Source organism: Kribbella sp. DT2, from assembly GCF_049844575.1.
Taxonomy (GTDB): Bacteria; Actinomycetota; Actinomycetes; order Propionibacteriales; family Kribbellaceae; genus Kribbella.
On the sequence record NZ_JBNCLH010000005.1, the window covers coordinates 1 to 55,078 of the forward strand.

At 69.4% G+C, this 55,078-nt stretch carries 57 protein-coding genes (1 of these 57 cut by a window edge); 32 read left to right on the forward strand and 25 right to left on the reverse strand.

Annotation, left to right across the window (positions count from 1 at the left end; translation table 11 throughout):
* Positions 1 to 334 precede the first annotated feature (334 nt).
* From ACLQ2O_RS21360 to ACLQ2O_RS21375, 4 genes are all read left to right on the forward strand, one after another.
* A complete protein-coding gene (locus tag ACLQ2O_RS21360; protein WP_425834027.1) occupies positions 335 to 676 on the forward strand; it encodes an ArsR/SmtB family transcription factor in 342 nt (113 codons plus the stop codon).
* Positions 673 to 1,155, forward strand: coding sequence for an SRPBCC domain-containing protein (locus ACLQ2O_RS21365; RefSeq protein WP_425834029.1), 483 nt, complete (start codon positions 673 to 675; stop codon positions 1,153 to 1,155). The genes ACLQ2O_RS21360 and ACLQ2O_RS21365 overlap by 4 nt, the downstream gene beginning before the upstream one ends.
* Before the next feature lie 89 nt (positions 1,156 to 1,244).
* Positions 1,245 to 1,775 (forward strand): SigE family RNA polymerase sigma factor, encoded by a 531-nt coding sequence (locus tag ACLQ2O_RS21370; RefSeq protein WP_425834031.1) that lies wholly within the window; start codon positions 1,245 to 1,247, stop codon positions 1,773 to 1,775.
* 3 nt (positions 1,776 to 1,778) lie between these two features.
* Entirely contained in the window at positions 1,779 to 2,612 is an 834-nt protein-coding gene (locus ACLQ2O_RS21375; RefSeq protein WP_425834033.1) for a hypothetical protein, read from the forward strand.
* Positions 2,613 to 2,821: 209 nt separating this feature from the next.
* Here ACLQ2O_RS21375 and ACLQ2O_RS21380 read toward each other — a convergent pair whose 3' ends face one another.
* Positions 2,822 to 3,850 (reverse strand): 4-hydroxy-3-methylbut-2-enyl diphosphate reductase, encoded by a 1,029-nt coding sequence (locus ACLQ2O_RS21380; protein WP_425834035.1) that lies wholly within the window; start codon positions 3,848 to 3,850, stop codon positions 2,822 to 2,824.
* 158 nt (positions 3,851 to 4,008) lie between these two features.
* Entirely contained in the window at positions 4,009 to 4,593 is a 585-nt protein-coding gene (locus tag ACLQ2O_RS21385; protein ID WP_425834037.1) for a dihydrofolate reductase family protein, read from the reverse strand.
* Positions 4,594 to 4,666: 73 nt separating this feature from the next.
* On the opposite strand from ACLQ2O_RS21385, the gene ACLQ2O_RS21390 reads away from it, so the two are divergent.
* Positions 4,667 to 5,212 carry a TetR/AcrR family transcriptional regulator gene (locus tag ACLQ2O_RS21390; RefSeq protein WP_425834039.1) on the forward strand — a complete coding sequence of 182 codons (546 nt, stop codon included), beginning with the start codon at positions 4,667 to 4,669 and terminating at the stop codon, positions 5,210 to 5,212.
* Here ACLQ2O_RS21390 and ACLQ2O_RS21395 read toward each other — a convergent pair.
* Positions 5,192 to 5,668 (reverse strand): HAD domain-containing protein, encoded by a 477-nt coding sequence (locus ACLQ2O_RS21395; RefSeq protein ID WP_425834041.1) that lies wholly within the window; start codon positions 5,666 to 5,668, stop codon positions 5,192 to 5,194. The two genes, ACLQ2O_RS21390 and ACLQ2O_RS21395, sit on opposite strands and share 21 nt — an antisense overlap.
* 100 nt (positions 5,669 to 5,768) lie before the next feature.
* Here ACLQ2O_RS21395 and xseA point away from each other — a divergent pair, with 100 nt between their 5' ends.
* From xseA to ACLQ2O_RS21410, 3 genes are read left to right on the forward strand one after another with little or no spacing between them, the layout of a single operon-like run.
* Complete coding sequence (xseA, locus tag ACLQ2O_RS21400) at positions 5,769 to 6,992, forward strand: exodeoxyribonuclease VII large subunit (RefSeq protein WP_425834043.1); 1,224 nt, start codon at positions 5,769 to 5,771, stop codon at positions 6,990 to 6,992.
* Entirely contained in the window at positions 6,989 to 7,210 is a 222-nt protein-coding gene (locus ACLQ2O_RS21405) for an exodeoxyribonuclease VII small subunit (RefSeq protein ID WP_425834045.1), read from the forward strand. The genes xseA and ACLQ2O_RS21405 overlap by 4 nt, the downstream gene beginning before the upstream one ends.
* Positions 7,211 to 7,212: 2 nt before the next feature.
* Positions 7,213 to 7,710 carry a GNAT family N-acetyltransferase gene (locus tag ACLQ2O_RS21410; protein ID WP_425834047.1) on the forward strand — a complete coding sequence of 166 codons (498 nt, stop codon included), beginning with the start codon at positions 7,213 to 7,215 and terminating at the stop codon, positions 7,708 to 7,710.
* Here ACLQ2O_RS21410 and ACLQ2O_RS21415 read toward each other — a convergent pair.
* Positions 7,697 to 8,326 (reverse strand): TetR/AcrR family transcriptional regulator, encoded by a 630-nt coding sequence (locus tag ACLQ2O_RS21415; protein WP_425834049.1) that lies wholly within the window; start codon positions 8,324 to 8,326, stop codon positions 7,697 to 7,699. The genes ACLQ2O_RS21410 and ACLQ2O_RS21415 overlap by 14 nt on opposite strands.
* 42 nt (positions 8,327 to 8,368) lie before the next feature.
* Between ACLQ2O_RS21415 and ACLQ2O_RS21420 the strand changes: the two genes are divergently transcribed.
* The 3 genes from ACLQ2O_RS21420 to ACLQ2O_RS21430 are packed head-to-tail and all read left to right on the forward strand — an operon-like array spanning position 8,369 to position 9,484.
* On the forward strand, positions 8,369 to 8,989 hold the full coding sequence (locus tag ACLQ2O_RS21420; protein WP_425834051.1) for a flavodoxin family protein: 621 nt from the start codon (positions 8,369 to 8,371) through the stop codon (positions 8,987 to 8,989).
* Positions 8,989 to 9,309 (forward strand): DMT family transporter, encoded by a 321-nt coding sequence (locus ACLQ2O_RS21425; protein ID WP_425834053.1) that lies wholly within the window; start codon positions 8,989 to 8,991, stop codon positions 9,307 to 9,309. The genes ACLQ2O_RS21420 and ACLQ2O_RS21425 overlap by 1 nt, the downstream gene beginning before the upstream one ends.
* A 16-nt stretch (positions 9,310 to 9,325) precedes the next feature.
* Positions 9,326 to 9,484 (forward strand): hypothetical protein, encoded by a 159-nt coding sequence (locus tag ACLQ2O_RS21430; protein ID WP_425834055.1) that lies wholly within the window; start codon positions 9,326 to 9,328, stop codon positions 9,482 to 9,484.
* A gap of 25 nt (positions 9,485 to 9,509) precedes the next feature.
* Here the strand turns inward: ACLQ2O_RS21430 and ACLQ2O_RS21435 are convergent, their stop codons facing one another.
* On the reverse strand, positions 9,510 to 10,151 hold the full coding sequence (locus tag ACLQ2O_RS21435) for a nucleotidyltransferase family protein (RefSeq protein ID WP_425834057.1): 642 nt from the start codon (positions 10,149 to 10,151) through the stop codon (positions 9,510 to 9,512).
* Between the two features lie 152 nt (positions 10,152 to 10,303).
* Positions 10,304 to 11,059: a DUF4245 domain-containing protein gene (locus ACLQ2O_RS21440; RefSeq protein WP_425834059.1), complete on the reverse strand. Its 756-nt coding sequence runs from the start codon at positions 11,057 to 11,059 to the stop codon at positions 10,304 to 10,306.
* Positions 11,060 to 11,127: 68 nt separating this feature from the next.
* Here ACLQ2O_RS21440 and glpX point away from each other — a divergent pair, with 68 nt between their 5' ends.
* The 4 genes from glpX (at position 11,128) to ACLQ2O_RS21460 (ending at position 14,573) form a co-directional block, all read left to right on the forward strand.
* Positions 11,128 to 12,162: a class II fructose-bisphosphatase gene (gene glpX / locus ACLQ2O_RS21445; protein WP_425834061.1), complete on the forward strand. Its 1,035-nt coding sequence runs from the start codon at positions 11,128 to 11,130 to the stop codon at positions 12,160 to 12,162.
* A 106-nt stretch (positions 12,163 to 12,268) separates the two neighbouring features.
* The gene (locus ACLQ2O_RS21450; protein WP_425834063.1) at positions 12,269 to 13,207 is read left to right on the forward strand and encodes a carbohydrate kinase family protein; all 939 of its coding nucleotides are present in this window, start codon (positions 12,269 to 12,271) and stop codon (positions 13,205 to 13,207) included.
* 24 nt (positions 13,208 to 13,231) lie between these two features.
* Complete coding sequence (locus ACLQ2O_RS21455; protein ID WP_425834065.1) at positions 13,232 to 13,720, forward strand: hypothetical protein; 489 nt, start codon at positions 13,232 to 13,234, stop codon at positions 13,718 to 13,720.
* A 34-nt stretch (positions 13,721 to 13,754) separates the two neighbouring features.
* Positions 13,755 to 14,573, forward strand: coding sequence for an ABC transporter ATP-binding protein (locus ACLQ2O_RS21460; RefSeq protein ID WP_425834067.1), 819 nt, complete (start codon positions 13,755 to 13,757; stop codon positions 14,571 to 14,573).
* 140 nt (positions 14,574 to 14,713) lie between these two features.
* Here ACLQ2O_RS21460 and ACLQ2O_RS21465 read toward each other — a convergent pair whose 3' ends face one another.
* Positions 14,714 to 15,424: a DUF1707 SHOCT-like domain-containing protein gene (locus ACLQ2O_RS21465; protein ID WP_425834069.1), complete on the reverse strand. Its 711-nt coding sequence runs from the start codon at positions 15,422 to 15,424 to the stop codon at positions 14,714 to 14,716.
* A gap of 265 nt (positions 15,425 to 15,689) precedes the next feature.
* Between ACLQ2O_RS21465 and ACLQ2O_RS21470 the strand changes: the two genes are divergently transcribed.
* Both ACLQ2O_RS21470 and ACLQ2O_RS21475 read left to right on the forward strand, forming a co-directional pair.
* Entirely contained in the window at positions 15,690 to 17,354 is a 1,665-nt protein-coding gene (locus ACLQ2O_RS21470) for a fumarate hydratase (RefSeq protein WP_425834071.1), read from the forward strand.
* A 142-nt stretch (positions 17,355 to 17,496) separates the two neighbouring features.
* On the forward strand, positions 17,497 to 17,922 hold the full coding sequence (locus ACLQ2O_RS21475; RefSeq protein ID WP_425834073.1) for a hypothetical protein: 426 nt from the start codon (positions 17,497 to 17,499) through the stop codon (positions 17,920 to 17,922).
* A 4-nt stretch (positions 17,923 to 17,926) separates the two neighbouring features.
* Here the strand turns inward: ACLQ2O_RS21475 and ACLQ2O_RS21480 are convergent, their stop codons facing one another.
* The 3 genes from ACLQ2O_RS21480 to ACLQ2O_RS21490 are packed head-to-tail and all read right to left on the reverse strand — an operon-like array spanning position 17,927 to position 20,902.
* Positions 17,927 to 18,769 (reverse strand): class I SAM-dependent methyltransferase, encoded by an 843-nt coding sequence (locus tag ACLQ2O_RS21480; RefSeq protein ID WP_425834075.1) that lies wholly within the window; start codon positions 18,767 to 18,769, stop codon positions 17,927 to 17,929.
* Between the two features lie 43 nt (positions 18,770 to 18,812).
* The gene (locus tag ACLQ2O_RS21485; protein WP_425834077.1) at positions 18,813 to 19,502 is read right to left on the reverse strand and encodes a DUF402 domain-containing protein; all 690 of its coding nucleotides are present in this window, start codon (positions 19,500 to 19,502) and stop codon (positions 18,813 to 18,815) included.
* On the reverse strand, positions 19,499 to 20,902 hold the full coding sequence (locus ACLQ2O_RS21490) for a class II fumarate hydratase (protein WP_425834079.1): 1,404 nt from the start codon (positions 20,900 to 20,902) through the stop codon (positions 19,499 to 19,501). The genes ACLQ2O_RS21485 and ACLQ2O_RS21490 overlap by 4 nt, the downstream gene beginning before the upstream one ends.
* Positions 20,903 to 21,012: 110 nt before the next feature.
* Between ACLQ2O_RS21490 and ACLQ2O_RS21495 the strand changes: the two genes are divergently transcribed.
* On the forward strand, positions 21,013 to 21,387 hold the full coding sequence (locus ACLQ2O_RS21495) for a DUF3224 domain-containing protein (RefSeq protein WP_425834081.1): 375 nt from the start codon (positions 21,013 to 21,015) through the stop codon (positions 21,385 to 21,387).
* Here the strand turns inward: ACLQ2O_RS21495 and ACLQ2O_RS21500 are convergent.
* Entirely contained in the window at positions 21,375 to 22,019 is a 645-nt protein-coding gene (locus ACLQ2O_RS21500) for a spermidine synthase (protein WP_425834083.1), read from the reverse strand. The genes ACLQ2O_RS21495 and ACLQ2O_RS21500 overlap by 13 nt on opposite strands.
* 347 nt (positions 22,020 to 22,366) lie before the next feature.
* On the opposite strand from ACLQ2O_RS21500, the gene ACLQ2O_RS21505 reads away from it, so the two are divergent.
* Positions 22,367 to 23,221 (forward strand): hypothetical protein, encoded by an 855-nt coding sequence (locus ACLQ2O_RS21505; protein WP_425834085.1) that lies wholly within the window; start codon positions 22,367 to 22,369, stop codon positions 23,219 to 23,221.
* 232 nt (positions 23,222 to 23,453) lie between these two features.
* Here ACLQ2O_RS21505 and ACLQ2O_RS21510 read toward each other — a convergent pair whose 3' ends face one another.
* The 3 genes from ACLQ2O_RS21510 to ACLQ2O_RS21520 all read right to left on the reverse strand — a co-directional run bounded on the left by ACLQ2O_RS21510 (position 23,454) and on the right by ACLQ2O_RS21520 (position 27,907).
* Positions 23,454 to 24,152, reverse strand: coding sequence for a hypothetical protein (locus ACLQ2O_RS21510; RefSeq protein WP_425834087.1), 699 nt, complete (start codon positions 24,150 to 24,152; stop codon positions 23,454 to 23,456).
* 162 nt (positions 24,153 to 24,314) lie between these two features.
* Positions 24,315 to 25,649, reverse strand: coding sequence for a PhoH family protein (locus ACLQ2O_RS21515; protein ID WP_425834089.1), 1,335 nt, complete (start codon positions 25,647 to 25,649; stop codon positions 24,315 to 24,317).
* Between the two features lie 1,478 nt (positions 25,650 to 27,127).
* Entirely contained in the window at positions 27,128 to 27,907 is a 780-nt protein-coding gene (locus ACLQ2O_RS21520) for an isoprenyl transferase (protein WP_425834091.1), read from the reverse strand.
* 297 nt (positions 27,908 to 28,204) lie between these two features.
* On the opposite strand from ACLQ2O_RS21520, the gene trhA reads away from it, so the two are divergent.
* On the forward strand, positions 28,205 to 28,954 hold the full coding sequence (trhA, locus tag ACLQ2O_RS21525) for a PAQR family membrane homeostasis protein TrhA (RefSeq protein ID WP_425834093.1): 750 nt from the start codon (positions 28,205 to 28,207) through the stop codon (positions 28,952 to 28,954).
* Here trhA and ACLQ2O_RS21530 read toward each other — a convergent pair.
* Entirely contained in the window at positions 28,850 to 29,425 is a 576-nt protein-coding gene (locus ACLQ2O_RS21530; RefSeq protein WP_425834095.1) for a MarR family winged helix-turn-helix transcriptional regulator, read from the reverse strand. The two genes, trhA and ACLQ2O_RS21530, sit on opposite strands and share 105 nt — an antisense overlap.
* Before the next feature lie 53 nt (positions 29,426 to 29,478).
* On the opposite strand from ACLQ2O_RS21530, the gene ACLQ2O_RS21535 reads away from it, so the two are divergent.
* Positions 29,479 to 30,651, forward strand: a complete 1,173-nt coding sequence (locus ACLQ2O_RS21535; RefSeq protein WP_425834097.1) for a phosphotransferase — start codon at positions 29,479 to 29,481, stop codon at positions 30,649 to 30,651.
* Here ACLQ2O_RS21535 and ACLQ2O_RS21540 read toward each other — a convergent pair.
* On the reverse strand, positions 30,648 to 31,043 hold the full coding sequence (locus ACLQ2O_RS21540) for a nitroreductase/quinone reductase family protein (RefSeq protein ID WP_425834099.1): 396 nt from the start codon (positions 31,041 to 31,043) through the stop codon (positions 30,648 to 30,650). The genes ACLQ2O_RS21535 and ACLQ2O_RS21540 overlap by 4 nt on opposite strands.
* A 116-nt stretch (positions 31,044 to 31,159) precedes the next feature.
* Between ACLQ2O_RS21540 and ACLQ2O_RS21545 the strand changes: the two genes are divergently transcribed.
* The gene (locus tag ACLQ2O_RS21545; RefSeq protein WP_425834101.1) at positions 31,160 to 31,648 is read left to right on the forward strand and encodes a hypothetical protein; all 489 of its coding nucleotides are present in this window, start codon (positions 31,160 to 31,162) and stop codon (positions 31,646 to 31,648) included.
* On the opposite strand, the gene ACLQ2O_RS21550 is transcribed toward ACLQ2O_RS21545, so the two are convergent.
* The 3 genes from ACLQ2O_RS21550 to ACLQ2O_RS21560 form a co-directional block, all read right to left on the reverse strand.
* Positions 31,645 to 33,069, reverse strand: coding sequence for a M28 family peptidase (locus ACLQ2O_RS21550; protein ID WP_425834103.1), 1,425 nt, complete (start codon positions 33,067 to 33,069; stop codon positions 31,645 to 31,647). The two genes, ACLQ2O_RS21545 and ACLQ2O_RS21550, sit on opposite strands and share 4 nt — an antisense overlap.
* A gap of 104 nt (positions 33,070 to 33,173) precedes the next feature.
* Positions 33,174 to 35,252 carry a M4 family metallopeptidase gene (locus ACLQ2O_RS21555; RefSeq protein WP_425834105.1) on the reverse strand — a complete coding sequence of 693 codons (2,079 nt, stop codon included), beginning with the start codon at positions 35,250 to 35,252 and terminating at the stop codon, positions 33,174 to 33,176.
* A gap of 226 nt (positions 35,253 to 35,478) precedes the next feature.
* Positions 35,479 to 37,458 carry a thioredoxin domain-containing protein gene (locus tag ACLQ2O_RS21560; protein ID WP_425834107.1) on the reverse strand — a complete coding sequence of 660 codons (1,980 nt, stop codon included), beginning with the start codon at positions 37,456 to 37,458 and terminating at the stop codon, positions 35,479 to 35,481.
* A gap of 311 nt (positions 37,459 to 37,769) precedes the next feature.
* Between ACLQ2O_RS21560 and ACLQ2O_RS21565 the strand changes: the two genes are divergently transcribed.
* On the forward strand, positions 37,770 to 41,324 hold the full coding sequence (locus tag ACLQ2O_RS21565; protein WP_425834109.1) for a S8 family serine peptidase: 3,555 nt from the start codon (positions 37,770 to 37,772) through the stop codon (positions 41,322 to 41,324).
* A gap of 45 nt (positions 41,325 to 41,369) precedes the next feature.
* On the opposite strand, the gene ACLQ2O_RS21570 is transcribed toward ACLQ2O_RS21565, so the two are convergent.
* From ACLQ2O_RS21570 to mca, 3 genes are all read right to left on the reverse strand, one after another.
* The gene (locus ACLQ2O_RS21570) at positions 41,370 to 42,398 is read right to left on the reverse strand and encodes a copper resistance D family protein (RefSeq protein ID WP_425834111.1); all 1,029 of its coding nucleotides are present in this window, start codon (positions 42,396 to 42,398) and stop codon (positions 41,370 to 41,372) included.
* A gap of 175 nt (positions 42,399 to 42,573) precedes the next feature.
* Positions 42,574 to 42,879: a hypothetical protein gene (locus tag ACLQ2O_RS21575; RefSeq protein WP_425834113.1), complete on the reverse strand. Its 306-nt coding sequence runs from the start codon at positions 42,877 to 42,879 to the stop codon at positions 42,574 to 42,576.
* A 31-nt stretch (positions 42,880 to 42,910) separates the two neighbouring features.
* Positions 42,911 to 43,774, reverse strand: coding sequence for a mycothiol conjugate amidase Mca (gene mca, locus ACLQ2O_RS21580; protein WP_425834115.1), 864 nt, complete (start codon positions 43,772 to 43,774; stop codon positions 42,911 to 42,913).
* A gap of 35 nt (positions 43,775 to 43,809) precedes the next feature.
* On the opposite strand from mca, the gene ACLQ2O_RS21585 reads away from it, so the two are divergent.
* Positions 43,810 to 44,229 carry a DUF4307 domain-containing protein gene (locus ACLQ2O_RS21585; RefSeq protein ID WP_425834117.1) on the forward strand — a complete coding sequence of 140 codons (420 nt, stop codon included), beginning with the start codon at positions 43,810 to 43,812 and terminating at the stop codon, positions 44,227 to 44,229.
* Between the two features lie 226 nt (positions 44,230 to 44,455).
* Positions 44,456 to 44,965 (forward strand): transcription elongation factor GreA, encoded by a 510-nt coding sequence (gene greA, locus ACLQ2O_RS21590; RefSeq protein ID WP_425834119.1) that lies wholly within the window; start codon positions 44,456 to 44,458, stop codon positions 44,963 to 44,965.
* A gap of 57 nt (positions 44,966 to 45,022) precedes the next feature.
* Here the strand turns inward: greA and ACLQ2O_RS21595 are convergent, their stop codons facing one another.
* Positions 45,023 to 45,865, reverse strand: a complete 843-nt coding sequence (locus ACLQ2O_RS21595; RefSeq protein WP_425834121.1) for an ABC transporter permease — start codon at positions 45,863 to 45,865, stop codon at positions 45,023 to 45,025.
* Positions 45,862 to 46,842: an ATP-binding cassette domain-containing protein gene (locus ACLQ2O_RS21600; protein ID WP_425834123.1), complete on the reverse strand. Its 981-nt coding sequence runs from the start codon at positions 46,840 to 46,842 to the stop codon at positions 45,862 to 45,864. The genes ACLQ2O_RS21595 and ACLQ2O_RS21600 overlap by 4 nt, the downstream gene beginning before the upstream one ends.
* A gap of 236 nt (positions 46,843 to 47,078) precedes the next feature.
* Between ACLQ2O_RS21600 and ACLQ2O_RS21605 the strand changes: the two genes are divergently transcribed.
* The 6 genes from ACLQ2O_RS21605 to ACLQ2O_RS21630 all read left to right on the forward strand — a co-directional run bounded on the left by ACLQ2O_RS21605 (position 47,079) and on the right by ACLQ2O_RS21630 (position 53,462).
* Positions 47,079 to 48,092: an MFS transporter gene (locus ACLQ2O_RS21605; protein WP_425835260.1), complete on the forward strand. Its 1,014-nt coding sequence runs from the start codon at positions 47,079 to 47,081 to the stop codon at positions 48,090 to 48,092.
* 154 nt (positions 48,093 to 48,246) lie between these two features.
* On the forward strand, positions 48,247 to 49,230 hold the full coding sequence (locus ACLQ2O_RS21610) for a hypothetical protein (RefSeq protein WP_425835277.1): 984 nt from the start codon (positions 48,247 to 48,249) through the stop codon (positions 49,228 to 49,230).
* The gene (gene ilvA, locus ACLQ2O_RS21615) at positions 49,227 to 50,432 is read left to right on the forward strand and encodes a threonine ammonia-lyase (RefSeq protein ID WP_425834125.1); all 1,206 of its coding nucleotides are present in this window, start codon (positions 49,227 to 49,229) and stop codon (positions 50,430 to 50,432) included. Before ACLQ2O_RS21610 ends, ilvA begins: the two co-directional genes overlap by 4 nt.
* 20 nt (positions 50,433 to 50,452) lie before the next feature.
* Positions 50,453 to 51,790 carry an extracellular solute-binding protein gene (locus tag ACLQ2O_RS21620; RefSeq protein WP_425834128.1) on the forward strand — a complete coding sequence of 446 codons (1,338 nt, stop codon included), beginning with the start codon at positions 50,453 to 50,455 and terminating at the stop codon, positions 51,788 to 51,790.
* Positions 51,787 to 52,659: a carbohydrate ABC transporter permease gene (locus ACLQ2O_RS21625; protein WP_425834130.1), complete on the forward strand. Its 873-nt coding sequence runs from the start codon at positions 51,787 to 51,789 to the stop codon at positions 52,657 to 52,659. Before ACLQ2O_RS21620 ends, ACLQ2O_RS21625 begins: the two co-directional genes overlap by 4 nt.
* The gene (locus ACLQ2O_RS21630; protein WP_425834132.1) at positions 52,656 to 53,462 is read left to right on the forward strand and encodes a carbohydrate ABC transporter permease; all 807 of its coding nucleotides are present in this window, start codon (positions 52,656 to 52,658) and stop codon (positions 53,460 to 53,462) included. The genes ACLQ2O_RS21625 and ACLQ2O_RS21630 overlap by 4 nt, the downstream gene beginning before the upstream one ends.
* Before the next feature lies 1 nt (position 53,463).
* Here ACLQ2O_RS21630 and ACLQ2O_RS21635 read toward each other — a convergent pair whose 3' ends face one another.
* Complete coding sequence (locus ACLQ2O_RS21635) at positions 53,464 to 53,904, reverse strand: MarR family winged helix-turn-helix transcriptional regulator (RefSeq protein ID WP_425834134.1); 441 nt, start codon at positions 53,902 to 53,904, stop codon at positions 53,464 to 53,466.
* Between the two features lie 88 nt (positions 53,905 to 53,992).
* Here ACLQ2O_RS21635 and ACLQ2O_RS21640 point away from each other — a divergent pair, with 88 nt between their 5' ends.
* On the forward strand, positions 53,993 to 55,078 hold the 5' portion of the coding sequence (locus ACLQ2O_RS21640) for an MFS transporter (protein WP_425834136.1). It continues 414 nt past the right edge of the window; the window shows 1,086 of its 1,500 coding nt (coding positions 1-1,086); it begins with the start codon at positions 53,993 to 53,995; its stop codon lies off the right edge, out of view.

A 55,078-nucleotide genomic window follows, 5' to 3' on the forward strand; every position in this document is an offset into this window, starting at 1 on the left:
AACAAACCTACCGCCAGCACCCGCTGAGCCTCGGTCAGCGAACTACGTCGATCCATACGAAAGCTCCCCAGGAGTCGGAACTGAATTTCTCAGTCCAACTTCTGGGGAGCAGTTCATCTGAGGATCCCGGGGCTTCCCGCACGCTGAGGATCCCGGGGCTTCCCGCACGCTGACGCTCGGGGGCTTCCCGCAGCCTGACAGCTCGGGGGGCTTCACGCACGCTGACGCTCGGGGACTTCCTGCCCCTGCCCCTCAGGGGCTTCTGCCCCCTGACGGGCTCGGGGACTCTTCTGCCCCTTGACGGGTCTTCTTGGTTAGTGACAACTTACCGTTCGTGGGGACTTACGGAGTTCTGGAGCTGGCTGGGCCGGTGCTGGACGCGTTGGGGGATCCGACGCGGCGGACGATCTTGGAGACATTGCGGCGGAGTGGGCCTAGTTCGGTGGGCGCTTTGGCGGGGCAGGTGCCGGTGAGCCGGCCGGCGATCTCGCAACACCTGAAGGTGCTCGGTCGGGCCGGGCTGGTCGAGCACGAGCCTCGCGGGACCAGCAACATCTACCGGGTCGACCCGGCCGGGCTGGACGCCGTACGGCGATGGCTGGACCAGTTCTGGACCGAGGCGCTGGACGCGTTCGCCGACCATGTACGGCGGACCGAGAACGAGGGGGAGCGATGAGCATCGAGCAGGAACCGTTGGTGAAGACCGTGATCGTGCCAACGACTCCCGATCGGGCGTTCAGGTTGTTCACCGCGGAGCTCGGCAAGTGGTGGCCGCTCGTGAGCCACTCGGTGCGCGGCGACCAGGCGACCGACGTACGGCTCGAGGGCGCGGTCGGTGGACAGATCATCGAGTACGACGCCGCGGGGCCGGTCGGTTCGTGGGGCACGGTCTCCGACTGGGACCCGCCGCACACGGTCAGCTTCAGTTGGCACCCGGGCAGCGATCCGCAGGAGGCCGACCAGGTCACGGTCCGGTTCATCCCGACCGACGAGAGCACGGGCAGCGGCGGCGGCCCCGACGGGAGCGGGAGCAGCACCCTGGTCGAGCTAACGCACACAGGCTGGGAACGCCGGCCGGACGGCGGGCGGGCCCGGGAGAACTACGACTCCGGCTGGACGTACGTCCTTGGCCACTTCGTGCAATTCCGGCCGTGACTCAACCTTTCGCCCCACCTCGGTCATCACACTGCTGACAAGGTCGGCCCCGCAAGCCGGCACCAAGGCTGGGGGCAGGGGACACCGGGATGGATCCAGGGCTTGACGAGGAGTTCGCCGAGTTCGTGAACGGGCGGTTCGGCGCGCTGCAGCGGTTCGGCTACCTGCTCACCGGCGAGTGGCACCTGGCCGAGGACCTCGTCCAGACCTCGCTGACCAAGGTGTGGTTCCACCGCAAGTCACTGCGCAGCGGCAACGCCCTGGAGAGTTACACCCGAACCGTGATGGTGAACACCAGCACGCAGTGGTGGCGCCGCAAGTGGAAGGGCGAGACCCCGACCGAGACGCTGCCCGAACCGGCCGCGCCGTCGGAGTTCGGCACGATCGACGAACGTGACCGGCTGCTCCGCGCCCTGGCCACGCTCCCCCGCCGTACGAGGGCGGCGCTGGTGCTCCGGTTCTTCGAGGACCTGCCCGACGCCGAGGTCGCGAAGATCATGGGCTGCTCGGTCGGCACGGTGAAGAGCACCGTGTCCCGCGGACTGGCCAAGCTCCGCGAGCACCACCTGCTCGCCGAGTCCGACCCCCTGACACCCGCCCCCGCCCGACTGGAGGGCTGACCTATGACCGATGAGCTGAAGGCCAAGTTCCAGGCCCTCGTCGAGGACGCCCCCGAGCCCACCGGCCTGCCCAGCGACGCCGTCTTCGCCCGGATCAAGACCGTACGCCGCCGCCGCACCACCGGCCTGGTAGCAGGCCTGGCCACCGCCGCGGTCGCCACGATCGCCCTCGCCGCGGGCAACCTGACCGGCATCGACTCCGCTCCCCCGGTCACCGAAACCCCGAACGGCCCGACCCCGTCGGCCGCCGCACCCACCACGACGCCGACCACCACCCCGAAGGCCCCCAAGCCCCCGATTGGCGGCTCGGTCAACACCCTGTCCCCGGAGGGCGGCAAGACCAACGAGTCCGAGTCGTCCGACACGCCACCACCGGAGCAGCCGTCGTCGCCCAAGACCGAGGAACCGAAGGCCCCGCCGCCGGTCAAGGTCAACCTGGTCCTGTCGAACGTCACGGTCAACGGCCTGAAGGCGTCGGTCCAGTTCCGCTGGACCGGCTCGCTGCTGACCCCGATGAAAGCCTCCGAAGGAACGCCGATCGACGCCGGCAGCGGACTCCCGGAGAACTCGTTCAACTTCGACTACGACTACGGCGACAACCACTGGAACCCCGACGAGGGCCCCACCGGCAAGAACGGCTTCGGCCTGACCTGCGACGGAGCGAACAAGCGAGTCTCAGGTTCCTGGTCGGGTCGCACCCAGACCCACACCTACGAGAAGCCAGGCACCTACCTCTTCAGCTACGGCATCACGTACTGCGGCCCGACCGGCGAGATCCCGATCAAGAAAACCATCAAGATCACCATCAAGGCCCCACCACCCCCCACAACCCCGTAACCCAGGCGACGAGCTCGCTGAGTGCCTGCTCCACCTTCGCGGCCGGCTTCGACAACATCCTCGAAGCTGGTCGGTACCGGGATCGGACTCAGGCCCGCGGTCGGGCTCAGTCCTGGGCCCTCGGATTCAGCTCGGGCTCCGCCCCGGGCTCTCGGGCTCAGCTCGAGCTCGAGGCCAGGGCGGACAGGGCTCTGTCGCCGTACGGAAGCTCAGGCGTGGTCGGAGGTGCCTGTGGTGGCCATGCCGGCGGCTTTGAGGTCGGTGCGGAGTTCTCGGGGGAGGGAGAAGACGAGGCTTTCCTCCGCGGTGGTGACTTCCTGGACCTCGGCGTAGCCGCGGGCGGCGAGCCAGTCGATGACGTCGCGGACGAGGATCTCGGGGACGCTGGCTCCGCTGGTGACGCCGACCGAGTCGACGCCGGCCAGCCAGGTCTCGTCGATCTCGTCGGCGTAGTCGACCAGGTAGCCGGCCTTGGCGCCGTGCTCGACGGCGACCTCGACCAGGCGGACCGAGTTCGACGAGTTGCGGGAGCCGACGACGATCATCAGGTCGGCGTCGGGGGCGAGCTTCTTCACCGCGGCCTGGCGGTTCTGGGTCGCGTAGCAGATGTCGTCGCTCGGCGGGTCCTGCAGCTTCGGGAAGCGCTCGCGCAGGCGGCGTACGGTCTCCATCGTCTCGTCGACCGACAGCGTGGTCTGGGACAGCCAGACGACCTTCTCCGGGTCGCGGACCTCGACGTTCGGTACGTCGCCCGGACCGTCGACCAGGTGGATGTGCTCGGGCGCCTCGCCGCTGGTGCCGATGACCTCTTCGTGGCCCTCGTGACCGATCAGGAGGATGTCGTGATCGGTCGCGGCGAACCGCTTCGCCTCGTGGTGCACCTTGGTCACCAGCGGGCAGGTCGCGTCGATCGTCTTGAGCTGCCGTGCGGCGGCCTCCTGGTGCACCACCGGGGCGACACCGTGCGCGGAGAAGATCACCGTCTCGCCCTCGGGCACCTCGTCGGTCTCGTCGACGAAGATCGCGCCGCGCGCCTGCAGGGTCTGCACGACGTGCTTGTTGTGCACGATCTCCTTGCGCACGTACACCGGCGGGCCGTACAGGTCGAGGGCCTTCTCGACCGCGACCACCGCTCGGTCCACGCCGGCGCAGTACCCCCGCGGCGCGGCGAGCAGCACCCGCTTGGTCTTCACGGCGGTCGAACCAGTGGTCTCAGGCTGGGCAGTCACGTGCCCCATCGTACGGGGCGAGGCACGGCGGCCCCGACGGCCGTGGCGCAGCTCACCTCCGGCCGGGGAAGCTGGGGAGCCGCCCGCCCTGTCCGGGCGGCTCCCCCTAGGAGGTGCTTCACTTCCCCAAGGATGCGAGCCTGAAAACCGTTTGCGCAAAGGCATTTTCACTCCATCCGGTACGTCAGCACGGCCACTCCGCTCTCGTAGACATGGTGCCCGTCGAGCCGCAGCTTCCGGAGGGCGAATTCGTCGCTGTGGAAAAGCTTGACCCCGGCACCGATCACGACCGGGTTCACCTTCACCACCAGGCGGTCGATCTCCGGCCAGAGCGTCTCGGCGAGCACGCCGCCGCCGCACAACCAGATGCCCAGACCGTCTTCCTGCTTCAGTTCCCGGACCTTCTCCAGCGGGTCGCCGGAGACGAAATTCACCGCAGGCACAGGGCTTTCGGCGATCGTCCGCGAGAACACGTAGCTCCGCAGCCGCGGGTACGGATCCGGCGCGCCGGTGTCGCGCCCGAGCTCCCAGGTCCGCCGTCCCATCAGGACGGTGTCGAACACCCTGTTCTCCGCGTCGAGCCCGAGCAGTTCCCGGACGGCGCCCGGAAGCGTCTCCGGGTACGCCGTGAACAGCGGCTCCGAATGGTCTCCCTGGGACAGGAAGAACCCGCCCGGGCTCACATCGGTCGGGTCGCCGCCCGACGGGTCCGCCACGAACCCGTCCAGCGACGACGCCACGAAATAGGTCACTTCTCGCACGATGATCTCCTAACCACTCTGTTCGTAGTACTCTAGTCATAGTGGTTCAAAGGAGGCAACCCAGATGCGCAGCAACCCCGAACGCCGTACCGCCCTCGTCGACGCCGCGATCGAGGTCCTGGCCGCCGAAGGAGCCCGCGGCCTGACCTTCCGCGCGGTCGACACCGCGGCCGCCGTACCGAACGGCACCGCGTCCAACTACTTCGCCAACCGCGACGACCTGCTCACGCACGCAGGCCTGCGGATCCACGACCGGCTGGGGCCCAACCCGGCTGATCTGGATCAGCCTCCGTCGGCCGAGTTCCTGACCACGCTGCTTCAGCTGCTCCGCCATCGGCTCACCGCTGACCGGACCGGCTACTTGGCGCTGCTGGAGCTCCGTCTGGAGGCCACGCGACGGCCGGCTCTGCAGCAGGCCCTCACCGAGCGAGTGCGCGCGAACCTGGAGGAGAACAGAGCGCTCCACGAGGCGCACGGCCTCCCGGGCGACCCGCTGGTGCTCTACTGCGCGGTCGGTGGGCTGATGCTCGAGCAGCTGACGCTCCCGGGGGTGCTTCCCGAGGGAGCGTTGGAGGACGTCGTACGGGGACTACTCAGCCCAGGCACGTAGTACGGCGAAGTCGTCCGCCGTCAGCCCGCGGCTCGCATCCACCCGGTGTACGAGGCCCCGCGGCTGCAGGTAGGCCTGGTCGAACCTGTTCACTTCGTCGTCCACCCAGGCAAACCTTCGCGCCCCTACCCAATCGGCGATGTAGCGGCTCTTCCAGGAGATCTGGTCTATGTGCTGGCGAGCGCCTGCCGGCCAGACGATCACCGGCAGGTCCGGCAGTCCCAGCCGCGGGGCGATCAGGCGGTTGGCGCCGTGCTCCCAGGACGTTGCCCAGACCAGCTCGTACGACGCTGCGAGGGCGTTCAGCTCAACCCCGTGCTGCTGATTCAGCAACAGCTTCCAGGCCTTCTCGCCCTCGTGGATGTCGTGCAGCTCGTAGCCCGGCGGAATCGTCTTCGCGCGGTGCGGGTTGAGCGGACCGTCGACGTCGAGCAGCAGGTACGGGCGGTCGGGCATCGCTCAACGGTACGGCGTGCGGCGGCACGGCGTACCGGCGTACCGGCTGCCTGTGGACGGGGTGCGTGGGATTGTCGGTGCTTGGCCGTAGGGTCTGGGGGTGGCATTGGAGACCTCGCCGGACGCGCCGGCTGCTGTGCGGACGATCGCCAACGGGATCGCCGGCTGGATCAACCAGCTCGGCGCCGTGTGGGTCGAAGGGCAGCTGACGGACGTCTCGATCGGGCGCGGTACGACGACCGTGTTCGGCACGCTGCGCGACACCGACGCGGACATCTCGTTGCGTTTCACCTGCAACCGCAGGGTTTTCGAGGCGGTCGACCCGCCGGTCACCGACGGTTCGCGCGTGGTCGTGAACGCCAAGCCCAACTTCTTCGCGCGCCGCGGGACGCTCGCGCTCGCGGTCAGCGAGATCCGGCACGTCGGCATCGGCGAGCTGCTGGCGCGGATCGAGCGCCTCAAGCAACTACTCGGCGCGGAAGGGTTGTTCGCCGCGCACCGCAAGAAGCGGTTGCCGTTCCTGCCGCACACGATCGGCCTGATCTGCGGCCGCGACTCGGCCGCCGAGCGCGATGTGCTGGAGAACGCCAAGCGGCGTTGGCCGGCGGTCGCGTTCCGGGTCGAGCATGCTTCGGTGCAGGGCCCGGCCGCGGCCGGCGAGGTGATGACCGCGCTGCGCAAGCTGGATGCCGACGCGGAGGTCGAGGTGATCGTGATCGCGCGTGGCGGTGGGTCGCTGGAGGATCTGCTGCCGTTCTCCGACGAGGGCCTGATCCGCGCGGTCTCGCAGGCGAAGACGCCGGTGGTCAGCGCGATCGGGCACGAGCCGGACTCCCCGCTGCTCGACCTGGTCGCCGACCTGCGCGCGTCGACGCCGACCGACGCGGCGAAGCGCATCGTTCCCGACGTACGGGAAGAGCTCGACGGCGTACTGCTGCTGCGTGATCGCGGGCTGCGGGCGATCACGAGCTGGATCGATCGCGAGGCGCACGCGCTGGCGGCGATCAGGAGCCGGCCCGCGTTGGCCGCACCTGCGACCGACCTGCAGCGGCGGTCGGAGGAGATCGCCGCGCTGGTCGACCGCAACCGCCGTACGCTGCTGCACCGCTTGGACCGGGCGAGCGATGATCTGGCGCACCGCCTGGCGAGCGTGCGCGCGCTGTCTCCGAAGGCGACGCTCGAGCGCGGGTACTCCGTGCTCCAGCTCGCCGACGGCACCGCGGTTCGCCAGCTCGACCAGGTCGCCGCGGGCGACACCCTGCACGCACGCGTGACCGACGGCCGATTCGACGTCGAAGTAACTTCGAAGGAGACCAGCAAGTGAGCGACACCCGACCGGACATCTCCTACGAGCAGGCCCGCGAGGAGCTGGTCGAGGTGGTCCGCAAACTCGAAGCCGGCGGCACCACCCTCGAGGAGTCCCTGGCCCTGTGGGAGCGCGGCGAAGAGCTCGCCACCACCTGCCACCAGTGGCTCGAAGGCGCCCGCACGCGCCTGGCCGAAGCCCAAGCCGCCCACACCGACGAAAAGAAGTCAGACTGACAGTGCAGGTTCGTGGTGCCCGCGCAACTGATCTGCTGGGCGCTGCGGAAGCACGTATCGCCAGTTGGCGTGGAGCCTTCACGGGGCTTGTGCCGCAGGAGTTTCTCGACGCGATGGACGCCGAGGCGATTGCCTCGGGCTGGCGGGAGAGCCTTGACGCTGGGCGGTCTCGCTTGTACGTCGCTGAGTTCGGTGGACGCATCGTCGGCTACGCCGGCGTCGGGCCGGAGCGGGATCCGTCGGCCCCTCGCACGACCGGCGAGCTCTACGCACTCTTCGTGCGTCCGGATGCGTGGGGTGCCGGAGCCGGGCGGGCACTGACCGGGGCGGCGGTTGACGATCTGCGGGCCCATGGGTGCGACCGCGTGAACCTGTGGGTTCTCGAGGCCAATGCCCGAGCACGTGCCTTCTACAACCGGTGCGGGTTTGTCGAGACCACGGACCGGACCTACTCCTCGCTGGCGGACCTGCCTGAGGTTCGGCTTTTCAGGGATGTCTGAAGAGCAGATCGACTACTGACTTCAAGCCGGTGCGCATGCGGTTGAGGTCGAAGCCTTCGGTGCGTAGGGCTTGGTGGAGGTCTGCGGCGAGGGGGGCCAGTACGGCGTGGGCGACGTAGGCGGCGTCCAGTTCTGGGCGTGCTTCCTCGACCAGCAGGACTACATGGCGGTGCCACAGCCAGTACGAGCCGATGCGGTAGCGGGCGCCGTCCGATGCGTTCTCGCTGTCGATGAACAGCTCCACGTGCCGGTCGAGCAGTTCCAGATAGGCGTCGACGAAGGCGGTCAGTCGGTCGACGGCCGGTGCGCCGGGTCCTAGAGGCGGCGGCCCGGTCAGGATTCGCTCCTGCAGCTCGCGTTCCCGCTCGTCCAGCAGCGCGACCGCCAGCCCGGCCCGGTCGCCGAACCGCCGGAAGACCGTCCCCTTGCCCACGCCGGCCTCGGCGGCGATCGCGTCGAGCGACACGTTCTTCACGCCGTGCTCGGCGAACAGCCGGTCGGCCGCCTCCAGGACCTTCAGCCGGTTCCGGCGCGCGTCGGCGCGTTCAGGACGCTCCTCTCCCAGCACAGGAAGAGTGCGTTGTGAAACGGACTGCGGTCCGGTACCGTCCTTCATAAGACGGACTGTAGTCCGATTGACCGCCAGGAGGTAGCACCCATGCCCGCAACTCACCAGCCCGATTGGTCCGGAACAGCCCGGATCGCCATCGCCTACCACTCCGGCTACGGCCACACCGCGCGCCAAGCCGAAGCCGTCGCCACCGGCGCCGCCGCCGTACCAGGCGCGACCGCCGACCTCATCCCGCTCGACGACCTGACCGACGACGTCTGGACCCGCCTCGCGGCTGCCGACGCGATCATCTTCGGCGCGCCCACCTACATGGGCAGCCCGAGCGCCGTCTTCAAGGCGTTCGCCGAGGCGAGTGCCGACGTCTGGGCCGACAACCTCGGCTGGCGCGACAAGATCGCGGCCGGTTTCACCAACTCCAAGGCGATGTCGGGCGACAAGTTCAACAGCCTGGTCGACTTCGCCGTACTGGCCGCGCAGCACGGCATGATCTGGGTCGGCCTGGACATCTACCCCGGCTGGGCCAGTTCGACCGCCAGCATCGAGGACCTCAACCGGCTCGGCAGCTGGCTCGGCGCGATGGCACAGTCCGACGCCGATCTGTCCGCGGAGAAGGCGCCGCCGGAGACCGACCTGCGTACCGCCGCCGCGCTGGGCAGCCGGGTCGCGACCGTCACGCTGCGCCACCTGCGTGGCTCGTTGGCCGCGTGATGGCGTGGATCATCCTGCTGGCCGCCGCGGCCTTCGAGATCGCGTTCGCCCTCAGCCTCAAACCCAGCGAAGGCTTCAGCCGGCTCTGGCCGACGCTCGCCGTCCTGGTCTTCGGCATCACCTCGGTGGTCCTGCTGGCCAAGACCCTCGACCATCTTCCGGTCGGTACGGCGTACGCGGTGTGGACCGGCATCGGCTCGGTCGGCGTGGTGACGCTCGGCATCGTGCTCTTCCACGAGCCCCTCACCCTCACCCGCATGGCCTGCATCGCGCTGATCGTCGCCGGCGTCCTGGGCCTGCGCCTGTCCGGCAGCCACTGAGCCCTGCCGTGGCGGCGTGACGATCGAGGAACTGGAAGCGGAATTAGTCGACGCCGGCTGGCACTCGGCGGTGCTGGGCGCGCTCGAGGACGGTACCTACGACGTCTACGGCCGGCTCGACGTACCGGCGGCCGAGGCGATCGCTCGCAAGCTTCCGCCCCCACCTGACCGATGACCTTCTGGCCCACTGGAAGAAGTGATCAGATGTTCGTGCGGGTGTGACTCGGCCGGCGGGTGCGGGTCGGGGTGGGAGGTGCCGGCTCGGCGGCGGTGTAGTGGCCGACGAGGGACTGGTAGTCGTCCCAGGTGTCGACCGACAGCGGAACGTTGCCCAAGGCATCTACGTCCGTCACCGGGTGCGGGCCGGTCTCGATCAGCGGCCACAGGTCCTGGTCGCTGCGCAGGGAGCGGAGCGAGCCGAAGGTCTCGCGGCCGAACCAGCACGGGTACCCGCGGCCGTCGTCGTACCGGGTGACGCCGATCGGCGTCGCGGCCTCGGCGACCAGGGACCAGACGGCGGCCGACGTCACGCCCGGCTGGTCGCCGCGCAGGACGACCAGACCGTCGGTACGGCGATCGACCGCATCCAGCGCGGGCACGATGGACGAGCTTCCGGTGTCGGCGTGAGGAGTGTCCACAACGCGAACGCCGTCCAGGTCGATGCGGTCGCGGATCTGTTCGGCCGCCGTACCGAGGGTCATCACGAGCTGGTCGAAGCCGCAGTCCCGCGCGGTGTCGAGCGCGGCACCGAGCAGGGTCTCACCGCGGTAGGCCAGCAACTGCCGGGGAACGCCGAGCCGTGGCGACCCTTCGGCAGCGAGCACGAGTCCGGTGACGAACATGTGGCATCAACCCCCGACCTGGACCGTGAGGTTCACACCAGGCTCCTTCGCCGAATCCCGATCCCCGATCGAACCGCGAAGGCGAACACCCTGTCAACAGCTGCACAACTTCCAACCCTGCAAGGGTTTTCGCGCTCACCTGAGCACGGTGCTCAGCGCAGCGTTGCAGCAAACGTTTCAAGGGCAGGGTATCCGGCGTTGCCCGTGACGATCGTGGTGACGCCGGAACCGACCAGCACCAGGGCCTGCTCGTCCTTGCGCTCGACCAGCGTCCTGCGTTGCCAGACGACTCCGCCGACCGTCGACGTACCGTCGTCCTCGGTCTTGCCGAGCTCGTCGTTCTGGTAGCGCGGGCTGGTCTGGTTGGACTGCTCCAGGCCGACGTACTTCTTCTCGCCGGTGACCGTGCCGAGGTGCCAGGTGATCGGGCTCTGCTCCGGCGCGCGGAACTCGACGTTCGTCGCCGTCCAGCCCTCGGGCATCGGTTCCGGCCCGCGGACCCAGGAGGCGACCTTGCGGGCGTCCTCCAGCTGCGCGGTGTACTCGACCGCGCGGACCTTCTCCTCCTTCGGCCGCCACGTCACGATCATCAGGAACGCGACCACGACGAACGTCGCCAGCAGCGCCCAGAACATGTTCGTCAGGGTCCGCGCCTTGGCCCGGTTCTGCCGGTCCTGGGCCTTGAACGCGATCGCCTCGGCCCGCGCCCGGGCGCGCTCGCGCGCTGCCGGGTCCAGCGGAGCCTGTACGCCGTCGGCCGCGCCCTGCTCCCCCGCTGCCGAGTCCGGGTCTCCGGCCTCCGCCGTACGCCGGTCCGCCGGGTCGGCAGGGGCGTCGTACGGCTGCTGGGAAGCGTTCTCCTCCGCGTTCGTCGCGGGGTGCGTCGGCTCGTGACCTGTCGGGCTCATGGCACCAGTGTCTCGCGGGGCCGATCTCGCTCGATCACCCCCACCGGGCGTTGGCTACGATCCGTGGCATGAGCGACCCCAGCACACCACCCGCCCATCTCGAGGTCGACGAGCACGCGCCCGACCGGAACCTGGCCCTGGAGCTGGTCCGGGTCACCGAGGCCGCCGCGATGGCGGCCGGCCGCTGGGTCGGCCGGGGCGACAAGAACGGCGCCGACGGTGCCGCGGTGAACGCGATGCGCACGCTGATCGGCACCGTCGGGATGAACGGCGTGGTGGTGATCGGCGAGGGCGAGAAGGACAACGCCCCGATGCTGTACAACGGCGAGCAGGTCGGCGACGGTCACGGCCCCGAGTGCGACGTCGCCGTCGACCCGGTCGACGGTACGACGCTGGTCGCGAAGGGCATGGCCAACGGCATCGCGGTGATGGCGGTCTCGCCGCGCAACACGATGTACGACCCGTCCGCGGTGTTCTACATGGAGAAGCTGGTGGTCGGCCCGGAGGCCGCCGACCACGTCGACATCCGGCTCCCGGTCGCGGAGAACATCCGCCGCGTCGCCAAGGCGAAGGGCTCCAGCGTCGACGACGTCACCGTCGTACTGCTGGACCGTCCGCGGCACCAGGAACTGGCCGCGGAGATCCGCGCCACCGGCGCCCGGATCAAGTTCATCAGCGACGGCGACGTCGCGGGTGCCGTCGAGGCGGCCCGGCCCGACACCGGGCTGGACATGCTGATCGGTATCGGCGGTACGCCGGAGGGCATCATCGCCGCCTGCGCGATGAAGTGCCTCGGCGGACTCATCCAGGGCCGGCTCTGGCCGCAGGACGACGCCGAGCGGCAGCGCGCCCTGGACGCCGGGCACGACCTCGACCGGGTGCTCAGCACCGACGACCTGGTCGGCGGCGACGACTGCTTCTTCGTCGCCACCGGCATCACCGACGGCGAGCTCCTGCGCGGCGTCCGGTACGGCGGCTCGACCGCTCGCACGCACTCGCTGGTGATGCGCTCCCGCAGCGGCACGATCCGCAGCATCGAGAGCGTGCACCAGCTGGAGAAGCTGCGCGCGTACTCGGCGATCGATTTCGAGCACGCCCGGTGAGGGGATTGGTGGCTCGCACGTGGTCAGGGCCGGGAATCGCTGTGTTTTTGGCGTCGACTTCGTCGCCGCGGGTTTTCGGTGCTCGTAGTTCAGGCCGGGAGGCTGTATGACCGCCCCTGTCCTCGTCGTCGGCGAGGCGTTGGTCGACATCGTCAGCAACGGGAAGCCCAAGAACGGCAGGAACGGGAGCAAGGCGACGCCGGGTGGGTCGCCTGCGAACGTCGCGGTCGGGCTCGCTCGGCTGGGGGTGCCGACGGAGTTGGTGACGCGGTTCGGGACCGACCCGTACGGCGATCAGCTCGGCGCGCACCTGTTCGGCAACGGCGTGCAGCTGGCGCCGGGGTCGGTCGACCCGGGCTTCCGGACCAGTACGGCGACCGCGACGCTCGACGCGGCGGGTGTCGCGAAGTACCAGTTCGACATCAGCTGGGAGCCGCCGGCGCTGAAGCTCAACCGGGGGTGCCCGGCCGTGCACACCGGCTCGATCGCGACCGTGCTGGAGCCGGGCGCGGAGGCGATTCACCAGTTCCTCGCAGGGCTGGCCGACAAGCCCGTGACCGTGACCCTCGACCCGAACGCGCGCCCGACGATCACGCCCGACCCGGAGAGGACCTGGGCCGCCGTACGGGCGCTGGCCGGGCTGTCGGACCTGGTGAAGCTGAGCGACGAGGACTGCGAGTTCCTGCGGGCCGGTTCGACGCCGGACGAGATCGCGGCCGAACTGCTGTCGGTGGACCGGACCAAGTGCGTGGTGATCACCCGCGGCGGCGACGGCGCCATCGGCGTGACCAGGACCGGCCGGGTCGAGGTGGCCGCGCCGGCGATCGACGTGGTCGACACGGTCGGTGCCGGCGACTCGTTCATGTCCGCGCTGATCGCCGGGCTGCAGGCGCGCGGCCTGCTCGGTGCGGCCCGGCTGGAAGGGCTGGACGAGGAGGCGCTGCACGCGGTCGTCGACTACGCGGTCAAGGCGGCTGCCATCACCTGCACCCGCCACGGCGCCGACCCACCCACCGCAGCCGAGCACACGGCGTACTGGAGCTGACATGACGGCTGACCTGGGGACAGTGTGAGTACGGCGGCCGCCTGGTCGGCCGAGCTGGCGGCGTCCGGGCGGGTGGTGTTCCCGCCCCGGCGCAACCGGCTGCTGCTGCGGCTGGCCCTGTTCGTCCTGCTGATGGTGAGCTCGCTCTGGTCGAACATCGAGCACCTGCGCCAGGACGACGTGGCCGGCGCACTCGGCATCCTCCGGGTCACCGCTCTGCTCGCCTTCGTGTACGGCGTGGGCCTGACCACCTGGCAGCTCGCGACCCGGCGCCCGGAGGTGACGGTCGACTCCCGCGGCATCCAGCTCGGCCGCTCCGACCGCGGTCTGATGCCCTGGCACCAGGTCAGCCACATCAACGACCCGACCGGCATCCCCGGGCTGCGCACGGTGCAGGTCCACGGGACCGGCGCCCGGTCGGGTGCGCTCGGCATCCCGCAGGACAACGTCCAGGATCTTGCCGCGTTGTCCACCTGGCTTCGGGACGTCCACGCGGACCAGTCGACGCCCTGAGCTGTCCAAGGCGTGGATTGATACGGTCGTTGGTGTGCCTAATGATCGACTCCCCGCGCCCGTGCTCGACGTCCAGGACGTGAGTCTGGTCCGCGACGGGAAAGCGTTGCTGGAGGACGTTTCGCTGACCGTGCGCGAGGGTGAGCGGTGGGCGCTGCTCGGCGCGAACGGCGCGGGCAAGAGCACGCTGCTCAAGCTGTGCGGGGCGACGGCGCACCCGACCCGCGGGACCGTCGAGGTGCTCGGGCGGCGGCTCGGTCGGGTGGACATCCGGGAGCTGCGCGAGTCCATCGGACACGTCGATCCGCGGCACCCGTTGCGGTCACCGCTGACGATCGAGCAGGTCGTGATGACCGGGATCACGGGCACGATCGAGCTGATGCCTCGCTGGGAGCCGACCGCTGGGCAGCGGGTACGGGTGGCCGAGCTCGTCGACCTGCTGGGCATCGCGGACCGGGCCCGCGACCCGTGGACGACGTTGTCGCAGGGTGAGCGCGGCCGGGCACTGATCGCCCGGGCGATGGTCGCCGACCCGCGGCTGCTCCTGCTGGACGAGCCGTCGACCGGCCTGGACGTCGCCGCACGCGAGCAACTGCTGGACACCATCGACCTGGTCCACCGCTCGCAGCCGACGCTGTCGTCGGTCCTGGTGACGCACCACTTGGAGGAGCTGCCGTCCTCCACGACCCACGCCGCCCTGCTCCGCGGCGGCCGCGTTCAGGCCGCCGGGCCGGCGTCCGACGTACTGACGTCAGAGCTGGTCTCGGAGTGCTTCGACCACCCGATCCGCATCCATCGCACGGGCGACCGCTGGGCGGCACACTCCGGACGGCTCGCCGCCACGGCCCGTTGACCCGAGAGGCTGACCGGAAGGTTTTGGGGCCGCCCGGTCTGGACTGAGGAGAGAGGGAGCGCAGCGACCGAACGACGAGAGAAGACCGGGCGAAAAAGCCCCAAAACCCGCGGCGACGAAATCGACGCCAAAAGCACAGCTCAGTGCAGGCGTAGGCGTTTGCTCAACCTGGGGCCTCGCTTGACCTTGATCTCTCCGAGGATCGCGGTGCCGCGGATGTGGAAGGTCTTCGGGGGGCCTGTGGCCGGCTCGACGACGCCGCCGATGCCGGCCTCCTGCTCGCTGACCGAGCCCAGGATCGGGTTGCTGTCCAGGTGCACGATCGCGTTCTGCGGGACGCGGATCTTCACGTCGGCCAGGATCGACTTCACGTCGATGTAGATCACGTCGTGCGCCATCTGCGCCTCGGTGTAGTCCAGCGTGACGTCGCCGAGGACCGCGTTGACCTCCTGGCGCTGCGGCGCGATCCAGGCACCGGTCTTCTTCGAGTCCGACAGGAAGACGTTGATCACCGGCACGGTCTCGCCGTTGTACTGCGGGACGTACTGCGACTGCGCCGCGTACTCCGGCGTCGTGCGCTGCTGGGAACCCGGCGGGATCAACCCGTTGGGCAGGTCCGTGGTCAGCTCGACCAGCTCGCCGTACGTCTTCGCGCCGTACACGCCCTCGAGCCGGTCCTCCAGCTCGGTGTAGCTCAGGCGGCCCTCGCCGGCCGACTCGCGGAGCAGCTCGGCGACGTTCTCGCGCTCCAGGTCCGACACCCGCCGGCGCAACGCGAGCTCGTCCCCGGTCGGCTGCGCCGGTGCCGGCGCGTCCTGCGGGCGGTCCTGGGGTCCCTCGTCCTGAGCCACAAGAAGAGATTACGCGCGCCGAAGTTCGCCCGGACAGCAGTTACATCCCCGACCCGACCCTGACTCGACCCCTGATGGGACCGAGCGACAGGAGGTGTCCCCTGAAACCGGCTCTCTGCACTCCGTTCCCCGCCTGCCCGGCCCAGCGTCAGCCGGGCACCTCCTGTCGCTCGGTCCGCGTTCAAGGTGGAGGCGGCGGCGCGCACCCGAACCAGCCGCTCTAGGCTGGATAGATCCCAGACCACCTGCCAGGAGGTACGCCCGCGTGTCCGCCGATTTCAGTTACTCCGACCTGCTCCCGCTCGGCCAGGACGACACGGAGTACCGGCTTCTCACCACCGACGGAGTCAGCACCTTCACCGCCGGTGACCGCACCTTCCTGCAGGTCGACCCGGCCGTGCTGCAGCAGCTCACCGCCGAGGCGATGCACGACATCTCGCACTACCTGCGCACCGCGCACCTCACCCAGCTGCGCCGGATCATCGACGACCCGGCAGCCTCCGGCAACGACCGGTTCGTCGCGCTGGACCTGCTGAAGAACGCGAACATCTCAGCCGGCGGGGTGCTGCCGATGTGCCAGGACACCGGTACGGCGATCGTGATGGGCAAGAAGTCCGAGGGCGTGCTGACCGGCGCGGTCGACGAGGAGTGGATCAGCCGCGGCGTGTACGACGCCTACACCAAGCTCAACCTGCGGTACTCGCAGATGGCGCCGCTGACCATGTGGGACGAGAAGAACACCGGCTCCAACCTCCCGGCGCAGATCGAGCTGTACTCGACGCCGGGGACCAGCGACCCGGCGTACAAGTTCCTGTTCATGGCCAAGGGCGGCGGCTCGGCGAACAAGTCGTTCCTGTTCCAGGAGACCAAGGCGGTGCTGAACCCGGACGGGATGATGAAGTTCCTGGACGAGAAGATCCGCTCGCTCGGGACGGCGGCCTGCCCGCCGTACCACCTGGCGATCGTCGTCGGCGGGACCTCGGCCGAGTACGCGCTGAAGACCGCGAAGTACGCCTCCGCGCACTACCTCGACGCGCTGCCGACGACCGGGTCGCCGCTCGGGCACGGCTTCCGCGACGTCGAGCTGGAGGAGAAGGTCTTCGAGCTGACCCAGGAGTTCGGGATCGGCGCGCAGTTCGGCGGCAAGTACTTCTGCCACGACGTCCGGGTGATCCGGCTGCCGCGGCACGGCGCGTCCTGCCCGGTCGCGATCGCGGTCTCCTGCTCGGCCGACCGGCAGGCGCTGGCCAAGATCACGCCGGAGGGTGTGTTCCTGGAGCAGCTCGAGCGGGACCCGGCGCGGTTCCTGCCCGACACCACCGAGGAGCACCTCGACGACGCCGCGAACGTCGTACGGGTGGACCTGAACCGGCCGATGAGCGAGATCCGCGCCGAGCTGTCGAAGCTGCCGGTGAAGACGCGGCTGTCGCTGAACGGGCCGCTGGTGGTCGCCCGCGACATCGCGCACGCCAAGATCAAGGAGCGCCTGGACGCGGGTGAGCCGATGCCTCAGTACCTGCGTGACCACGCGGTCTACTACGCCGGACCGGCCAAGACGCCGGAAGGCTACGCGTCGGGCTCGTTCGGTCCGACGACGGCGGGCCGGATGGACGCGTACGTCGACCAGTTCCAGGCCGCCGGCGGCTCGTTCGTGATGCTTGCCAAGGGCAACCGCTCGGCGAAGGTGACGGCCGCGTGCCAGGAGCACGGCGGCTTCTACCTCGGCTCGATCGGCGGCCCCGCGGCCCGGCTGGCGCAGGACTGCATCAAGTCCGTCGACGTGATCGAGTACGCCGAGCTCGGGATGGAAGCGGTCTGGAAGATCGAGGTCGAGGACTTCCCGGCGTTCGTGGTCGTCGACGACAAAGGCAACGACTTCTTCACCGAAACCGCCAAGCCGGTGCCCCTGACGGTCCGCCCGCGCAGTTGAGTTCGAGGCCGCGGGCGAGCCCGGCCCGGGGCCGCAGTTGACCTCGGGGGCGCGGCGTCCGACCTCCGGGGCCCGGGCGCTGCTGCTGATCGGCGGGGGCGGGGCGGGCAAAACCTCCGTGGGGCAAGCGATCGGAGCGTTGATGACCGGCCGGTCGCACCCCACGGCGGTCGTCGACCTCGACGCGCTGGCTCAGTTCGGCGGCGGCCCGCCGGCGCACGAGGAGCTGCGCCGACGCAACCTGGCCGCCGTCTGCGCGAACTACCGCAGCGCCGGCGCCCGGTACGTGGTCGTGTCGGGCATGGTGGAGACCGCCGAGCAGCGCACGGCCTACGGCGACTGCCTGGCGGGCTGCGACGTCCAGGTCGTGCGGCTCGCGACTCCCCCGGGGTTGGTCGAACGTCGAACGGCGGGGACCGTGCGCGGGCCCGCGTGGGAGCTCAGCGCCGCGCTCGCCTCGCACGAGCGGATCGAACGAGCAGGCCTGGAAGACTTTTCCGCCAGCAACGATCGTCCTCTGGCGGAGGTGGCCCAGGAAGTCGTCGGCCGGGCGGGCTGGATCGCCTGAGACTCTATCCGCGAGCGCGAACTAGCGCGTCGGCCCGGCCAGGGCCTCTCCCGTGGCGTAGGACGTAGACCGTGGGCTGCAGCTTGCCGAGGAACTGGAACACCTCCCAGTGCAGGTTGGCCTCCGCGTGGTCGTACACGTCCTGGCCGTGGGTCGCGACGAGGTGGTCGCGGGTGCGGCGGAGGCGGGCGAGTCGGAGGAGTGCGCGGGAGACCGGCTGCGTGCGCTCCTCGGCGTACTCGCGCCACTCGGTGCCGATGACGTCCTTCTCAACCACCTCGAGCCCGGCTTCGCCGAAGGCGGTCTCGAGGTGCTGGGCGTCGAGGTTGGTGAGCACGTTGCCGAGGTGAGCCCCTAGGAGAGCTGCGTCCCGGTCGTCCAGCAGTTCGGTGGCCACCTGCGTGAACACCAGCAGGTGTCCAGTCGGCTTCAGCACCTGGGCAACCCCGGCGAGGGCGCCCGGCAGGTCCGCGACCTGCTCCAGTACGTCGCGGCACCAGACCAGGTCGAACAGTTCGCCCAACGAGGGCGCATCCTCCATACCCGTGCACTGCAAGGTGATCCGGTCACTGAGCTCGGCGGCCTCGACCGCTGCCTGCGCGTGGGCGATGTGCAACGGTACGGGGTCGACGCCGTAGCCCCTCACGTCGTTGTCGCGAACCAGCCGGATGAGATGAGCAGCGTCCCGGCACCCGGCGTCCAGGACCACAGCTCCTGACTCCAGGTACTCAGAAGCCTTCGTCAGCAGCCAGTCCGGTCCCCGAGGGGCGAGGCTGCGGTCCAGTTCGGCGTACAGGTCCCAGGTCGTCGGGCCGTAGACCCGTGCCAGTTGCTCGGCGTGCTCCATGCGGGACAGCTCAGCACGCCGAGCGCGGCGGGACCACCAAATTTCAGCCCAGCAGCTCCTCCGTGATGTGGGCGACCTCGTAGCCGGTCGGGGCCTCGGGGAGGCGCCAGGTCGGCGGGGCGGTCCACTCGTGCCAGTCGTCGGAGAACGGAGTCGTCCAGGCCTTGATGTCCTCCACGGCGGCGTGGGCGTCCCGGGTGATGCGGTCGGCCTCGGCGGGCGTGTAGCGGCCGGCCTGCACGGCGCCCTCCAGCTCGTCCTCGTCCTTCCACTCGATCACACGGTCGGGCGTGATCCACAGGTCGAGCACGTAGTCCGTCGTGGTCGTACGACGACCGGCCGCGTCCCGCTGGTGCCCTGCCTCGAGGTTCACGTACCAGCCGCGGAACGAGCCGTCCTCGTGCCAGAAGTGCCACAGGGACCAGGGCTTGCCGGTCGGCGCGACCTTGAGGATGCCGGTGCCGTGCCAGACGTCGAGCTTCAGCACCCGCGGCTCGGTGAACATGCCCGTCGGTCCGGCGTACCGCAGCTCGCGGCCGTCGGTCAGCACCGGCTTGATCAACGGCGTGCCAGGAGCCAGCCACGCGACCAACCCGTCGGCGTCGTCCTGAACGACTGTCATCGGCCGCACGTTCGGATGCTCCGGATGCAGGCCGGCGCCCTGGTAGACCCACTCGATGGTCGTCCCCGGCTCCCAGTAGGTCTCGGGCTCCGGTACGGCGGCCGCGGTCACGGCTTGCCTGGTCTGGTCATCGACAGCAGGTCGAGGGCGGCGTCGAGCTGCGCCTCGGTGAGGTCGCCGTTCTCGACGTGGCCGTTCTCGATCACGACCTCGCGGATCGTCTTGCCCTGCTTCAGCGCGCTCTTCGCGACGGCGGCGGCGTTCTCGTACCCGATGTAGCGGTTCAGCGGGGTGACGATCGACGGCGACGACTCGGCCAGGGCGCGGGCGTGCTCGACGTGCGCGGTGATGCCGTCGACGCAGCGGTCGGCCAGCAGGCGCGAGGAGTTGGTCAGCAGCTCGATCGACTCCAGCAGGTTGCGGGCGATCACCGGGAGCATCACGTTCAGCTCGAAGTTGCCGCCGGCACCGGCCACGGTGATGGTCGTGTCGTTGCCGATCACCTGGGCGGCGACCATCAGCGTCGCCTCGCAGATCACCGGGTTCACCTTGCCGGGCATGATGCTCGAGCCGGGCTGCAGGTCCGGCAGCGCGATCTCGCCGAGGCCGGCCCGCGGCCCGGAGCCCATCCAGCGCAGGTCGTTGCAGATCTTGGTCAGGCTGACCGCGACCGTCTTCAGCTGGCCGGACAGCTCGACCAGACCGTCCCGCGCGCCCTGGGCCTCGAAGTGGTCGGCCGCCTCGCTGAGCTCCAGCCCGGTGCGCCGGTTCAGCTCGGTGATCACCTTCGCGGCGAAGCCGGGCGGCGTGTTGATCCCGGTCCCGACCGCCGTACCTCCGAGCGGCAGCTCGGTGACGCGGGGCAGGGTCGCCCGGACGCGGTCGGCGCCGCGGCGGATCTGTGCTGCGTACCCGTCGAACTCCTGGCCGAGGGTGACCGGCGTCGCGTCCATCAGGTGGGTGCGTCCGGACTTCACCACCTCGGCGAACTCGGATCCCTTCCTGGACAGGGATGCGGCCAGGTGGTCCAGCGCCGGCAGCAGGTCCTGGACGACGCCCGCCGTCGCGGCGACGTGGATCGCCGACGGGAAGGTGTCGTTGCTCGACTGGCTGGCGTTCACGTGGTCGTTCGGGTGCACGTCGGCCTCGAGCGCGCGGGTCGCCAGCGTCGCGAGCACCTCGTTGACGTTCATGTTCGTCGACGTGCCCGAACCGGTCTGGAAGACGTCGATCGGGAACTCCGCGTCGTACTCCCCCGCGCTCACCCGGTCGGCGGCCGCGACGATCCCCTCGGCCAGCTTCGCGTCCACCACGCCCAGCTCGGCGTTCACCACCGCGGCCGAGGCCTTGATCTGGGCCAGCGCGTGCACGAGCGCCGGCGCCAGCGGCCGGCCGGAGATCGGGAAGTTCTCCACCGCACGCTGGGTCTGCGCCCGCCACAACGCGTCCCGAGGCACCTTGACCTCGCCCATCGTGTCGTGCTCGATCCTGAATTCCGCGTTGTCTCCCATACCTGCAGAGTACGTCGATCCGCGCTGTCGGCCGGAGCTGGTAGAACGTCTGTGGACAACGCCACACCCCTGACCACAGACCACGCGACGACGCGCGCCGAGGAGTACCGATGCCGTTCACCCAGCCGTTCGAGATCACCAAGTGGGACCAGTCCACCTACGACGAGGCCGACGGCGTCGAGCTGGGCCGCGCGACGGTGTCGAAGTCCTTCGCCGACGGCGACCTGGTCGGCACCAGCTCGGCCGAGCTGCTGATGGTCGGTACGCCGGCCGGCCCGGCGGCGTACACGGCGGTCGAGCGCTTCACCGGCTCGCTCGCGGGCCGCGACGGCTCGTTCGTGATCGTGCACGGCGCGACCGCCGACGAGAACGTCTCCCGCGGCAGGATCTTCGCCGCGACCGGCGACCTCACCGGCCTGACCGGCACGGTCGTCTTCGAGCACGACGAGAAGGGCCCGCGCCTGACCGTGGACTACGAGGGGTGAACTGAACCCTGGTAGACGTAGTAGGTCTCGTCCCGTCCCTGCAGCGACACCGGGACGGGCGAGACCACGCAGCTGCCGAAGACGTTGCCGATAGCCCCTTCCAGGGCGGCCGACGCGGACGACGACCAGACCGTCAGCACCCCACCGGGGCGCAGGCGGGAGCGGCACACGCCGAGGAACCCGTCGGTGTAGATCGCCGCGTTCGCGTCGTACACGAGGAAGTCCGGGCCGTTGTCGACGTCCAGCAGGATCGCGTCGTACGCGCCGGAGCCGGCGACCACGTCGCGGACGTCGCCGACGGCGACCTCCACCCGCGGATCGTCCAGCACCGAGGGCACCAGCCCGGCGCGCATCCACTCGACCAGCGCCGGCTCGATCTCGGCCACGACGATCTCCCGCACCGCGGCCGAAGCCAGCAACGCGCGCACCGTGTACCCGAGCCCCAACCCACCGACGAGAACACGCGACGGCTTACCTGACAAGGCAACCTCGGCGAGCAGCTCCTCGCTGGAGGTCTCCTGGTCGTCCATCACGAACACGCCGTTGACCCGCAGCTCCAGCGCGCCGTCACCCGCCCGCCGCCGCAGCACCAACTCCCCCCGCTCACTGACCGCGCGTGCCACCTCGTTCACCGCCACATCCTCCCCCAACCCCACACCTTCGAAGGAATCCCCCCGAAGACTCCTCCACCCCTCCGAAGCGCCCGCTAGCGTCCGAAGAATGCCTATGCGTCCGAAGAACCCGAGGCTATAGCGCACGGTCCTTCGGACGCATAGACGTTCTTCGGACGCTAGGAGGGGAATCGGGCGATGGAGGGTCCTTCGGACGTATGCGGAATCTTCGGACGCAGTTGTCCACAGGGGGCGGGAAAGGGGGCTGGCAGCGGACAGGGCGCGGGCAGATTGTCGGTATGACGGGAAACGAGAGGGCGAACCGGCGGCGGAATGCACGGAGAAGGGCGGCGATGCAGGGAGGAGTGTTGTCGCGACGACAGCTGCTCAGGCTGGGATGGACACGCTGGCAGATCAAGGGCGAGCTGCGGGCGATGCGCTGGGCGGCGTACGGACGGCAGACTGTCGCGGTTCACACCGGTGCGCTGAGTGAGCACGGGTCGTGGTGGTCGGCCGTGTTCGAGGTGGGTGCAGGGGCGGCGCTGGACGGCTCGACGGCGTTGCGGGTGGTCGGATTGCGCGGCTTCACCGATGATCTGCACGTGTCGACACCGAAGTCGGCCCGGCCGCGGCGTCCTCGTGGAGTCGTCGTCCACGAGACCAGAAGGCGCAGGCCCGGCGACCTGGCGAAGGCTGAGCTGCCGACGGTTCGACCTTCGGTGGCCGCCGTACGCGCCGCATTGTGGGCCAGATCGGACGAGCAGTCGGCGCTGCTCTTGGCGCTGTGCGTCCAGCAGCGGATTGTCTCCACCGACGAACTGCTCACAGAGTTCACGACCGTACGCCGGCATCCGCGCCGCCGGTTCCTCCGACTCGTGCTGGCCGACCTGTCGAACGGCGCCCACTCGACCGGCGAACTGGAGTTCGCCCGGCTCTGCCGCGAGGCCGGTCTGCCCGAGCCCGATCGGCAGAGTCGGCGCCAGGGACCGGACGGGATGTTCTACCTGGATACCGAGTGGTCGCAGTACGGCGTGGTCGTCGAGATCGACGGAATCCACCATCAGTCGGCGGATCAGGTCCTGGCCGACGCCTCACGCCAGAACGAGATCACCTTGCAGAATTCCAGGGTCCTGCGGATCCCCGTCCTCGGCCTCCGCCTGTCACCCGATACCTACCTCGACCAGGTCCGCCGCCTTCTCCACGCCGCAGGCTGGACAGGTTGAAGCGTCCGAAGAAAGTTGATGCGTCCGAAGAACCCGAGGCTATAGCGCACAGTACTTCGGACGCATGCGGAAGCTTCGGACGCTAGGGGGAGCTTCGGACGCTAGAGGGGGCTTCGGGCGCCGGCGACTCTTCGGACGCATGCGGAATGTTCGGGCCCTGAAGAGGCACGCCGGAAATCCTTCGGACGCAACACCTCGGCGCGCCGGGATGCGCGGCGGCGAGGATCCGCGATCAGTACCAGTTCTTCGCCCTCGAGTGGGCCCAGGCCTCGCACGGCGAGCCGTAGGCGTCCTCGATGTAGTCCAGGCCCCACTTGATCTGGGTGACCGGGTTGGTGCGCCAGTCGGAGCCGTACTCGGCCATGCGCTTACCGGGCAGGGCCTGTGGGATGCCGTACGCCGTCGACGTCGGGTTGTCCGCGCTGACCTTCCAGCGGGACTCCTTGGTCCACAGCTTGTCCAGGCAGGAGAACTGGCTCTCCTTCCAGCCGTGGTTGTCCAGCAGGTTGAGCGCGATCTCCTTCGGCGTGCCCTCGAGCTCCTTGCGGGCGGCGTCGCGGGTGGCGCGCTCCTTGCGGGAGTCGTTGTTGGTCCGCTGCAGCGCCTCGTACCGGGCCAGGGCGGCGTTCTTGGCCTTGCGGCGCAGCGCGGCCTGGTCCTGCATGGTCTTGCGGGCGGTCTCCACGGCCTCGATCTGGTTGCGCAGCCGGATCACCTCCGCGGCCTGTTCCTCGGCCGTCTGCGGCTTGGCCGGCGGCTTCGTGGCCTGCCGGCCCTTCTCACTGTTCAGTACGGCGAGCTCGGCGCGCCCGGAGACCGGGTCGGAGGCCGCACTGGTCTTGGGGGAGCTGAAGAGATCGATACTCGCGACGACCGAGACGACGGCGATCCCAGTGACCGCGAGGACCGCGACGGAACGCTTCGCTTTCATCTGTCCTTCCGAGATACCCGACCCCCGTCGGCTGCAACAGGAACATACTCTGACCTAAACAGACGGTGATCACAAGCACGTCACAAGGCAACGGTGCGGCCACGTGGCGTGTGGCCGCACCGGGTACCGCAGAAGTTTTAAACTGGCTTTACAGAGCTGTCCCTACAGCTGCACGTCCTCGAGCATCTCGGTCACCAGCGCGGCGATCGGCGACCGCTCCGACCGGGTCAGCGTGACGTGGGCGAACAGCGGGTGCCCCTTCAGCTTCTCGACCACCGCGACGACGCCGTCGTGCCGCCCGACCCGCAGGTTGTCGCGCTGCGCGACGTCGTGGGTGAGCACCACGCGGGAGTTCGCGCCGATCCGGGACAGCACCGTGAGCAGCACGTTGCGCTCCAGCGACTGCGCCTCGTCGACGATCACGAACGCGTCGTGCAGCGAGCGGCCGCGGATGTGGGTCAGCGGCATCACCTCGAGCATGCCGCGGTCCATCACCTCGTCGATCACGTCCGGGCTGGTCAGCGCGCCCAGCGTGTCGTAGACGGCCTGCGCCCACGGCTGCATCTTCTCCGACTCCGAACCGGGCAGGTAGCCCAGCTCCTGGCCGCCGACCGCGAACAGCGGGCGGAAGACGACCACCTTCTTGTGCTGCCGCCGTTCCATCACCGCCTCCAGCCCGGCGCACAGTGCCAGCGCCGACTTGCCGGTGCCGGCCCGGCCACCGAGCGAGACGATGCCGACGTCGGGGTCGAGCAGGAGATCCAGCGCGACCCGCTGCTCGGCGGACCGGCCGCGGATGCCGAACGCTTCCCGGTCGCCGCGGACCAGCCGGACCCGCTTGTCGGGCATCACCCGGCCGAGCGCGCTGCCGCGGTCCGACAGCATGACCAGACCGGTGTGGGTCGGGAACTCGGCGGCCTGCGGCAGTTCCAGTACGCCGTCCTCGTACAGCGAGTCGACGTCGGCGGTCTCGACCTCGAGCTCGCTCATCCCGGTCCAGCCGGACTCCAGGGCGAGCTCCGCGCGGTACTCCTCCGCGACCAGGCCGCAGGCCGAGGCCTTGACCCGCATCGGCAGGTCCTTCGAGACCAGCGTGACGTCGCGGCCCTCGGCCTTGAAGTTGCAGGCCACCGCGAGGATGCGGCTGTCGTTGTCGCCGAGCCGGAAACCGGCCGGCAGGCTCGCGGGGTCGGTGTGGTTCAGCTCGACCCTGAGGGTTCCACCCTTCTCCCCCACTGGCAGGGGTGCGTCCAGACGTCCGTGCTTGATCCTGAACTCGTCCAGCATGCGCAGCGCGGTGCGGGCGAAGTAGCCGAGCTCGGGGTGATGCCGTTTGCCCTCCAGTTCGGTGACAACGACGACCGGAACGATCACCTCGTGCTCGTCGAACCGCTCCATCGCGTGCGGGTCACTGAGAAGTACTGAGGTGTCCAGCACGTAGGTGCGCTGGGCCGGTACGGATGAGGTGCTTGACGCCTTGGCGTGGGTGGCAGCCATGTCGCACGTCCTCTCGGGCCGCAGCGTGCACCACGCCCGGCCCACCAGTGGTTAGGTAGTGGACCGGGATCGGGCCCGGAGGTCCGGTGCGGACCCCCTCCGGTACGCCGTGACGTGACCGGGGATCAGCAAGACCGAGACCGTAGGTCCCGGGCACTCCGTTCTGCCTCTCATGAAGCAACCGGCTGGCGAACGATTCTCATCTGATCGGGCCTCCCGCGACAGCCGGCTTCCCCTCCGACTGTCACCACCGAGAGTAGGACGGTCCGAGAAACCCCGCAGCCCGACACGCCCGGCCACGGGGTTAACGGCTTGTTACACGTTGCCGCCGCCGAGTTCACCCGTGCGAGGGAGGCCGATCGCCCGTTGGAGGGATCCGTTCACGCAGCGTGCGAGCGAGCCTTGAACCATGCGGAAGAACTGGCCGATCTGGACCGGATGCGCGACTGCCGTGTGGTCCTTCGCGTACGGCGTACTGGGGGTGTTCTGGGCAACAGGTGGCGACGGGTACCCGTTCGCGAAGGTCGAGGACGACCGGGCCACGGCGTCCCTGCTGGAAGGCGCTCCGGTGGACGTGGTGGCGCCGGTGATGGCGGCGCTCGGGTTCACCGGCGCGGCGGTCGCGGTCCTGATGACCGTACGACGGCCGCGCGGGTGGTTGCCGCAGGCATTCGGCGCCGTGCTGGCGGTCGGGCTCGCCCTGGCGATCCCGGACTACACGCCGCTGGCGATCCTTGCCCTGTCCCCCGCGATCCTGGTGTTCGCCTTCACCGGGATCCCCGGCGCGCAGGGCGGGCTCGAGGACATCCTGTACTGGCACCGGGTGAACGTGCTGCTGATCTTCGTCGGCGGCCTGCTGTGGGCCGCTACGGCGATCGCGTACCACCGCCGGGCCCGGGAGGCCTGCGTGTCCTGCGGACGCCGGCACGGGGCTCCTGCGGCCTGGACGACGCCGGAAGCGGCGCTGCGGTGGGGGCGGCGGGCGGTGTGGGTCGCAGTGCTGTCGAACGTGCCGTACGAGTTCACCCGGGTCGCCTGGTACTTCGGGTGGCCGCTGGGGATCTCCGACGGGTTCCGCCAGGAGATGGCCGACACCCCGGGGATGCTGGAGATCGGGCTGGCGATGGCTCTGCTGGGAGTCGGCGGCAGCGTGCTCACGCACGGGCTGGTGCAGCGGTGGGGCGAGGTGTACCCGCGCTGGATCTGGTGGCGGGCCGGGCGGTGGGTGCCGCCGTCGCGGGCGATCGTCCCGGCCGCGATCGTCGCGGTCGTGCTGGTCCCGGCCGGGCTGATGAACCTACGGCTGATCGACGACAACCCCGGGTCGGCCTGGGGGCTGGTGATGCCCGGGGTGCTGTGGGTCGTCTGGGGTACGGCGCTGGGCGTCGCGGCGTACGCGTACTACTTGCGTCGCCGGGGAGCCTGCAACCGGTGCGGACAGGGAGAGCCCAGCCGGGACTTGCTGCTGGAGAGCGGCGTCAGACGCCGAAGCGGCGCTCTCGCTGGGCGTACGACCGGATGGCGCGCAGGAAGTCGACGTGGCGGAAGTCGGGCCACAGGGCCTCGCAGAAGTAGAACTCCGACAGCGCGCTCTGCCAGAGCAGGAAGCCGCCGAGACGTTGCTCGCCCGAGGTCCGGATGACGAGGTCCGGGTCCGGCTGGCCCTTCGTGTACAGGTGCTCGGCGATGTGCTCGACGTCGACGCGCTCGGCCAGCTCCTCGATCGAGATGCCCTTGGCGGCCTCCTCCAGCAGCAGCGAGCGGACCGCGTCGGCGAGCTCGCGGCGGCCGCCGTACCCGACGGCGACGTTCACCAGCAGGCCGTCGACGTGCTGGGTCGCGGTCTCCGCGCTCTTCAGCACCTCGGCGGTCGCGGACGGCAGCAGGTCCAGCGCACCGACCGGGTGGATCCGCCGGCCACCGACCGCGGCCATCTCCTCGACGGTCTGCTCGATGATCCGCAGCAGCGGCTCCAGCTCGTCGGCCGGCCGGGTCAGGTTGTCGGTGGACAGCATCCAGACCGTGACGACCTTGACGCCGACCTCGTCGCACCAGCCCAGGAACTCCGAGATCTTGCTCGCGCCCGCCTCGTGCCCGCGGGACACCGGGTCACCCGAGGCCCGGGCCCAGCGCCGGTTGCCGTCGATGATGACGCCGATGTGGCGCGGCATTCGATCCGGCGACAAGGAGCGCGCCAGCCGGCGCTCGTACAGTCCGTACACGGCGTTGCGCAGGCGCTGCTTGCCGGGTGTCCGCATGGGCAGGTGTTCTCCTCGAGTCCTCGACCGGGCCGTCTGCGGGATCGGAGGTGGTGCAGGCGTGCCCCAACGAGGCTAGCCCAGATCGGCGGGGTCGCGGAGGCCTTGACGAACATCGAACTTATCGACTCTCGATCGCATCAGACACTTCAGGGAGTGTCGCGGAACACTCCGGCCGACTGCCCCGGACGCGGTGAGGTGGCCTACATTTCATCCTTACGGACCCTTGAACCTACGCAACCGTAGGTTACGGTTGCGTAGGTACGATTTCCGACCGCGTTCCGAGGAGGATGGCGTATGACGGCCAAGTCCGTGACCGGCGACACCACCCCCACCGAACCGCCGGCCAAGCCTGGCACCGAAGGCACCGAGCAGGGCACCGAGCACGACGCCGGCCACCGCATCGGTCAGGCCCTGAAGCCGAAGCTGCGCGGCTGGCTGCACGCCGGCACCTTCCCGCTCGCGACGGCCGCCGGCATCGTGCTGATCTGCCTGGCCCCGAGCGCGAGCGCCCGCTGGGCCGCCGCCGTCTACACGCTGGGCTCGATGCTGCTGTTCGGCATCTCGGCGCTGTACCACCGGTTCTACTGGGGCCCGACCGGCGAGGCGGTCCTGCGCCGGCTCGACCACAGCAACATCTTCCTGCTGATCGCCGGCACCTACACCCCGCTGGGCATGGTGCTGCTGAGCGGCAGCGACCGGATCCTGCTGCTCAGCACGGCCTGGGGCGGCGCGCTGCTCGGCATCCTGTTCCGGATCTTCTGGGTCGGCGCCCCGCGCTGGCTCTACACGCCGATCTACCTGGCGCTCGGCTGGGTCGCGATCTTCTGGATGAACGACTTCTACCACCTCGGTGGCGCCTCGGTGGTCACGCTGCTGGCGATCGGCGGCGGGCTCTACTCGATCGGCGCGGTCGTCTACGGCACCAAGCGGCCGAACCCGTCACCCCTGTGGTTCGGCTTCCACGAGATCTTCCACGCGTGCACCGTGGCGGCCTTCATCTGCCACTACATCGCCGTCAGCATCGCCACCTACCGGGCCGGCTGACCGCTCCCCCGAGGCCGCACCGCTCTCCGGGGCCGCACCGATCTCGATCAGCACCTGCCGGAAGTCGGCGTACCGGTCGTCGCCCAGCCGCTCGGCCCATTCCTGCTCCACCCGGTCGATCGCGGCCCGGGCGAACGCCGTCGCTTCGTCACCCTTGCCCGTACGCCGGACCAGCCGCACCCGCCGATCCGTCTCCAGCCGGGCCGACTCGGCGTACCCCCGCACCTGCAGGTAGTCGACGTGCTGGCCTAGTCCCTGCTTGGTCATCCCCGCGTGCGCGGCCAAGTCGGTGATCCGCGCGCCGTCGGGCGGGATCAGGTCGAGCAGCCGGTAGTGCGACACCCGCAACCCCGGGAAAGGCTGCCCCGCGCCCTCCAGGATCTGCTCGCGCATCCGGGCCATCACCCGGCCGAGCAGGTTGGCGACGTGCGGCGGGGTGTTCAGCCCGGAAAGGCCGTTGACGGAAGTCATAAAGCCACTTTACTATCCGAATGGTAAAGCTGCTTTGCTTTCGGGGGGATCCGATGACCATGACCGCACTCGAACCACTCGGCCGCGACGCGCTCGACGACGTCCGACTCACCGACCTCGTCCGGGCCGTCACCGGCGACCCGGCCGCAGTACCGCTCAGCACTCACGTCGAACCGTTCCCCTACCCGATCGGTACGCCGAGCACCGCCGCTCTGCTCCGCGTCCTCGGCACGGCCCGCCTCTCCGACGGCTCCACCACGGACTGGTGCAGCTTCGTCAAGCAGCTCCAGTCGCCCCGGCACTGGGGACTGATCCACCTCATCCCGGACGCGTTCCGCGAGGACTTCATCCAGAACCTGCCCTGGCGGCTCGAGATCGCCGTGCACCACAGCGACATCGCGACCGTGCTGCCCGACGGGCTGCGCCTGCCCACGGCGTACCGGATCGACGAGTACGACGACGACCGGGCGACGCTCTGGATGGAGTACGTCGTCCAGGAGCCAGGCATCTGGGGCCTGGACCGGTTCGCCCGGGCGGCCTACCTGCTGGGCCGGCTGTCCGCCCGCCGCCAGCCACACCTGGTCCAGCCCTTCCTGCCGCGGCCCGGCGTCGACCAGCCGGGCATCGGCCTGCGGTACTACGTCCAGGGCCGGGTCATGACGACCGCGCTCCCCGCACTGGCCGACACGGCGACCTGGCGGCACCCGCTGCTCGCGGCGGCCGTCTGCAACCTCGGCGACCACGGTCTGCGCGACGACCTGCTCGAGCTGGGCGAGCAGTTGCCCGGCGTACTGGATGCGCTGGATGCCTTGCCGCAGTGTTACCAGCACGGGGACGCGAGCCCGCAGAACCTGCTGGTCCCGTTGGGCCGTCCGGACGAGTTCGTGGTGATCGACTGGGGGTTCGACTGCCCGCAGGCGGTCGGCTTCGACCTGGGCCAGCTCCTGGTGGGGCTTGCTCACGCCGGTGAGCTGTCGCCCACCGCACTGCCAGCCGTGCACCAGGTGATCCTCGAGGCGTTCACGGAGGGGTTGGCCGCCGAGGGGATGCAGGTGTCGCGGGAGCAGGTCAGGTACGGGTACTTGGGGTCGCTGCTGGCCCGGGGGACGTTCACCGCGCTCCCCCTGGAGAACCTGGGTGCATCCCCGACCGACGACGACCTGAGGCTGTTCGAGGACCGGGTGCAGCTGACCAGAGTCCTGGTCGACCTGGCCAAGCAGCCCTAGGGAGTCAGCACGAAGACCCGGATGTCCCGACCACTTCGTACGACGTACGTGTCGTACGCCGGCCACACCTTCGTCACCAGCGGCCAGACACGGTCGCGCTCGTCCCCCTCGGCCAGCAGCGTCTGAACCGGTACGTCGCGGCCGCCGGGCAACGCCACGACGGCGTCAGCGCAGGCGATCAGGTTGGCGGACCAGGCCGGATGGTGCTGCTGGCCCCAGTTGGACGCGGTCACCACGAACGAGTCGCCGTCGTGCGCGTAGATCAGCGGCACGGTCCGCGGCTCACCGGACTTACGGCCGGTGGTGGTCAGCAACAGGGTCGGCAGCGCGCTCTTGCCGAGGATGTTGACCCGCCCGCCGGTCCGTCGTTGCAGCCAGCGATCGAAGGGCATGACCGCGCGACCGACAGTGGCGAACCAGGGCCGGTGCCCTAACAGCCGGATGACATTCGTGTACCAGCCCATGCACGAAGTCTGCCGGTTGGGAGGAAGTGGGTATGCATGTGGGTGTGAGGAACCTTCGTCTTGCCGCCGCTAGTGCTACTGCCGCCGCCGGTCTGCTGTTGGCCGGCTGCGGGGACGACTCCACCACCTCGGGGAGCAGCCCGAGTCCGAGCACACCACCTTCCAGCAGTACGCCGGGTGATGCGCTCCCGATCACCGTCACGAGGACCGGCGGATTCGCGGGCTTCGACGACAAGGTCGTGATCGGCACCGACGGCGTCACCACGGTGACCCGGCGCGGCAAGCCGGCGGTCAAGTGCAAGCTGGACGCCGCCTTCCTCACCTCGCTCACCGACGCGGTGCAGCAGGTCGACTGGGCCGCGATCGGCTCGACCAAGCCCTCGATCCGGCACCCCGACGACATGATCATCGCGGTCTCGGCCGGCGGCGGGCTCGCCCGGCTCGAGGACCCGCGCCTCGAGCCGATGGCGACTCCGGTCAGCGCACTCCTGACCGAAGCCGCCGCACCGGGCAAGCTCTGCAAACCGGTCTAGCTGGTCCCGAGTACCACGTCGTCGATCACGAACGAGGTCTGCAGCGACGAGTCCTCCTGACCGACGAACTTCACGGTGACCGTCCTGCCCTTGTACGCCGTCACGTCGTACGTCTTCTGCACGTACGCCGTCGACTTGTTCACGTTCGACAAGGTCGCCAGCGTTGACGTCGTCGCGCCGTCGACCACCTGGACCTTCACCGTGTCGTACACCGTGGACCCCGTGGTCTCCGCGGTGTCGATCCGGACCCAGAACGACAGGCTCGCCGCGCCGGCCGAGGCCGGGATCGCGACCGACTGGCCGACGTTCTCGGTGCTCGACCGCCCGTTGCCCTGCAGCCAGGCCTTGTAGCTACCACCGTGCGCCGGCTTCGAGCTGGAGTTGGTGATCACGCCGGTGGTCCCGGTCCAGTTCGTCGCGCCGGACTCGAAGCCCGGGTTGCGCAGCAGGTTGCCACCGGTCGGTGGGGTCGTGGTGCCGTAGTCCTTCTGCGCGTAGTTCCAGACCATGTGGCCGATCGCGTCGCTCTGCCGGTCCAGCGAGGTCAGGTTCAGGTTGCTGATCGTGTCGCAGGACCGGTGGTAGCAGGGGTCGTACGCCTGCCCGGCCGTGCCACCCCACTTCGTCGCCTGCGCCGCGGTTTTGATGCCCTCGGCCCCTGAGAACGTCCCGGCGGTGGGGATTCCGAGCGACCGGAAGGCCGCGTGGTCGGACCGGCCCTGCACGTCGATGTACTCGGTCTGCACCGACTTGCTGGTGAAGTACGCCGTCAGGTCGTCGCGCGCGCCGTTGCCGGCCGGGTTGTCGTTGTAGACGAAGTACCCCGGGTTCGGCGAACCGGTCATGTCGAAGTTCAGGTACAGCTCGACCTTGTCCCGCTCGGCCGCGGGCAGGTTGTTGACGTGGTACTTCGAGCCGAGCAGGCCGAGCTCCTCGGCTCCCCAGAAGCCGAAGCGCAAGCGGTTACGAGGCGTCTGGCCGCTGGCGGCGTACGCGAGCGCGGTCTCCAGGACGCCGGAACTTCCGGTGCCGTTGTCGTTGATGCCCGGCCCGACGCTGACGCTGTCGAGGTGTGAGCCGGTCATCACGACGTGGTTCGCGTCGCCGTGCGGCCACTCGGCGATCACGTTGTACGACGTACCGGCCGACGTCGAGAAGGACTGCAGCGTGGTGGTGTAGCCGGCCGCGTCGAGCTTGGACTTCACCCAGTCGGCCGACGCGCGGTAGCCGGGGCGGCCGGTGTAACGGTTGCCACCGTTGCTGGTGGCAATCGACTGGAGCTGGTCGAGATGGGCCTTGACGTTGGTGACGGAGATGTCGGGTGACTCGGCAACGACCGCCGCGTCGGCGGGGGCGTTCGGCACCAGGGCGGTGGAGACGAGCGCGGCACCGAGTACGCCGTACAGAAGGGGTTTGGACATTGGTGAACTCCCTTGCCTCACAAAGACTGTGTCCAACAAAGAAGCCGGGGCGCACACTCTCGGGCGGGAGGGTGTGCGCCCCGGACGGGACCTTCAGGCCGAGATCAGCCGGCGATCAGCGACACGTCGTCGATCACGAAGCTCGTCTGCAGCGACGAGTCCTCCTGGCCGACGAACTTCACCGTGACCGTCTTGCCCTTGTACTGCGCCACGTTGAAGGTCTTCTGCACGTACGCCGTCGACTTGTTCAGGTTCGACAGCGTGCCGACCGTGGTGGTGGTCGACCCGTCGACCACCTGGACCTTCACGGTGTCGTAGACCGTCGAACCGGTCGTCTCCGCGGTGTCGATCCGGACCCAGAACGCCAGGCTGGCCGCGGTCGCCGACGCCGGGATGGCGACGGACTGGCCGATGTTCTCGGTGCTGGAACGGCCGTTGCCCTGCAGCCACGCCTTGTAGCTGCCGCCGTGGGCCGGCTTCGACGCGCTGTTGGTGATCACGCCGGTGGTGCCGGTCCAGTTGGTCGCGCCGGACTCGAAGCCCGGGTTCTTGACCAGGTTGTCACCGGTCGGCGGCTCCGGGTCGGTGCCACCGCCACAGGCGGCGGCGCCGGCCGGGACGGAGATGCCCGAGAACGCGGCCTCGATGCCCTTGCACTGCGCGGAGTCCGCGCCGTACAGCTCCTTGGCCGAGTTGATCGCGCCTTCGCGGGCGTCCTTGTAGGTGCTGCCCGAGGTGAGCTTGGTGCTCAGCGTCCGGTACCAGACCTTGGCGGCGACGTCGCGGGTGACCCCGGCGATGGTGGCGCCATTGCAGGCGGTGCTGGCGTGGGTGACGCCACCGATGACCTTGCTGCCGGTGCCCTCGGAGGCCAGGTAGAACCAGTGGTTCAGCGGGCCGGAGGAGTAGTGCGGGTCGAGCCCGCCGGTGCTGGTGGTCCAGCAGTCCTTGCTGGCACCGTCCTTGGACGGCTTGTCCATGTAGCGCAGCGGCGTGCCGTTGCCGTTGATGTTGATCTTCTCGCCGATCAGGTAGTCACCCGGGTCGGACGAGTTGTTGGCCGAGAACTCGACCGCGGTGCCGAAGATGTCCGAGGTGGACTCGTTCAGGCCGCCCGCGTCGCCGAAGTAGTTCAGGTTCGCGGTCGCCTCGGTGACGCCGTGGCTCATCTCGTGGCCGGCCACGTCGATGGCGGTCAGCGGCTTGGCGTTGCCCTGGCCGTCGCCGTACGTCATCTGGGTGCCGTCCCAGAACGCGTTGACGTAGGAGTTGCCGTAGTGCACGCGGGACCGCGCACCCTGACCGTTGTTGAAGATGCCGTTGCGACCGTGGACGTTCTTGTAGTAGTCCCAGGTCAGCTGGGCGCCGAAGTGCGCGTCGACGCCGGCGGTCTGCCGGTTCGAGGTGGCGCCGTTGCCCCAGGTGTCGTCGGGGTCCGTGAAGGTGGTGCCGTTGCCGGAGGTCGCGCCGTTCAGGTCGGTGGTGTAGTTGCCACCGCGGCTCGGGTCCGTCATCGAGAAGCTGCCCGACGTACCGATGCTCACCGTGCCGGAGTACATCGAGTTGCCGGTCCCGGTCTTGATCTCGTCGTCCTGGGCGAGGACGGCGCCGGACTTGGCATCGATGTAGCTGTGCAGGACCGACGGGGTCTGGTCGGCCTTGGTACCGGTGGTGACGACCTCGTAGGCCAGGACCGGCGTGCCGGTGGCCGCGAAGACGATCAGCGAACCCTTGTTGCTGGTCGCCTTGAACTCGGCCGACTTCGCCGCCGTACCGAGCGCCGAGGCCTGGGACAAGGCCGGCTTGGTCGAGCTCACGGCGACGCTCTTGGCGCCGCGGTTGTAGGTCACGCCACCGATCGCCTCGCCCTTGCGCTTGACGATCAGGTCACCGCCGACGACCTTCAGGCCGTTGTAGGTGCGGTCGTAGTGCACGAACTCGGTGCCGTCCGGGTCCGCCGCGACGCCGCGGGCGACGAGCTGCTCGCCTCCGCCGAGTCCGAGGGCGGCGGCCGTCTGCGCGGTCAGCGCGTTCTCGGCCTTGATGGCGGCCGGCTCGTTGAAGCCGGATGCCGGGAGCGGGGCCGTACGGTTGGCGGCTCCGGCGGGCGTGCCGGTGATGGTCGCAGCCAGACCCGCTGCTGCGACGATGGCCACCGCCCCTGCTGATGTCAGTCGTTTCAAGACAACATCTCCTCACGGTGTGGTCGCTGTTTGGGCGCAGCGACCAATTCAATTGGGGACGCCGGAGGTAATTGACCCATGAGTGCCACTGCCTCAGTTGTGACACTATGTGTCAGGACATGCGCATCCTGTTACATCCGACTGAGGGAGGACTCTGCGCCTCGGTGAGGCAAGAGTCAAGGGAATCTCGCGAAACGACAGGGAAAACCCGCGTTGACCGGCGTTGTCAGCGGCCGCCGGTCAACTCCGCGCGAAGGTCTTCCGGCAACACCACCGGAAGCTTGCAGGTGAACTTCTGACACACGTACGCCGCGGCGCGCCCGTCGACCAGTCCCCGCCCGGCGAGCAGCGGCACGTCGGAGCCGGGCTCACCCCGTACGACGGCCGTGCCCCACGGCGCGTGCTGCACAGCAACCCTCGTCAACTCTTTGTCAGCACCAACAATCGCGATCTCAAGTGGTCCGGCCTGCCGCGCTTCAGCAACCGCGAGCGCCCGGCCGGCGAAGCGCGGCGCGCGGGCGGCGAGAGCCGCCGACGCCGCGAGCGCCAGGTCGGCCGCCTCCTCGTACCGAGCCTCCCCCGTCACCGACGCCAACGTGGTGAGAGCCTCGGCTGCCAGCGACACTCCGGACGGGCTCGCGTTGTCGGTCGCGTCCTGCGGCCGCCACGCCAGCTTCTCGGCGTCGCCCGCCGTGTCGAAGAAGGCGCCATCAGCAACGAACTGCTCCAGAACCCTGTCCAGCAACGCCTTTGCCACCGTCAACCAAGAGTCGTCTGAGGTTGCCGCCAGCAACGTCAAGCAGGCCTGCGCGTACGCCGCATAGTCCTCCAGCACCCCGTGCGCCGACCCCACGACACCGTCCCGCGAGGTCCGGTGCAACCGCCCCGACGAGTCCAGGTGCACGTCCCGGATCAGCGTCGCCGCCCGCACTGCCGCGTCGACGTACTCGGGCCTGTCGAGCACGATCCCGGCCCTGGTCAGGGCGGTGATCGCGAGACCGTTCCACGCGGCAACGACCTTGTCGTCGCGCCCCGGGTACGTGCGCCGGCCGCGGGCTACCAGCAACAGTCGTTTGACCCGCTCCCAGCGTTCCGCGGAGTCCGGGTCCCGCCGCAACTGCAGCACCGACGTACCTTGCTCGAACGTCCCCGTCACGTCGCACAGCTCGATCACCCAAGCGGCGTCGTCCCCGAGCACGTCCCGCAGCTCATCCGGCGCCCAGACGTAGTACCGGCCTTCCTCACCCTCGGTGTCCGCGTCGAGCGCCGAGGCGAACCCGCCCTCCGGCGTCAACAGCTCCGCGAGCAGGAAGTCGGCCGTCTCGGTCGCGACGCGTTGCGCCAGCGGCGACCCGGTGACGGCCCACCAGTGCGTGTAGACGTCGAGCAGCAGCGCGTTGTCGTACAGCATCTTCTCGAAGTGCGGCACGATCCACTGCGCGTCCACGCTGTACCGCGCGAACCCGCCGGCGAGCTGGTCGTACATCCCGCCCCGCGCCATCCGCTCGCAGCTCGCCTCGACCATCGCGAGCGCGTCCACGGAACCAGTACGCCGGTGGTGCCGCAGCAGGAAGTCCAGCACCATCGACGGCGGGAACTTCGGCGCCTGCCCGAACCCCGCGTCCACCGGGTCGAAGTCCACCTTCAGTACGGCGGCCGCCCGCTCCAGCACCGCCGCGTCGATCGCTCCCCCGGCGACCTGCTGCCGCGCGCCGAGCTGCTCGACCACGGACTGCCCGATCCCCGCGATCTGCTCCCGCTTGGTCCGCCAGGCGTCGATCAACGACTCCAGCACCTGCCGGAAACTGGCCATCCCGTGCCGCGCGTCCGCCGGAAAGTACGTCCCGCAGAAGAACGGCTCCCCCGCCGGCGTCAGGAACACCGACATCGGCCACCCGCCCCGCCCGGTCATCGCCACGGTCGCTTCCATGTAGATCGCGTCGACGTCCGGCCGCTCCTCACGATCCACCTTCACGTTCACGAAGTGCTCGTTCAGGTACGCCGCCGTCGCCGCGTCCTCGAACGACTCGTGCGCCATCACGTGACACCAGTGACATGCCGAGTACCCGACCGACAAGAACACCGGCACGTCCCGCTCCCGCGCCTCCGCGAACGCGGCTTCCCCCCACTGCTTCCACGCCACCGGATTCCCCGCGTGCTGCCGAAGGTAGGGCGACGTCGAGGACCCGAGCTCGTTGGCGGTCATGCCTCCACCGTAGGCGGTGCGCGCACGGCACCCGTGACCAGTCTGGCCAAACCACCCCTGCTTGCTGACCAAAAAGGGCAATCCGTTTACACGTCTCCACCCGGCTGATCGGATGCGGTCACCCCTGATCCCCGGAGGACCACGTGCGTCGTTCTTCTGCTCGCCGGCAGCTCGTGCCGCTCGCAGCACTACTCCTTGTCGCCGGCTTGGCCGGTCCTCCTACTGCCGGTGCCGCGCCTCCACCGCCCACCGCGGACGTTGCTGGTGATCGGTCTGAACCGCTCGAGGTCACGTTGATCACCGGAGACAAGGTGACTGTCGCCCAAGGGACGGGACGGTCGGTGTCGGTGCAGGCTGTCGCGCGGGCGCCGCGGGCGACCGGGGCCGTGCGGGTCAGCGTCGAGGCGGGTGACACGTTCGTGCTGCCCGACGAGGCCATGCCATACGTCGCGACAGGGCGGCTCGACAAGCAGTTGTTCAATCTGAGCGAGTTGGTTGCCCAGGGCTACGACAACGCTCGTACGCCGGAGCTGCCGCTGATCGTCACGGGAGCGTCGGACGGACTGCGGTCGAAGCAGACGCTGTTGCCTGGGGCAACTGTCGCGCGGGAGCTGCCGTCGGTCGGCGGGTCGGCCGTTCGGGCTGGCCGGTCGGGGGTTTCGACGCTCTGGTCGGCTCTGACCAGCGGCAGCGCGACCAGGGCGAAGCAGGCTCCCGGCGCTGCGCCGGCGTTTGCCGCTGGGGTGGACAAGGTCTGGCTGGACGGCAAGGCGAAGGCGCTGCTTGCGGACAGTACGGCGCAGATCGGTGCGCCGGCTGCTTGGGAGGCGGGTGCGACGGGCGCCGGCGTACGGGTTGCTGTTCTGGACTCCGGTGTGGACACCACCCACCCGGACCTGGCTCCGCGCATCGTCGCGACCCAGAGCTTCGTGGCCGGTGAGGACGTGGTCGACCGGAACGGCCATGGGACGCACACCGCGTCCACCGTCGCGGGGACCGGCGCGGCCTCGGACGGGAAGGAGAAGGGCGTCGCACCCGGCGCTGACCTGGTGGTCGGCAAGGTGCTCGGCGACAGCGGGTCCGGACCGATCTCGGGGATCATCGCCGGGATGGAGTGGGCCGCGCGGACCGAGCACGCCAAGGTGATCAACATGAGCCTCGGTACAGCGGCCTGGCACACCCAGGACGATCCGCTGAGCCAGGCGGTCAACCAACTGAGCGCCGAGACCGGTGCGCTGTTCGTCATCGCCGCGGGCAACTCCGGCAACACCCCGTACGCCGTGAGCGCGCCCGGCACCGCCGACTCCGCCCTGACCGTCGGAGCGGTGGACTCTTCCGACCAGCTCGCCGGCTTCTCCAGCGTCGGGCCGCGGATGTTCGACGACGGCCTCAAGCCCGACCTGACCGCGCCCGGCGTGGACATCCTGGCCGCGCGCTCCCAGCAGATGAACGACGGCGGTGAGGGCTACTACCGATCGGACAGTGGTACGTCGATGGCCGCGCCCCACGTGGCCGGGGCCGCTGTGCTGCTGGCCCAGCAGCATCCCGAGTGGACCGGGCAGCAGCTCAAGGACGCGCTGATGAGCACGACCGCGCTGACGCCCAGCTACACGCCGTACGAGGCAGGCAGCGGGCGCCTGGACGTCGCCGCCGCGTACCTCCGCAACCAGATCGTCGCGACCGGATCGGTGGACGCCGGGCTCGTCGCCCCGGGATCGATCCCCGTCAAGCGGCAGCTCACCTACCGCAACACGACGGACCGTCCCATCACCCTGCAGCTGTCGACCTCGCCCGCCGGGGTGTTCACCACGGCGGCCGGTCAGGTCACCGTGCCGGCGCGCGGAAGCTCGTCGGTCGGCCTCGTCGCCACTCCGAAGGGCCTGCAGCCAGGCCAGTACGCCGCCCAGGTCGTCGCGCGTTCCGCGACCGGTTCGGTGCATACCGCCGTCGGCCTGGCCGTCGAGCCGAAGAAGCACGACCTGACCGTCCAGCTGAAGGACCGCACCGGGAAGCCTGTCAGCGGCGAGGTCGAGGTCACGGGCGCGGACGGCAGGACCACCGTGCTTTGGGTCCCGAACGGCAAGTACACCAGCCGCTGGGCGCCCGGCTCCTACACCGTCGTCGCGACTCTCGACGTACCGGGAAGCCACGGCCCGCACTCGCTCGGGCTCGCGGTGCTGACGGCGCCCGAGGTGAACCTGACGACCGACCGGACCGTCGTGCTCGACGCGTCGCGGACCCGCGAGGTCAAGGTGGCGACCCCCAACCCGACCACCGTCCGCACCAGCCGGGTCGATCTCTTCCGCTCCTTCACCTCGGCGCCGTCGCCCAACGACGCACAGGCTCTGCACGCGATCCTGATGCCGCCGCCCGCCTACGACAGCCTGTGGGCGCTCCCGACGAAGACCAAGGTGCAGAAGGGCAGCTTCGTCTTCACCACCCGGTTCCGGGCCGAGCAAACGCCGCTGAAGATCTCGTACGCCGGCCGCAGCCTCGACGACTCGCTCCTGGTCCAGCCGGGATCTCCTGCCTTCCGAAGCGGCACCACGCGCGTTGGTACAGTCTTCGCCGGGACCGGCAAACCTGTTGAGTACAAGGGCTTGTCCGCACGTGGCAAGGCCGTCGTCGTACGGAGCAGTATCGACGTCGCCACCACCGAGCAGGCCGCGGCGGCCCATGCCGCGGGCGCGGCGATGCTCCTGGTGGTGAACGACACCGACGGCCGCAAGAGCGACTGGTCCGGGAACCCGGACGGCCTGAACACCGGACCGATTCCCACCGCCTCGCTCACGCTCGACGACGGCGAGGCGCTGATCACTCGGCTCGAGCACGGACAGACCGAGCTCGCCGTCGAGGCCCATCCGGTGCCGGCGTACCTGTACGACCTGGCCGACTACCACCAGGGCAGGATTCCGGACGACCCGTCCGCGGCGACCGGTCCCGGGAGCCTCGCGCGGATCGAGAACGACTTCGCGGCGCCCAACGGTCAGGTGGTCCGGGAGAGCCGCGAGGACAGTCCGGCGTACGAGCACTGGCCTGCTGCCTATCCGTACGCCGGGTACGGGATGACCCGCGTCCCGCCGTTCCCGCGCAAGCCCGCGGTCGGGCACCGGACGGACTGGGTGTCGGCCGGCGTCAACTGGCAGCAGTACGGGTCGATCGACGGCTGGTCGACCTTCACCGACATCGTGAGCTACCAGCCGCGCAGCGTGCGGAACGAACGGTGGTTCGGGCCGATCGTGCGGCCACGGATCCTCGGTTTCGAGGTTCCGCACCGGGTGGGGAACGCGATGGGCGGGATGATCGCCGGGTTCGGTGACGGCGGGTCGGCGCACAGTGGTGACTCGTTGATGGGGCGGAGCTTCGCGCTCTTCCAGGGAGATCAGCAGCTGGCGCAGAACGGGCCGCGGCCGGAGTTCGGCGTCGGTGGTCTGTCGCCGGAGAAGCTGCCGTACCGGTTGGTGGTCGACACGGTCGGGAACACCGACCTGACGCCGTACTCGAGCGGCACGCACACCGAATGGACGTTCACGTCGGGCGAGGCCGAGGACCAGGCACTGCCGCTGGCTCAGCTCGACTACACGGCAGAGGTGGATGCCGCCGGCCGGGCCAAGCGGAACTCGGTGTTCACGATCAGGCCTTCGGTGCTCGGCGGTGGGGATCCGGTCAGGTCTGTCGCGCTCGAGATCTCGTACGACGACGGAGCGTCCTGGCAGCGGCAGAACCTCCAGGAAAACAAGGGCACCTGGAAGACGCAGCTCCGGGCGCCGGGTCGCGCGGAGCAGGTGTCGATCCGGGTCACCGCCAAGCAGCGCAACGGCGACGGGATCACGCAGACCGTCAACCAGGCCTTCGGTCTGCGCTGATCTGCCGGGGCGGTCGGTGCTGTTGGGCACCGGCCGCTCTGACCGTCAGGTCGTTTGGGACAGTGCGACCGACAGACCCAGGGCCACCGACATGATGAGGAGTTCCGCCGCCACCAGCTGCCAGAAGCGGGGGCCCGGTTCGATCAGGTTGGAGACGACCTGGCGGCGGTGGATCCAGCCGCCGATGATCAGCAGGACGAAGACCGCGGTCTTGGCGATCATCAGCCCGCCGTACGGCGCGGTGGTGGCGGCGTCGAGGACCTGGTCGAAACCGCCGGCCTGGGCGGCGAGACGGCCGGCGCCGCTGAGCAGGCCGCTGAGCAGCACGATGATCGACGAGATCAGCGCGACCTGGCTGAAGCGTTCGAGCACGAACGGGAGACCGTCGCGGCTGGCCCGCCCGTAGCGGACGAGCCCGGCCAGGCCGCCGACCCAGCTGGTGGCGGCGACCACGTGCAGGACGAGCGCAGCACCAGCCAGTACGACGTACGCCTCGTTGCGCGGATAGGCGGTCAGCGCCGGCGGGATCAGCGCGGCGACCGCGACCAGGACTCCCAGGCCGGCGGCGTACGAGGTCTGGACCCGGCGGATGCCGACCGCGAGGGCGACGACCAGGATGCCGGTGATCAGCAGCGCCTTGACCTCGGGAACACCGAGCGCGTCGTCGATCCGGTAGCGGAGCAGGCGAACCGGGGTGTTGAGCAGGATCGCGGCGCTGACCACGGCGCCGGCGAAGGACGCGACCGCCCAGATGACGGCGGCGTTTCCGGCGTCGCGGACGGCGCGACGGCCCTGTGTGCCGAGCGGGCCACCGTCCGTGCGCAGCAGCACGACCGCGGCGAGCAGAGCGCCGGCACAGCCGACCGTCGCGAGCGTGGAGATCAGGCGGAAGAACGGCAGCAGCCAGTCGACGAACCGCCCAGGGCCGCCGATCCCGAGCACGTCGTCGGTGGGTTCACTACCGGCGGCGAAAACCCCCACCACCAAGGCGATCGAGGCCACAATCAAGGCGGCCAGGCCCCCCGCGACCAGACGTCCGGGCATCCGGTGCCGGGCGGCGCGGGTCGCGGTCACCGACCGGTCCCACCGTGGGTGCAGTTGAACACGCGCTCACTATAGGGTGAGCTACCTCACGATCGCCGCCAGCGACACCATCTCGTGACCGGGGTGGTGCAAACGGTTGCCGACACGTGACTTTCCGCAACCTGCCCGGTCAAGCCGTTGCCCTCGGCACCCGTTGGGCAGAACGCTAGCGCTGGTCGGTCGGCTGCGTCCGATCAGTCGGACCGGCAGCGTCGGCCGGGTCCGGTGAGCTGTCGTCCTTCGGCGGGGCGCCGGACGCTGCTGGGGCGTCCGCAGCGTCGTCGTTCGGCGCGCCGTCGGTGGGATCGAAGTCGATTCGCTTCAGCTGCTTGCTCATGTTCTTCATCAGCAGTGCCACAGCGGCAGCGAGCGCCAGGATGATCAGCAGCGCGACCCAACCGGGCTTCACCGTGTTCGGGTCGATCTCGCCCGCCGGGGGTGCGGTCGTCAGAAGAAGGGTCGTCGCGGTCACCAGGCCAGTGTCTCACCGTCCCCACCCGCCGTCAGCGCAGCCCCGCGAAGAGGTCGTCCTCGGGGAGCTCGGACTCGACCAGGCTGCGGGCCAGTTCGTAGTCCTCGGTGGGCCAGGCCTCCTGGTGCACGGCCAGCGGAACGCTGAACCAGGACCCGTCCGGATCGATCTGCGTCGCGTGCGCCAGCAGCGCCCGGTCGCGGACCCCGAAGTACTCGGCGCACTCGACCCGGGTGGTGATCCGGCGCTCGTTCTCCGGGTCCGGCTTCCACTCCTTCAGGCGTTCGGCGTACGGCGACTCCAGGCCGCGCGCGACCATCGCGTCGTGCAGCGCCTTCATCCGCTCGAAGTGGAACGTGTGGTGGTAGTACAGCTTCAGCGGCTGCCACGGCGCGCCCAGTTCCGGGTACGCGTCCGGGTCGCCGGCCGCCTCGAACGCGGCGACGCTGATCTGGTGGCACATCACGTGGTCGGGGTGCGGGTAACCGCCGTTCTCGTCGTACGTGGTGACGACCTGCGGACGGAACTCCCGGATCAGCTTGACCAGCGGCGCGGCGGCGTCCTCGACCTTCATCAGCCCGAAGCAGCCCTCGGGCAGCGGCGGCAGCGGGTCGCCCTCGGGGTAGCCCGAGTCGACCCAGCCGAGCCACTCCTGGCGGATGCCGAGGATCTCCCGCGCCGCGTCCATCTCCTTGCGGCGGATCTCGGAGATGTTCGCGAGCACCTCGGGGCGGTCCATCTTCGGGTTCAGGATCGAGCCGCGTTCACCACCGGTGCACGTGGCCACCATCACGTCGACGCCGTCGGCCACGTACTTCGCGGTCGAGGCAGCGCCTTTGCTGGACTCGTCGTCGGGGTGGGCATGGACATGCAGCAGGCGAAGATCTTCGGTCACAAGACACAATGGTCCTCCAAGCCCGAGGAGAACCGTTGACCGACCCAGCCGCGACCGACCTGGACGCCCGCTACGGCCGTACGCCGCGCGGCCGCCGACCCCTGCTTCTGATCGGTGTGATCGGCGTCGTCGCCGTGGTCGCACTGGTCTGGCTGGTGCGGGTCGCGTTCGTCCAGTCCACCCCTCCGGTCTCGTCGCGCCTGCTGGCGTTCACGATCCCGTCGGACACCTCGGCGACCGCGACGATCCAGGTCGAGAAGCGCAAGTCCGTCGAGGCGTCGTGCCGGCTGCAGGCCAAGGCCGCCGACTTCTCGATCGTCGGCGAGCTGACCCTCACGGTGCCGGCCGACTCCCCCAAGGCGCAGACTCTGCCGGCCAAGCTGACCACACAGCGCGTGGCGACCTCGGTCGTGCTGGTCGGCTGTACGACGGCCGACACCGCCCGGCCGCACTGACCGGTTGCATAGCCGAGCGCCGTACGGGTACTGGGGTGTCCGTAGTACGGACCGGTATCCCATCGTGAGCGGTGGCAAGCGATTGCCGACGGGGTCGCTCACTGTTTGAGAAGACGAAGAACTGTGGGGTTCCGGGCCCGTTCTTGCTACGCTCGGAGGATTGGTCGCCGTCGACGACGGCGACCTTGAGTATTTCCGACCCATCCCATCACCAAAGGAGCAGCCCGTGACGCAGAACATCGAGGACAGCGTTGTCTGGCTGACACAGGATGGCTTCGACCAGCTGAAGGCGGAGCTCGAGAACCTGAAGGGCCCGGCCCGCGCCGACATCACGCAGCGGATCAGCGACGCCCGCGACGAGGGCGACCTGAAGGAGAACGGCGGCTACCACGCGGCCAAGGACGAGCAGGGCAAGATGGAGGCCCGGATCCGCCAGTTGGAGGACATGGTGCGCCGCGCCCGGGTCGGCGAGACCCCGAAGCCGGGCGGCAAGGTCGAGCCCGGGATGAAGGTGTCGATCAAGTTCGCCGGTGACGACGAGGTGGAGACCTTCCTGCTCGGCTCCCGCGAGCTGCTCGCGCTGGACGCGTCGGTCGACATCGACGTGTACTCCCCGCAGTCGCCGCTCGGTTCGGCGATCCTGGGCAAGAAGAAGGGCCAGAAGGCCACTTACGAGGCGCCGAACGGCAAGGACGTCACGGTCGAGATCGTCGCCGCGGAGCCGTTCACCGGCTGACCCCACCCAACGCACAGCAGCGCCCCGGTGGGAAACCACCGGGGCGCTGCTGTTTGGTCAGTGCCCTGTCGTACGGCGGTATTTGCGGACCGCGAGCGGCGCGAAGACGCCGATGATGACCGCGCACCAGATCAGGCTGAGCCAGACCGGGTGCTGGGCGGGGAAACCGTCCGGGCTGGCGAACGGCGAGGGATTGCCGAACAGGTGCCGGCAGGCGGCGACGATCGAGGAGATCGGGTTCCACTCGGCGATCGGTTGCAGCGCGCTCGGCAGGTTCGGCGTCGGCACGAACGCGTTGGACAGGAACGTCAGCGGGAACAGCCAGATCAGCCCCGCCGACGCCGCGACCTCGGGGCTGCCGACCGAGAGCCCGATCAGCGCGCCCACCCAGAGCATCGCGAACGCGAACAGCAGCAGGATCGCGAACGCGCCGAGCGCCTGGCCGAAGCCGTTGTGCCAGCGCCAGCCGACGATGAACCCGCAGATCACCATCACCAGCATCACGAACGCGTTGAACACCACGTCGCCGATCACCCGCCCGGCGATCACCCCGGACCGTGCCATCGGCAGCGACCGGAACCGGTCGATCAGTCCCTTCGACATGTCGTCGGCCAGCCCGACGCTGGCCGAGGCGACCGCGAACGCCATCGTCTGGGCGAAGATCCCGGACATCAGGAACTCCCGGTACGCCCGCGCGCCGGGGAACCCCGGGATCGGGATCGCGTTGCCGAACACGTACGCGAACAGCAGCACGAACATGATCGGCTGGATCGTCGCGTAGATCAGCATGTCCGGCGTCCGCGGGATCCGCTTCAGCGTCCGCCAGGCCAGGATCCCCGCGTCGGAGACCGCCCGCCCGACAGCACTCTGCTCCCGGCCTTCAGCAGATTCCGTACTCATGCCCGGGCCTTCTTTCCTGATTCGTCCACCTCGGTGTCGGGGTTGTCGGTGGCGTGCCCGGTCAGGGTCAGGAACACGTCGTCGAGCGTCGGCCGGCGCAGGCCGATGTCGGCGATCCGGATGCCGGCGGCATCCAGCGTGCGGATCACCTCGACCAGTGCCGCCGAGCCGCCCGGCGCCGGCAGGGTCACGCGCTTGGTGTGCTCGTCGAGCGTGCTCGCCTCGGGGTCGGTCACCTGCAGCGCCGTGGTCAGCAGGTCGAGCGCCCGAGCGGTGTCACCCGGTTCGTGCACGACGACCTCGATCCGCTCACCGCCGACCTTCGCCTTCAGCTCGTCCGCGGTCCCACGGGCGATCACCGAGCCGTGGTCGACGACCGCGATGCTGTCGGCCAACTCGTCGGCCTCCTCCAGGTACTGCGTGGTCAGCAGGATGGTGACGCCTTCACTGACCCGGTCGCGGATGATCTTCCACAGGTCGAGGCGGCTCCGCGGGTCCAGCCCGGTGGTCGGCTCGTCCAGGAACAGCACCTTCGGGTGCGCGATCAGGGATCCGGCCAGGTCGAGCCGGCGCCGCATGCCGCCGGAGTAGGTCTTGAGGATCCGGTCCGCGGCCTCGGTCAGGTCGAAGATCTCCAGCAGCTCGTCGGCCCGCTGCTTGGCCTGCTGACTGCTGAGCCGGTAGAGCCGCCCGAACATCCACAGGTTCTCCCGTCCGGTCAGCAGCTCGTCGACCGCCGCGTACTGCCCGGAGAGCCCGACCAGTCGCCGTACGGTGTCGGCTTCCTTGACCACGTCGTGCCCGAGCACCCGCGCGCTGCCGGCGTCGGGCGTCATCAGCGTGGTCAGCACCCGAACGGTGGTGGTCTTGCCCGCGCCGTTCGGCCCGAGCAGGCCGACCACGCTCCCCTCGGGCACTTCCAGGTCGATCCCGTCGAGCGCTTTGACCGTGTTCTTCCGGGATCTGAACGTCTTCACGAGGCCCGTCGCCTCAATAGCCGCCATCAGAGCCGCCCCTCCAGAGTGTGATGCAGATCATCCTGACCGAGACCACGGACAGAATTCGAACCTTTTCTCCAGGGCTAAATACGCTAGCAGTTATATAAGCGAGACCGACAATATAGTTGCAGACTCCAACTTGAGTCGACCCGACTCAACTTCGCGGCCACGGTCCCGCCAGGGGCATCCTGAGTCACCGCTGCCTGCCCGTCCTGATCGCGGCCGATCTCGGGCGGGCAGTCCTCTTCGGCTCGATCCCGGTCGCGGCCGCGTTCGGCGTACTCGGCCTGCCGCAGCTGTACGTCGTACTGGCGCTGTCCGGAGTCCTGAGCGTGCTGTTCGACGTCGCGCACAGCTCCTACCCGCCGCGCCTGCTGACCCCCGACCAACTCCTGCCGGGCAACGCGCGACTGGCCGCCAACCACTCCGTCGGGGCCGTCGTCGGCGCGGGGGCGGGCGGCGTACTGATCCAGTGGCTGTCCGCCGCGACGACGATCGGCCTGAACGCCCTCGGCTTCCTCTGGTCGGCGCTCTGGCTCAGATCCATCCGTACGCCGGAAACGAGGCCGCCCGCCCCCGAGCACCGCGACCTGCGCCGCGAGATCACCGAAGGCCTGCGCTACGTCTTCCGCCACCCGCTGCTGCGCCCACTGGTCCTCACCTCGGCGACCACCATGCTCTTTCAGGCCGCGAACTCGGCCGTGATCGTCGTCTTCCTGGTCCGCGAGATCCACCTCTCCCCCGCCGCGATCGGCGTGCTCAACATGATCGGCCTGCTCGGCGCGATCGCCGCCTCCGCGTTCACCGAGCGACTGAGCCGCTGGATCGGCGACGCCCGCGCCCAGCTCGTGGCCGCGATCGGCCTCGGCATCGCGTTCCTGATCCAGCCGCTGACCAACCCCGGCTGGTCCCTCAGCTGGTACGTCGGTTCGACGCTGCTCGCCGCGATCTGCATCATCGTCGGCTACATCCTGCAGGTCAGCACCCGCCAGCGCGTCTGCCCGCCCGAGCTGCAGGGCCGCGTCAGCGCCACGATGTCCTTCGTCAGCTGGGGCGCCCTCCCGATCGGCAGCCTGCTCGGCGGCGCCCTGGGCACCGCCTTCGGCCTCCGCCCCACCCTCTGGATCGCCGGCGTCGCCACCCTGCTGGGCACGAGCTGGCTGATCTTCTCCCCGTACCGGACCCTGCGCAGCATCCCCATCCCGGTCGACATCCGCACCACCAGGTGACTTGAACGTTACAATCCAAAGCTTGTCGTGGAGCGCAGGACAGGATCCGAGGGGATCCGGCGCCTCGCCACGGCGGAGGTTCGCGCTCTGTGTGGTGCGGGATGCGAGAGACCACGAGGAGACCAGCTGTGCGCCTGGCTGCTCCGAAACTCTGGTGACCGGGGTGGCCGACTGTGGACAACCGGACGACTTCGGCGCATGCGACGGTATCTTCCTGTGTGCCGAACCTCCCGAGCTCGATGACCTCGTCCTGGATACGTGTTACTTGAGTATGCTTGCTCGCGGCGCGACGGCGTGGGTGGAGGATCAGCGGCCGGGGAAGGCCGCAGAGTTCCTCGGGCGTGTGTTGTCAGCGCATCGTTGCGGTGGTCGGCGGCTCCTCGTGGCCCAGTCGCAGTTCGACCGCGAGATCAAAGACTCCGGCGGACGACCCTTTGAGTACGCGGAACTTCCGGCGTACTTCTTCGCCGACCACCTCGAGCCGATCGCGGGCGGACTACCGGAGCAGTATTTCTCGGTGGGTATCGAGCGGGAAAAGCAGTTTCTGGAAGCGCGGCGGGACGATCGACTCGGGCAGGCCCGGATCGAACATCAGCAATTGAGTGATCAGTCGGCTGCCTATCGGAGGGCTGTCACTGGATTCCGCCGCCAGGCCAGGTCCTTGGTGCTGGCTGAGACTGTCGACGAGGTCGTCTCCGATCTGACCACACGCGGCGCCGATCCTCTGGTCAGACTGATCAAGAGCCATTGGAAGCAGCTTCCGGACGGCTCGGCGTTCGATCTCGCCGCAGACGGGTCGATCCAGGCAATCCACGGAAGTCGGCCGGTGGACTACAGCTCGATGTCCGGCGGAGAGAAGGCCCGGGCACTGCTCGTCTATCGCATCGCGGCGCTCAAGGCTCTGTCCAACTCTCCATTGCTGATGCTTGATGAGCCGTTGGAGCACCTGGATCCACGGAACCGCTGGAAACTTGCCCGGATGCTGTCGGACCTGACCGCCCAGAAAGTTCTCCGCCAGGTGCTGATCACGACCTACGAGGAATCCCTGGCCCGTAAGCTCGCCTTGCGGAATTCGCGGATGGACGGGGAACCTGTGCGGGTCCTACTCGTCGATGGCAAGGGAGGCATCGAAGCGTGAGCATCACAGCAGCCGAGATTGCCCGGGCAGCGGATCTGCTGCACGACGTGGTGGCGCCGACCCCGCTGGAGTACTCGCGGTGGCTGAGTGACCTGGTCGGCGGCGACGTGTTCCTGAAGTGCGAGAACCTGCAGCGGACCGGCTCGTTCAAGCTGCGCGGCGCGTACGTGCGGATGGCGCGGCTGTCGAAGCAGGAGAAGGCGCGCGGCGTCGTCGCGGCCAGCGCCGGGAACCACGCGCAGGGCGTCGCGCTCGCCGCGCAGCTGCTCGGGATCAAGTCGACCGTGTTCATGCCGCACGGCGCGCCGCTGCCGAAGGAGAAGGCGACCCGCGCGTACGGCGCGGAGATCCGCTTCGTCGGCACCTCGATCGACGACTGCCTGCGCGCGGCGCGGGAGTTCGAGGCGGAGACCGGCGCGATCCTGATCCACCCGTTCGACCACCCCGACATCGTCGCCGGGCAGGCGACCGCCGGGCTGGAGATCGTCGAGCAGTGCCCGCAGGTCCGGACCGTCGTCGTACCGACCGGTGGTGGCGGGCTGGTCGCCGGGATCGCGACGGCCATGCAGCGCGACGGGATGCCGATCAGCGTCGTCGGGGTCCAGGCCAAGGGCGCCGCCGCGTACCCGGCCTCGCTGCTGGCCGGTGAGCCGGTCGCGCTCGAGCGGATGAGCACGATGGCCGACGGGATCGCGGTCGGGCTGCCCGGGCAGGTGCCGTTCGCGGCGATCCAGGCGTACGTCGACGAGGTGCTCACGGTCGGTGAGGACTCGTTGTCGAAGGCCCTCTTGCTGGTGCTCGAACGCGCCAAGCTCGTGGTCGAGCCGGCCGGCGCGGCCGCGGTTGCCGCCGTACTGGACGACCCGAAGCGGTTCGAGCCGCCGGTCGTGGTGGTCCTGTCAGGTGGCAACATCGACCCCGTCCTGCTGATGCGCGTCCTGCGGCACGGCATGGCCGCCGCCGGGCGGTACCTGTCGTTGCGGGTGCGGATCCCGGACACCCCCGGCGGTCTGGCCACGCTGCTCCAGCGACTCGCCGAGGTCGAGGCGAACATCATCGAGGTCCTGCACGAACGCATCTCCGAGACCCTCGACCTGGACGAGGTCGAGGTCGCGCTGCAGCTGGAGACCCGGGGTGAGGAGCACCGGATGCGGGTATTGAACAGCCTGAGCGCCAACGGATACACCTATACCCTGAACTGAACTGAACTGAGGAGCCCCCTGTGAAGGTCGTTGCCCTAGCGGCTGCAGCCCTGTTGCTGACCGCCGCCTGTACGCCGGGGTCGGAGACCCCGGAAGGCGGCGCGAGCGCGCCGAGCTCGGTGAAGACCGACGCGGCGGCGTTGGGGGACGTCAGCCTGACCGTGTGGGACCAGGAGGTCCGCGGCGGGCAGGCGGCGCAGATGGCCGAGCTGAACAAGCAGTTCGAGGCCAAGTACCCGAACATCAAGCTGAAGCGGGTGTCGCGGTCCTTCGACGACCTGAAGACGACGCTGCGGTTGGCGCTGTCCGGCAACGACGCGCCGGACGTCGTCCAGGCGAACAACGGGCGCTCCGACATGGGGGAGTTCGTGAAGGCCGGGCAGCTCGTTCCGCTGGATGAGTGGGCCAAGGCATACGACTGGGGCAGCCGGTACCCGGCGTCGGTGATGCAGTACTCGCGGTACTCCGCCGACGGCAAGACGTTCGGCGAGGGCAACCTGTACGGCCTGCCGCAGGTCGGTGAGGTGGTCGGCCTCTACTACAACAAGGAGAAGCTGGCCAAGCTCGGGGTCCAGCCGCCGAGCACCTGGGCGGAGTTCGAGGACGCACTGGCCAAGGCCAAGGCCGGGGGCGAGCTGCCGATGCAGCTCGGCAACCTGGACAAGTGGCCGGCCATCCACGTGTTCGGCACCGTGCAGGACAAGGCCACCCCGGCCGACCAGATCACCACGCTCGCCTTCGGCCGGCCCGGCGCGTCCTGGAAGACGCCGGAGAACACCAAGGCCGCCGAGAACCTGGTCTCCTGGGTGGACAAGGGCTACTTCAACTCAGGCTTCAACGGCCAGGGCTACGACCCGGCCTGGCAGGACTTCGGCAAGGGCAACGGCGTCTTCCTGATCGCCGGGACCTGGCTGCAGGCCGACCTGCAGAAGGCGCTCGGCACCAAGGTCGGCTTCATGCTGCCGCCCGGGACCGACGCCGGTGCCAAGCCGGTGATCACCGGCGGGACCGGGTTGCCGTTCGCGATGACGAACAAGGCGAAGAACAAGGACGCGGCCGCGGCGTACATCAACTTCATCACCAGCCCGGACGCGATGAAGGTGCTGACCGCGACCGGCAACCTGCCGATCGCCGACACCGGCCAGCAGCAGGCACCGGCCGGACTGGCCAAGGACGTCTTCGCCGCCTTCGGTACGGCGGTCGGCCAGGAAGGCCTCGTGCCGTACCTGGACTACGCGACACCGACCATGTACGACACGCTCGGCGCCGCGCTGCAGGACCTGATGGCGAAGAAGGCGACCCCGCAGCAGTTCGTCGACAAGCTGGAGGCCGACTACAGCAAGTTCGCCGGAAAGTGAGCTCACCGCCCGGCGAACCGCGCAAGGTCGGCTACCTCTACATCCTGCCCGCGCTGGTCGTCTACGGACTGTTCCTGCTCTACCCGCTCGGCCGGGCCGTCCACCTCTCGCTGTTCGAGTGGGACGGGATCTCGCTCGGCAAGTTCGTCGGGCTGAGCAACTACGCCGACGTCGCCGCCGACGCCGGACTGCGCGCTGCCTTCGGGCACGCGCTGGTGCTGATCGTCTTCTACTCGGTGCTACCGGTGGTGATCGGCCTGGCGCTCGCGTCGGTGCTGCAGCGGGCGCGGGTCCGCGGTCTGGCGTTCTTCCGGACCGTGGTGTTCCTGCCGCAGGTGGTCGCGATGGTCGTCGTGGCCGTTGCCTGGCGCCACATCTACGCACCGGACGGCCCGCTGAACGACGTCCTGCGGGCCGTCGGTCTGGACGGCCTCGCGCGCGGCTGGCTCGGGGACTACGCGTTCGCGCTGCCCGCGGTCGGCATCATCGGGACGTGGTTCGAGACAGGGTTGGTGACGGTGCTTCTGCTGGCGGGGATGGCGCGGATCCCGCGGGAGCGGTACGAGGCGGCACGGCTGGACGGCGCCGGCGCCGTGCGCGAGTTCTTCGCGGTGGTGCTGCCCGCCGTACGGGGTGAGATCGCGGTCGCGGTGACGCTGACGGTGATCGCGGCGCTGCGGACCTTCGACCTGGTCTACGTGACGACCAGCGGGGGGCCGGGAACGTCGACGAGCGTTCCGTCGTACGAGGTCTACCACCGGGCGTTCGAGCTCGGGCAGGTCGGTTCGGCGGCTGCGATCGGGGTCTGCCTGACCGTGCTGATCTTCGTGATCACGCTCGGCGTCAACCGGATCGCGGACCGCGCATGAGGGCGCCGGCGGCCGAGCGCTTCGGCAACTACCTGCTGCTGATCGTCTTCGGGTGCTTCGCGCTGGCGCCGATCGTGTCGATCGTCGCGGCCGCGTTCGGGCCGGACGACGGCGGCAGCGGGTCGAGCGGCTTCGGGAACTTCGGCAAGGCCTGGGAGATCGGGCACTTCGGGACCTACCTGCGGATGAGTCTGCTGGTGTCGGTCACCGTGGTGGTCGCGAGCGTGCTGCTGTCGATCCTGAGCGGGTACGCGTTCGGGACGATGCGGTTCCGGGGCGCGGGCGCGCTGTTCTACCTGTTCCTGCTCGGCATCATGATGCCGACCGAGGCGATCGTCGTTCCGCTGTACTTCGACCTGCGCTCGCTCGGCCTGACCGACACGTACTGGGCGGTGGCGCTGCCGCAGGTCGCGCAATCCGTTGCCTTCGGCACCTTCTGGATGCGGGCCTACTTCCGGTCGTCGAGCCGCGCGCTGGTCGAGGCGGCGCGGCTGGACGGCGCCGGGCACTGGCGGACGCTGTGGCAGGTGCTCGTCCCGCCGGCGCGACCGGCGCTGGTGACGCTGATCGTGCTGGTGTTCATGTGGACGTGGAACGAGTTCCTGATCCCGCTGGTGATGGTGACGAGCGAGTCGTTGCGGACGGCACCGTTGGGGCTGGCGTTCTTCTCCGGGCAGTACACGTCGGGGTTCACGCTGCTCGCCGCGGGCGCGGTGATCGTGGGGCTGCCCGTCGTACTGGTGTACGCGTTCCTGCAGCGGCACTTCATCCAGGGCATGCTGGAAGGCGCCGTACGAGAGTGAGTTAGTCGCAGGACTTCAACAGCGGCGAGTGCAGCCGGTCGGCGAGGACTCGTCGCTGGGTCGGCTGCGCCTCCGTCTGTCGGAGGAGGCCCTCGTCGGTCAGGCGGACGTTGACCGCGCGGCGGTCCTCGGCGCACATGTGCCGCTCGACCAGGCCGGCCGTCTCCAGCCGCCCGATCACGCGGGACAGCGCGCTCTGGCTCAGGTGCACCGACTTGGCGATGGTCTGGACCTTGGCGGACTGCTCGGGCAGCTCGGCCAGGCGCTCGAGCACCTCGTACTCGCTCATGCCCAGCGCGTGGCCCGCCTGCAGCTCGCGGTCGAGCGCGCAGCTCAGGTCCGCGTGCCGGGCGAGGATCTCGCGCCACTCCCGCACGTCGGCGGTGCTCTCACGATCGGTGCCGGTCTCACCAGGGCCGGCGCTGACCTTCGTCTCGGTCATGGTGGGCACGTTATCATGCACGCGCATTCAATGCAAAGACATTTAATGCCTAGACATTAGATGCACACGCATGCAAAACTCTCTGCTCGTGACACAGACAACGCACACACCTCCGGCTCGGATGACCTGGGACGCCCGCCTGTGGGGCGCGCTCCTGGTCGTCTGCGGCGTGATCTTCCTCGACGGCCTGGACGTGTCCATGGTCGGCATGTCCCTGCCCTCCATCGGCGCCGACCTCGGCGTCTCGCTCTCGTCTCTGCAATGGGTCGTCACCGGCTACGTGCTCGGGTACGGCGGACTGCTGCTGCTCGGCGGCCGCACCGCGGACCTGCTCGGCCGCCGCAGGGTCTTCCTGATCGCGCTCGCCGTCTTCGCCGTGGTCTCGATGCTGAGCTCGCTGGCCACCAACCCCGAACTGCTCATCGCCGCGCGGTTCGTGAAGGGCATCGCCGCCGCGTTCACCGCGCCGGCCGCGCTCTCGATCATCACCACCACCTTCCACGAGGGCCCGGACCGCAACCGCGCCCTCAGCATCTTCACCACCTGCGCCGCCAGCGGCTTCTCGATGGGCCTGATCCTCGGCGGCGCGCTGACCGAGGTCGGCTGGCGCTGGACCTTCCTGATGCCCGGCCCGGTCGCGCTGATCGTGTTCCTGTTCGCGCTCAAGCTGATCCCGAACAGCCCGCGCGACAAGGCCGCCGGCGGGTACGACGTACCGGGTGCGGTCACCGTCACCGGCGGCATGCTGTCGCTCGTGTACGCCGTGGTCGGCGCCGAGCACGCGGGCTGGGTCTCGGTCCAGACGATCGGCCTGTTCGTGCTCTCCGTCGCGCTGCTGACCGCGTTCGTGCTGATCGAGCAGCGGACCAAGCACCCGCTGGTCCGGCTCGGCATCCTGCGGGCCCCCGCGCTGCGGCGGGCGAACCTCGCGATCCTGACCGTCTTCGGCGCGTACGTCGCGTTCCAGCTGATCGGGACGATGTACCTGCAGAACCTGCTCGGCTGGTCGGCGTTCGAGACCTCGCTGGGCTTCCTCCCGGCCGGTCTGCTGGTCGCCACGCTGTCGCCGAACGCGGGCAAGCTGGCCGACCGGATCGGCACCGAGCGGATGATCGTCGCCGGGATGGCGCTGTTCGTGGTCGGGTACGCGCTCTCGCTGAGGATCGGCCCGGAG

Excerpts from the sequence above, each read along its gene's own strand:
- ACLQ2O_RS21365 (WP_425834029.1), top strand. The coding sequence starts at position 673 with ATGAGCATCGAGCAGGAACCGTTGGTGAAGACCGTGATCGTGCCAACG.
- ACLQ2O_RS21370 (WP_425834031.1), top strand. The coding sequence starts at position 1,245 with ATGGATCCAGGGCTTGACGAGGAGTTCGCCGAGTTCGTGAACGGGCGG.
- ACLQ2O_RS21375 (WP_425834033.1), top strand. The coding sequence starts at position 1,779 with ATGACCGATGAGCTGAAGGCCAAGTTCCAGGCCCTCGTCGAGGACGCC.
- ACLQ2O_RS21380 (WP_425834035.1), bottom strand. The coding sequence starts at position 3,850 with ATGGGGCACGTGACTGCCCAGCCTGAGACCACTGGTTCGACCGCCGTG.
- ACLQ2O_RS21390 (WP_425834039.1), top strand. The coding sequence starts at position 4,667 with ATGCGCAGCAACCCCGAACGCCGTACCGCCCTCGTCGACGCCGCGATC.
- ACLQ2O_RS21395 (WP_425834041.1), bottom strand. The coding sequence starts at position 5,668 with ATGCCCGACCGCCCGTACCTGCTGCTCGACGTCGACGGTCCGCTCAAC.
- ACLQ2O_RS21415 (WP_425834049.1), bottom strand. The coding sequence starts at position 8,326 with ATGAAGGACGGTACCGGACCGCAGTCCGTTTCACAACGCACTCTTCCT.
- ACLQ2O_RS21420 (WP_425834051.1), top strand. The coding sequence starts at position 8,369 with ATGCCCGCAACTCACCAGCCCGATTGGTCCGGAACAGCCCGGATCGCC.
- ACLQ2O_RS21425 (WP_425834053.1), top strand. The coding sequence starts at position 8,989 with ATGGCGTGGATCATCCTGCTGGCCGCCGCGGCCTTCGAGATCGCGTTC.
- ACLQ2O_RS21435 (WP_425834057.1), bottom strand. The coding sequence starts at position 10,151 with ATGTTCGTCACCGGACTCGTGCTCGCTGCCGAAGGGTCGCCACGGCTC.
- ACLQ2O_RS21440 (WP_425834059.1), bottom strand. The coding sequence starts at position 11,059 with ATGAGCCCGACAGGTCACGAGCCGACGCACCCCGCGACGAACGCGGAG.
- glpX (WP_425834061.1), top strand. The coding sequence starts at position 11,128 with ATGAGCGACCCCAGCACACCACCCGCCCATCTCGAGGTCGACGAGCAC.
- ACLQ2O_RS21450 (WP_425834063.1), top strand. The coding sequence starts at position 12,269 with ATGACCGCCCCTGTCCTCGTCGTCGGCGAGGCGTTGGTCGACATCGTC.
- ACLQ2O_RS21475 (WP_425834073.1), top strand. The coding sequence starts at position 17,497 with ATGACCGGCCGGTCGCACCCCACGGCGGTCGTCGACCTCGACGCGCTG.
- ACLQ2O_RS21480 (WP_425834075.1), bottom strand. The coding sequence starts at position 18,769 with ATGGAGCACGCCGAGCAACTGGCACGGGTCTACGGCCCGACGACCTGG.
- ACLQ2O_RS21490 (WP_425834079.1), bottom strand. The coding sequence starts at position 20,902 with ATGGGAGACAACGCGGAATTCAGGATCGAGCACGACACGATGGGCGAG.
- ACLQ2O_RS21495 (WP_425834081.1), top strand. The coding sequence starts at position 21,013 with ATGCCGTTCACCCAGCCGTTCGAGATCACCAAGTGGGACCAGTCCACC.
- ACLQ2O_RS21510 (WP_425834087.1), bottom strand. The coding sequence starts at position 24,152 with ATGAAAGCGAAGCGTTCCGTCGCGGTCCTCGCGGTCACTGGGATCGCC.
- ACLQ2O_RS21515 (WP_425834089.1), bottom strand. The coding sequence starts at position 25,649 with ATGGCTGCCACCCACGCCAAGGCGTCAAGCACCTCATCCGTACCGGCC.
- ACLQ2O_RS21520 (WP_425834091.1), bottom strand. The coding sequence starts at position 27,907 with ATGCGGACACCCGGCAAGCAGCGCCTGCGCAACGCCGTGTACGGACTG.
- trhA (WP_425834093.1), top strand. The coding sequence starts at position 28,205 with ATGACGGCCAAGTCCGTGACCGGCGACACCACCCCCACCGAACCGCCG.
- ACLQ2O_RS21530 (WP_425834095.1), bottom strand. The coding sequence starts at position 29,425 with ATGACTTCCGTCAACGGCCTTTCCGGGCTGAACACCCCGCCGCACGTC.
- ACLQ2O_RS21535 (WP_425834097.1), top strand. The coding sequence starts at position 29,479 with ATGACCATGACCGCACTCGAACCACTCGGCCGCGACGCGCTCGACGAC.
- ACLQ2O_RS21540 (WP_425834099.1), bottom strand. The coding sequence starts at position 31,043 with ATGCCCTTCGATCGCTGGCTGCAACGACGGACCGGCGGGCGGGTCAAC.
- ACLQ2O_RS21550 (WP_425834103.1), bottom strand. The coding sequence starts at position 33,069 with ATGTCCAAACCCCTTCTGTACGGCGTACTCGGTGCCGCGCTCGTCTCC.
- ACLQ2O_RS21560 (WP_425834107.1), bottom strand. The coding sequence starts at position 37,458 with ATGACCGCCAACGAGCTCGGGTCCTCGACGTCGCCCTACCTTCGGCAG.
- ACLQ2O_RS21595 (WP_425834121.1), bottom strand. The coding sequence starts at position 45,865 with ATGAGTACGGAATCTGCTGAAGGCCGGGAGCAGAGTGCTGTCGGGCGG.
- ACLQ2O_RS21630 (WP_425834132.1), top strand. The coding sequence starts at position 52,656 with ATGAGGGCGCCGGCGGCCGAGCGCTTCGGCAACTACCTGCTGCTGATC.
- ACLQ2O_RS21635 (WP_425834134.1), bottom strand. The coding sequence starts at position 53,904 with ATGACCGAGACGAAGGTCAGCGCCGGCCCTGGTGAGACCGGCACCGAT.